The 53,793-nt window shown below is 64.2% G+C and carries 63 protein-coding genes (1 of these 63 only partly in view); 53 read left to right on the top strand and 10 right to left on the bottom strand.

What is annotated here, in order from left to right; genetic code table 11:
* From fusA to rpsJ, 3 genes are all read left to right on the top strand, one after another.
* Positions 1-2,093 carry the 3' portion of an elongation factor G gene (gene fusA, locus AC1RQC_RS31020; RefSeq protein WP_492376383.1) on the top strand. The gene continues 10 nt to the left of window position 1, outside the view, so only the last 2,093 of its 2,103 coding nucleotides appear in the window; the start codon falls outside the window, past its left edge; it ends in the stop codon at positions 2,091-2,093.
* Between the two features lie 78 nt (positions 2,094-2,171).
* Positions 2,172-3,362 carry an elongation factor Tu gene (gene tuf / locus AC1RQC_RS31015; RefSeq protein ID WP_006164373.1) on the top strand — a complete coding sequence of 397 codons (1,191 nt, stop codon included), beginning with the start codon at positions 2,172-2,174 and terminating at the stop codon, positions 3,360-3,362.
* Positions 3,363-3,456: 94 nt separating this feature from the next.
* Positions 3,457-3,765, top strand: a complete 309-nt coding sequence (gene rpsJ, locus AC1RQC_RS31010; protein WP_006160488.1) for a 30S ribosomal protein S10 — start codon at positions 3,457-3,459, stop codon at positions 3,763-3,765.
* Positions 3,766-3,867: 102 nt separating this feature from the next.
* On the opposite strand, the gene AC1RQC_RS31005 is transcribed toward rpsJ, so the two are convergent.
* Positions 3,868-4,881, bottom strand: a complete 1,014-nt coding sequence (locus tag AC1RQC_RS31005; protein WP_492376024.1) for an AraC family transcriptional regulator — start codon at positions 4,879-4,881, stop codon at positions 3,868-3,870.
* Positions 4,882-5,120: 239 nt separating this feature from the next.
* Between AC1RQC_RS31005 and AC1RQC_RS31000 the strand changes: the two genes are divergently transcribed.
* The 34 genes from AC1RQC_RS31000 (at position 5,121) to dsbD (ending at position 26,262) form a co-directional block, all read left to right on the top strand.
* Positions 5,121-6,350 carry a dienelactone hydrolase family protein gene (locus AC1RQC_RS31000; protein WP_492885584.1) on the top strand — a complete coding sequence of 410 codons (1,230 nt, stop codon included), beginning with the start codon at positions 5,121-5,123 and terminating at the stop codon, positions 6,348-6,350.
* Between the two features lie 112 nt (positions 6,351-6,462).
* Positions 6,463-7,251 carry an SDR family oxidoreductase gene (locus AC1RQC_RS30995; RefSeq protein WP_458762293.1) on the top strand — a complete coding sequence of 263 codons (789 nt, stop codon included), beginning with the start codon at positions 6,463-6,465 and terminating at the stop codon, positions 7,249-7,251.
* Positions 7,252-7,320: 69 nt separating this feature from the next.
* A complete protein-coding gene (locus AC1RQC_RS30990; protein ID WP_492376022.1) occupies positions 7,321-8,562 on the top strand; it encodes a styrene monooxygenase/indole monooxygenase family protein in 1,242 nt (413 codons plus the stop codon).
* 1 nt (position 8,563) lies between these two features.
* Positions 8,564-9,055 carry a flavin reductase family protein gene (locus AC1RQC_RS30985; RefSeq protein ID WP_492376021.1) on the top strand — a complete coding sequence of 164 codons (492 nt, stop codon included), beginning with the start codon at positions 8,564-8,566 and terminating at the stop codon, positions 9,053-9,055.
* Between the two features lie 242 nt (positions 9,056-9,297).
* Positions 9,298-9,948 carry a 50S ribosomal protein L3 gene (gene rplC / locus AC1RQC_RS30980; protein WP_035870770.1) on the top strand — a complete coding sequence of 217 codons (651 nt, stop codon included), beginning with the start codon at positions 9,298-9,300 and terminating at the stop codon, positions 9,946-9,948.
* Between the two features lie 11 nt (positions 9,949-9,959).
* Positions 9,960-10,580, top strand: coding sequence for a 50S ribosomal protein L4 (gene rplD / locus AC1RQC_RS30975; RefSeq protein ID WP_006160474.1), 621 nt, complete (start codon positions 9,960-9,962; stop codon positions 10,578-10,580).
* The gene (rplW, locus tag AC1RQC_RS30970) at positions 10,577-10,891 is read left to right on the top strand and encodes a 50S ribosomal protein L23 (RefSeq protein ID WP_006160473.1); all 315 of its coding nucleotides are present in this window, start codon (positions 10,577-10,579) and stop codon (positions 10,889-10,891) included. Before rplD ends, rplW begins: the two co-directional genes overlap by 4 nt.
* A 2-nt stretch (positions 10,892-10,893) precedes the next feature.
* Positions 10,894-11,724 (top strand): 50S ribosomal protein L2, encoded by an 831-nt coding sequence (gene rplB / locus AC1RQC_RS30965; RefSeq protein ID WP_043350353.1) that lies wholly within the window; start codon positions 10,894-10,896, stop codon positions 11,722-11,724.
* A gap of 21 nt (positions 11,725-11,745) precedes the next feature.
* Positions 11,746-12,021: a 30S ribosomal protein S19 gene (gene rpsS / locus AC1RQC_RS30960; protein ID WP_006160471.1), complete on the top strand. Its 276-nt coding sequence runs from the start codon at positions 11,746-11,748 to the stop codon at positions 12,019-12,021.
* A 9-nt stretch (positions 12,022-12,030) separates the two neighbouring features.
* Positions 12,031-12,360 (top strand): 50S ribosomal protein L22, encoded by a 330-nt coding sequence (gene rplV / locus AC1RQC_RS30955; protein WP_006160469.1) that lies wholly within the window; start codon positions 12,031-12,033, stop codon positions 12,358-12,360.
* 9 nt (positions 12,361-12,369) lie between these two features.
* On the top strand, positions 12,370-13,176 hold the full coding sequence (gene rpsC / locus AC1RQC_RS30950) for a 30S ribosomal protein S3 (RefSeq protein WP_006160467.1): 807 nt from the start codon (positions 12,370-12,372) through the stop codon (positions 13,174-13,176).
* A gap of 2 nt (positions 13,177-13,178) precedes the next feature.
* Positions 13,179-13,595: a 50S ribosomal protein L16 gene (rplP, locus tag AC1RQC_RS30945; protein WP_006160465.1), complete on the top strand. Its 417-nt coding sequence runs from the start codon at positions 13,179-13,181 to the stop codon at positions 13,593-13,595.
* Positions 13,596-13,606: 11 nt separating this feature from the next.
* Positions 13,607-13,801 carry a 50S ribosomal protein L29 gene (rpmC, locus tag AC1RQC_RS30940; protein WP_006160464.1) on the top strand — a complete coding sequence of 65 codons (195 nt, stop codon included), beginning with the start codon at positions 13,607-13,609 and terminating at the stop codon, positions 13,799-13,801.
* Entirely contained in the window at positions 13,798-14,076 is a 279-nt protein-coding gene (rpsQ, locus tag AC1RQC_RS30935) for a 30S ribosomal protein S17 (RefSeq protein WP_006160462.1), read from the top strand. The genes rpmC and rpsQ overlap by 4 nt, the downstream gene beginning before the upstream one ends.
* A 276-nt stretch (positions 14,077-14,352) precedes the next feature.
* On the top strand, positions 14,353-14,721 hold the full coding sequence (rplN, locus tag AC1RQC_RS30930; protein ID WP_017225233.1) for a 50S ribosomal protein L14: 369 nt from the start codon (positions 14,353-14,355) through the stop codon (positions 14,719-14,721).
* A 9-nt stretch (positions 14,722-14,730) separates the two neighbouring features.
* Entirely contained in the window at positions 14,731-15,039 is a 309-nt protein-coding gene (gene rplX / locus AC1RQC_RS30925) for a 50S ribosomal protein L24 (protein WP_043350346.1), read from the top strand.
* A 25-nt stretch (positions 15,040-15,064) separates the two neighbouring features.
* On the top strand, positions 15,065-15,607 hold the full coding sequence (gene rplE / locus AC1RQC_RS30920; RefSeq protein WP_006160458.1) for a 50S ribosomal protein L5: 543 nt from the start codon (positions 15,065-15,067) through the stop codon (positions 15,605-15,607).
* Positions 15,608-15,616: 9 nt separating this feature from the next.
* Positions 15,617-15,922: a 30S ribosomal protein S14 gene (rpsN, locus tag AC1RQC_RS30915; RefSeq protein ID WP_006160456.1), complete on the top strand. Its 306-nt coding sequence runs from the start codon at positions 15,617-15,619 to the stop codon at positions 15,920-15,922.
* Positions 15,923-15,949: 27 nt separating this feature from the next.
* A complete protein-coding gene (rpsH, locus tag AC1RQC_RS30910) occupies positions 15,950-16,345 on the top strand; it encodes a 30S ribosomal protein S8 (protein ID WP_006160454.1) in 396 nt (131 codons plus the stop codon).
* A gap of 10 nt (positions 16,346-16,355) precedes the next feature.
* The gene (rplF, locus tag AC1RQC_RS30905) at positions 16,356-16,889 is read left to right on the top strand and encodes a 50S ribosomal protein L6 (RefSeq protein ID WP_043350342.1); all 534 of its coding nucleotides are present in this window, start codon (positions 16,356-16,358) and stop codon (positions 16,887-16,889) included.
* 11 nt (positions 16,890-16,900) lie between these two features.
* Complete coding sequence (gene rplR / locus AC1RQC_RS30900; protein WP_043350338.1) at positions 16,901-17,257, top strand: 50S ribosomal protein L18; 357 nt, start codon at positions 16,901-16,903, stop codon at positions 17,255-17,257.
* A 21-nt stretch (positions 17,258-17,278) separates the two neighbouring features.
* On the top strand, positions 17,279-17,797 hold the full coding sequence (rpsE, locus tag AC1RQC_RS30895; protein ID WP_006160449.1) for a 30S ribosomal protein S5: 519 nt from the start codon (positions 17,279-17,281) through the stop codon (positions 17,795-17,797).
* Between the two features lie 13 nt (positions 17,798-17,810).
* On the top strand, positions 17,811-17,993 hold the full coding sequence (rpmD, locus tag AC1RQC_RS30890; RefSeq protein ID WP_006160440.1) for a 50S ribosomal protein L30: 183 nt from the start codon (positions 17,811-17,813) through the stop codon (positions 17,991-17,993).
* A gap of 22 nt (positions 17,994-18,015) precedes the next feature.
* Positions 18,016-18,450, top strand: coding sequence for a 50S ribosomal protein L15 (gene rplO, locus AC1RQC_RS30885; protein WP_006160439.1), 435 nt, complete (start codon positions 18,016-18,018; stop codon positions 18,448-18,450).
* A 48-nt stretch (positions 18,451-18,498) separates the two neighbouring features.
* Positions 18,499-19,842 (top strand): preprotein translocase subunit SecY, encoded by a 1,344-nt coding sequence (gene secY / locus AC1RQC_RS30880; protein WP_006160437.1) that lies wholly within the window; start codon positions 18,499-18,501, stop codon positions 19,840-19,842.
* Positions 19,843-19,865: 23 nt separating this feature from the next.
* Entirely contained in the window at positions 19,866-20,084 is a 219-nt protein-coding gene (infA, locus tag AC1RQC_RS30875) for a translation initiation factor IF-1 (RefSeq protein ID WP_006160436.1), read from the top strand.
* Positions 20,085-20,115: 31 nt separating this feature from the next.
* Positions 20,116-20,232, top strand: coding sequence for a 50S ribosomal protein L36 (rpmJ, locus tag AC1RQC_RS30870; RefSeq protein WP_006160433.1), 117 nt, complete (start codon positions 20,116-20,118; stop codon positions 20,230-20,232).
* Positions 20,233-20,251: 19 nt separating this feature from the next.
* A complete protein-coding gene (gene rpsM / locus AC1RQC_RS30865; protein WP_006160431.1) occupies positions 20,252-20,617 on the top strand; it encodes a 30S ribosomal protein S13 in 366 nt (121 codons plus the stop codon).
* 24 nt (positions 20,618-20,641) lie between these two features.
* Entirely contained in the window at positions 20,642-21,043 is a 402-nt protein-coding gene (gene rpsK, locus AC1RQC_RS30860) for a 30S ribosomal protein S11 (RefSeq protein WP_006160430.1), read from the top strand.
* Between the two features lie 308 nt (positions 21,044-21,351).
* Entirely contained in the window at positions 21,352-21,975 is a 624-nt protein-coding gene (rpsD, locus tag AC1RQC_RS30855; protein ID WP_492376020.1) for a 30S ribosomal protein S4, read from the top strand.
* A 182-nt stretch (positions 21,976-22,157) separates the two neighbouring features.
* Entirely contained in the window at positions 22,158-23,138 is a 981-nt protein-coding gene (locus tag AC1RQC_RS30850) for a DNA-directed RNA polymerase subunit alpha (RefSeq protein ID WP_006160428.1), read from the top strand.
* Positions 23,139-23,299: 161 nt separating this feature from the next.
* Positions 23,300-23,695 (top strand): 50S ribosomal protein L17, encoded by a 396-nt coding sequence (rplQ, locus tag AC1RQC_RS30845; protein ID WP_006160427.1) that lies wholly within the window; start codon positions 23,300-23,302, stop codon positions 23,693-23,695.
* Between the two features lie 160 nt (positions 23,696-23,855).
* A complete protein-coding gene (cutA, locus tag AC1RQC_RS30840) occupies positions 23,856-24,200 on the top strand; it encodes a divalent-cation tolerance protein CutA (protein ID WP_441637904.1) in 345 nt (114 codons plus the stop codon).
* Positions 24,201-24,318: 118 nt separating this feature from the next.
* Entirely contained in the window at positions 24,319-26,262 is a 1,944-nt protein-coding gene (gene dsbD / locus AC1RQC_RS30835; protein WP_492811683.1) for a protein-disulfide reductase DsbD, read from the top strand.
* 44 nt (positions 26,263-26,306) lie between these two features.
* Here the strand turns inward: dsbD and AC1RQC_RS30830 are convergent, their stop codons facing one another.
* From AC1RQC_RS30830 to yihA, 3 genes are all read right to left on the bottom strand, one after another.
* Positions 26,307-27,662 carry a magnesium transporter CorA family protein gene (locus tag AC1RQC_RS30830; RefSeq protein ID WP_492885581.1) on the bottom strand — a complete coding sequence of 452 codons (1,356 nt, stop codon included), beginning with the start codon at positions 27,660-27,662 and terminating at the stop codon, positions 26,307-26,309.
* Positions 27,663-27,672: 10 nt separating this feature from the next.
* The gene (gene hemB / locus AC1RQC_RS30825; protein WP_492376018.1) at positions 27,673-28,665 is read right to left on the bottom strand and encodes a porphobilinogen synthase; all 993 of its coding nucleotides are present in this window, start codon (positions 28,663-28,665) and stop codon (positions 27,673-27,675) included.
* Between the two features lie 326 nt (positions 28,666-28,991).
* Positions 28,992-29,720, bottom strand: a complete 729-nt coding sequence (gene yihA / locus AC1RQC_RS30820) for a ribosome biogenesis GTP-binding protein YihA/YsxC (RefSeq protein ID WP_492387272.1) — start codon at positions 29,718-29,720, stop codon at positions 28,992-28,994.
* Between the two features lie 570 nt (positions 29,721-30,290).
* Here yihA and AC1RQC_RS30815 point away from each other — a divergent pair.
* The 8 genes from AC1RQC_RS30815 (at position 30,291) to msrQ (ending at position 38,446) form a co-directional block, all read left to right on the top strand.
* Positions 30,291-30,950, top strand: coding sequence for a c-type cytochrome (locus AC1RQC_RS30815; protein WP_492373440.1), 660 nt, complete (start codon positions 30,291-30,293; stop codon positions 30,948-30,950).
* 158 nt (positions 30,951-31,108) lie between these two features.
* Positions 31,109-33,304, top strand: coding sequence for a cytochrome c biogenesis protein ResB (locus tag AC1RQC_RS30810; protein ID WP_492373441.1), 2,196 nt, complete (start codon positions 31,109-31,111; stop codon positions 33,302-33,304).
* A gap of 45 nt (positions 33,305-33,349) precedes the next feature.
* Positions 33,350-34,522 (top strand): c-type cytochrome biogenesis protein CcsB, encoded by a 1,173-nt coding sequence (gene ccsB, locus AC1RQC_RS30805; protein WP_416050398.1) that lies wholly within the window; start codon positions 33,350-33,352, stop codon positions 34,520-34,522.
* Between the two features lie 148 nt (positions 34,523-34,670).
* Positions 34,671-35,123 carry a COG4315 family predicted lipoprotein gene (locus AC1RQC_RS30800; protein ID WP_492373442.1) on the top strand — a complete coding sequence of 151 codons (453 nt, stop codon included), beginning with the start codon at positions 34,671-34,673 and terminating at the stop codon, positions 35,121-35,123.
* A gap of 24 nt (positions 35,124-35,147) precedes the next feature.
* On the top strand, positions 35,148-35,705 hold the full coding sequence (locus AC1RQC_RS30795) for an RNA polymerase sigma factor (RefSeq protein ID WP_492885579.1): 558 nt from the start codon (positions 35,148-35,150) through the stop codon (positions 35,703-35,705).
* Entirely contained in the window at positions 35,702-36,526 is an 825-nt protein-coding gene (locus AC1RQC_RS30790) for an anti-sigma factor family protein (protein WP_492885577.1), read from the top strand. The genes AC1RQC_RS30795 and AC1RQC_RS30790 overlap by 4 nt, the downstream gene beginning before the upstream one ends.
* A gap of 220 nt (positions 36,527-36,746) precedes the next feature.
* On the top strand, positions 36,747-37,748 hold the full coding sequence (msrP, locus tag AC1RQC_RS30785) for a protein-methionine-sulfoxide reductase catalytic subunit MsrP (RefSeq protein WP_492885575.1): 1,002 nt from the start codon (positions 36,747-36,749) through the stop codon (positions 37,746-37,748).
* Between the two features lie 14 nt (positions 37,749-37,762).
* Positions 37,763-38,446 carry a protein-methionine-sulfoxide reductase heme-binding subunit MsrQ gene (gene msrQ, locus AC1RQC_RS30780; RefSeq protein ID WP_492811584.1) on the top strand — a complete coding sequence of 228 codons (684 nt, stop codon included), beginning with the start codon at positions 37,763-37,765 and terminating at the stop codon, positions 38,444-38,446.
* A 3-nt stretch (positions 38,447-38,449) separates the two neighbouring features.
* On the opposite strand, the gene AC1RQC_RS30775 is transcribed toward msrQ, so the two are convergent.
* From AC1RQC_RS30775 to lptM, 5 genes are read right to left on the bottom strand one after another with little or no spacing between them, the layout of a single operon-like run.
* The gene (locus AC1RQC_RS30775) at positions 38,450-39,505 is read right to left on the bottom strand and encodes a Rieske 2Fe-2S domain-containing protein (RefSeq protein WP_492811586.1); all 1,056 of its coding nucleotides are present in this window, start codon (positions 39,503-39,505) and stop codon (positions 38,450-38,452) included.
* Positions 39,502-40,644, bottom strand: a complete 1,143-nt coding sequence (locus tag AC1RQC_RS30770) for a GNAT family protein (RefSeq protein WP_492373446.1) — start codon at positions 40,642-40,644, stop codon at positions 39,502-39,504. The genes AC1RQC_RS30775 and AC1RQC_RS30770 overlap by 4 nt, the downstream gene beginning before the upstream one ends.
* Positions 40,641-41,804: an ATP-grasp domain-containing protein gene (locus AC1RQC_RS30765; protein ID WP_492373447.1), complete on the bottom strand. Its 1,164-nt coding sequence runs from the start codon at positions 41,802-41,804 to the stop codon at positions 40,641-40,643. Before AC1RQC_RS30765 ends, AC1RQC_RS30770 begins: the two co-directional genes overlap by 4 nt.
* 36 nt (positions 41,805-41,840) lie before the next feature.
* Positions 41,841-43,109, bottom strand: a complete 1,269-nt coding sequence (gene lysA / locus AC1RQC_RS30760; protein WP_492830515.1) for a diaminopimelate decarboxylase — start codon at positions 43,107-43,109, stop codon at positions 41,841-41,843.
* A 2-nt stretch (positions 43,110-43,111) separates the two neighbouring features.
* Positions 43,112-43,363 (bottom strand): LPS translocon maturation chaperone LptM, encoded by a 252-nt coding sequence (gene lptM, locus AC1RQC_RS30755; protein WP_492373449.1) that lies wholly within the window; start codon positions 43,361-43,363, stop codon positions 43,112-43,114.
* 165 nt (positions 43,364-43,528) lie between these two features.
* Between lptM and cyaY the strand changes: the two genes are divergently transcribed.
* Positions 43,529-43,864, top strand: coding sequence for an iron donor protein CyaY (cyaY, locus tag AC1RQC_RS30750; RefSeq protein ID WP_492885572.1), 336 nt, complete (start codon positions 43,529-43,531; stop codon positions 43,862-43,864).
* A 77-nt stretch (positions 43,865-43,941) separates the two neighbouring features.
* Here cyaY and AC1RQC_RS30745 read toward each other — a convergent pair whose 3' ends face one another.
* Complete coding sequence (locus tag AC1RQC_RS30745) at positions 43,942-46,314, bottom strand: penicillin-binding protein 1A (RefSeq protein ID WP_492373450.1); 2,373 nt, start codon at positions 46,312-46,314, stop codon at positions 43,942-43,944.
* A 371-nt stretch (positions 46,315-46,685) separates the two neighbouring features.
* Between AC1RQC_RS30745 and pilM the strand changes: the two genes are divergently transcribed.
* From pilM to aroB, 7 genes are all read left to right on the top strand, one after another.
* Positions 46,686-47,756 (top strand): type IV pilus assembly protein PilM, encoded by a 1,071-nt coding sequence (gene pilM, locus AC1RQC_RS30740; RefSeq protein WP_492373451.1) that lies wholly within the window; start codon positions 46,686-46,688, stop codon positions 47,754-47,756.
* Positions 47,757-47,774: 18 nt separating this feature from the next.
* The gene (locus AC1RQC_RS30735; RefSeq protein ID WP_492885570.1) at positions 47,775-48,419 is read left to right on the top strand and encodes a PilN domain-containing protein; all 645 of its coding nucleotides are present in this window, start codon (positions 47,775-47,777) and stop codon (positions 48,417-48,419) included.
* Positions 48,420-48,421: 2 nt separating this feature from the next.
* Positions 48,422-49,102: a type IV pilus inner membrane component PilO gene (locus tag AC1RQC_RS30730; RefSeq protein ID WP_183034191.1), complete on the top strand. Its 681-nt coding sequence runs from the start codon at positions 48,422-48,424 to the stop codon at positions 49,100-49,102.
* Positions 49,102-49,632, top strand: a complete 531-nt coding sequence (locus AC1RQC_RS30725; protein ID WP_236702062.1) for a pilus assembly protein PilP — start codon at positions 49,102-49,104, stop codon at positions 49,630-49,632. Before AC1RQC_RS30730 ends, AC1RQC_RS30725 begins: the two co-directional genes overlap by 1 nt.
* Positions 49,629-51,797 (top strand): type IV pilus secretin PilQ, encoded by a 2,169-nt coding sequence (locus AC1RQC_RS30720; RefSeq protein ID WP_492811593.1) that lies wholly within the window; start codon positions 49,629-49,631, stop codon positions 51,795-51,797. Before AC1RQC_RS30725 ends, AC1RQC_RS30720 begins: the two co-directional genes overlap by 4 nt.
* Before the next feature lie 247 nt (positions 51,798-52,044).
* Positions 52,045-52,659: a shikimate kinase gene (locus AC1RQC_RS30715; protein ID WP_043350282.1), complete on the top strand. Its 615-nt coding sequence runs from the start codon at positions 52,045-52,047 to the stop codon at positions 52,657-52,659.
* Positions 52,646-53,752, top strand: a complete 1,107-nt coding sequence (aroB, locus tag AC1RQC_RS30710) for a 3-dehydroquinate synthase (RefSeq protein ID WP_150985724.1) — start codon at positions 52,646-52,648, stop codon at positions 53,750-53,752. The genes AC1RQC_RS30715 and aroB overlap by 14 nt, the downstream gene beginning before the upstream one ends.
* Positions 53,753-53,793: the final 41 nt, after the last annotated feature.

Here is a 53,793-nt window from a genome sequence, read left to right as displayed (position 1 = left end):
AGACTCCCATTGAGCGCTACCGCAATATCGGTATCTCGGCTCACATTGACGCGGGTAAAACCACCACGACCGAGCGTATCCTGTTCTACACCGGTGTGAACCACAAGATCGGTGAAGTGCATGATGGCGCCGCCACGATGGACTGGATGGAGCAGGAACAGGAGCGTGGCATCACGATCACCTCCGCTGCGACCACCGCCTTCTGGAAGGGCATGGCCGGCAATTACCCGGAACACCGCATCAACATCATCGACACCCCGGGCCACGTGGACTTCACCATCGAGGTGGAGCGCTCCATGCGCGTGCTGGACGGCGCATGCATGGTCTACTGCGCAGTGGGTGGCGTGCAGCCCCAGTCGGAAACCGTTTGGCGCCAGGCTAACAAGTACGGCGTGCCGCGCTTGGCCTTCGTCAACAAGATGGACCGTACCGGCGCGAATTTCTTCAAGGTCTACGACCAGCTGAAGACCCGCCTGAAGGCTAGCCCGGTTCCCGTCGTTGTGCCCATCGGCGCCGAAGACACCTTCAAGGGTGTGGTCGACCTCATCAAGATGAAAGCGATCATCTGGGACGAGGCCAGCCAAGGCACCAAGTTCGACTACGTGGACATCCCGGCTGAACTGGCCGACTCGTGCAACGAATGGCGCGAGAAGATGGTCGAGGCAGCTGCCGAGTCGAACGAAGAGCTGATGAACAAGTATCTGGAAGAGGGCGAACTGTCCGAAGCCGAGATCATCAAGGGCCTGCGCGACCGTACCATCGCCTGCGAAATCCAGCCGATGCTGTGCGGCACCGCGTTCAAGAACAAGGGCGTGCAGCGTATGCTGGACGCCGTGATCGACTTCCTGCCGTCGCCGGTCGACATCCCGCCGGTCACCGGCGTGGACGATGACGACAAGGAAGTGTCGCGCCGTGCTGCGGACGACGAAAAGTTCTCCGCTCTGGCGTTCAAGATCATGACCGACCCGTTCGTCGGCCAGCTGATCTTCTTCCGCGTCTATTCGGGCAAGGTCAATTCGGGCGACACCATCTACAACCCGGTCAAGAGCAAGAAGGAACGCCTGGGCCGGATTCTGCAGATGCACGCCAACCAGCGCGAAGAAATCAAGGAAGTGCTGGCAGGCGACATCGCCGCCGCGGTTGGCCTGAAAGAAGCCACCACGGGCGACACGCTGTGCGATCCGGACCACATCATCATCCTGGAACGCATGGTGTTCCCGGAGCCGGTGATTTCGCAGGCTGTCGAGCCGAAGACCAAGGCTGACCAGGAAAAGATGGGCATCGCCCTGAACCGCCTGGCACAGGAAGATCCGTCGTTCCGCGTGAAGACCGACGAAGAATCCGGCCAGACCATCATTTCGGGCATGGGCGAGCTCCACCTCGAAATTCTGGTTGACCGCATGAAGCGCGAGTTCGGCGTGGAAGCCACCGTGGGCAAGCCCCAGGTTGCGTACCGCGAAACCATCCGCAAGACCTGCGACGAAGTGGAAGGCAAGTTCGTCAAGCAGTCGGGCGGCCGTGGCCAGTACGGTCACGTGGTGCTGAAGCTCGAGCCGCAAGAACCGGGCAAGGGCTACGAATTCGTCGACGCCATCAAGGGCGGCGTGGTTCCGCGCGAGTACATCCCCGCAGTGGACAAGGGCATTCAGGACACCCTGAACTCCGGCGTCCTGGCAGGCTTCCCGGTGGTCGACGTCAAGGTCACGCTGTTCTTCGGTTCGTACCACGATGTGGACTCGAACGAAAACGCGTTCAAGATGGCCGGCTCCATGGGCTTCAAGGAAGGCATGCGTCGCGCAAGCCCCGTGCTGCTCGAGCCGATGATGGCCGTGGAAGTGGAAACGCCCGAAGACTTCATGGGTAACGTGATGGGCGATCTGTCGTCGCGTCGCGGCATTATCCAGGGCATGGACGACATGGTCGGCGGTGGCAAGATCCTGCGCGCGGAAGTTCCGCTGGCAGAGATGTTCGGCTACTCGACCTCGCTGCGTTCGGCCACGCAAGGCCGTGCTACGTACACGATGGAGTTCAAGCACTACGCTGAAGCTCCGAAGAACGTAGCCGACGCCGTGATCACGGCACGTGGCAAGTAAGTAAAAAAATCCGCCGCCGCGCGTTGTGCGCGGCGGCACTATGAACACGACATACTGGTTTCGATTAGGAGCTGAAAAATGGCAAAGGAAAAGTTCTCGCGGACTAAGCCGCACGTGAACGTTGGCACGATCGGTCACGTTGACCACGGCAAGACCACCCTGACGGCAGCAATTGCCACGGTGCTGGCAGCCAAGTTTGGCGGTTCGGCCAAGAAGTACGACGAAATCGACGCAGCGCCGGAAGAAAAGGCACGCGGTATTACCATCAACACCGCCCACGTCGAGTACGAAACGGCTAACCGCCACTACGCACACGTTGACTGCCCGGGCCACGCTGACTATGTGAAGAACATGATCACGGGCGCCGCACAGATGGACGGCGCGATCCTGGTGTGCTCGGCCGCTGACGGCCCCATGCCCCAGACCCGCGAACACATCCTGCTGGCCCGCCAGGTTGGCGTGCCTTACATCATCGTGTTCCTGAACAAGTGCGACATGGTCGACGACGCCGAGCTGCTCGAGCTGGTCGAAATGGAAGTGCGCGAGCTCTTGTCCAAGTACGAATTCCCCGGCGACGACACCCCGATCATCAAGGGTTCGGCCAAGCTGGCACTGGAAGGCGACAAGGGCGAACTGGGCGAGCAAGCCATTCTGGCCCTGGCCGAACAGCTGGACAGCTACATCCCGACGCCGGAACGTGCCATCGACGGTACCTTCCTGATGCCGGTGGAAGACGTGTTCTCGATCTCGGGCCGTGGCACGGTTGTGACCGGTCGTATCGAGCGCGGCATCATCAAGGTTGGTGAAGAAATCGAAATCGTTGGTATCAAGCCGACGGTCAAGACCATCTGCACCGGCGTGGAAATGTTCCGCAAGCTGCTGGACCAAGGTCAAGCAGGCGACAACGTGGGTCTGCTGCTGCGCGGCACGAAGCGCGAAGACGTCGAGCGCGGCCAAGTGCTGTGCAAGCCGGGTTCGATCAAGCCGCACACGCACTTCACCGGCGAGGTCTACATCTTGTCGAAGGACGAAGGCGGCCGCCACACCCCGTTCTTCAACAACTACCGCCCGCAGTTCTACTTCCGTACGACCGACGTGACTGGCTCGATCGAGCTGCCGAAGGACAAGGAAATGGTCATGCCGGGTGACAACGTGTCGATCACGGTCAAGCTGATTGCCCCGATCGCCATGGAAGAAGGCCTGCGTTTCGCCATCCGTGAAGGCGGTCGTACCGTCGGCGCCGGCGTCGTGGCAAAGATCCTCGACTAAGCAAACTTCCTGGAGCAGGCTGGCGGTACAATACCGTCGGCTTGTTCCCATGTTCCAGGGCGCACGCCGCCCATCGCTCTTTTAAGGAAATATCATGCAGAACCAGAAGATCCGTATCCGCCTGAAGGCTTTCGACTATCGCCTGATCGACCAGTCGGCAGCCGAAATCGTGGATACCGCCAAGCGCACCGGCGCGATCGTCAAGGGCCCGGTGCCCCTGCCGACCCGTATCCAGCGCTTCGACATCCTGCGTTCGCCGCACGTCAACAAGACGAGCCGTGATCAGTTCGAGATCCGTACTCACCAGCGCCTGATGGACATCGTCGATCCTACCGACAAGACCGTTGACGCACTGATGAAGCTCGACCTGCCGGCCGGCGTCGACGTCGAAATCAAGGTGTAAGGTATTCGGCACAAGACCGCCCCAAGCGGTTTTGCGCAAACAAAAACGGCGAACTTCGGTTCGCCGTTTTTGTTTTTGTGTTCCCACCTGAATGAATGCGGCCTAAGCGGGCCCGCGTCGGCGCAGTGTTTGCCCCGGCGGTTCGCCAAAACTTTTGCGGTATTCCACGCTGAAGCGCCCCAGATGGCTGAAGCCCCAGCGCAGGGCCGCAGCCGTGACCGAGTCGATCGCCGGGTCGTTCAGCAGGTCATGGCGAACACGCTCCAGTCGCACCGCGCGCAGGTAGGCCATCGGGCTGATGCCGCGGTGCTCCCGAAAGCCAGCATAGAGCCCGCGCAGGCTCACACCGGCGATTTCCGCCAGCAGGGCGGGGGTCAGCGGCGCCTGCGCGTGGGCATGGATGTACTCCTCAACCTGCTTCACGTGGCGCGGCGCCAGCGGTTTGCCCCGTGCCCGCATTGCCTCCGCCAGGCTGTGGGGCTGCACTGTCAACAACGTGCCGATCACCAACTGCTCCAGCTGGCAGGCAGTCAGCGGATGCCGCGCCGCGTCCGGCGCCAGCGCCAGCAGGTCGGCCACGTAGTGCATCAGCTGGTACCAGGCCGCCAGGCGGCGCCAACCCATCCCAAGCTCAAAGCGCAGCGGTGCCTGTGGCCGATGGCCGAGGTGCGCCGCACATACCCGCTCCAGCGCACCGCGCTCCACGCGCACGATCAACTGGTCGCTGTCGTGGCTCCAGCGCATCCGCACGGGGTCGCTCGGCGTGAGCACCGAGGCCATGTCGCGGTCGGAGAGGATCTGCTGCGGGCCGCAATGGATCTGCGCATGGCCCGCCAGCGGCATCTGCACCAGCAGGAAATCATCGAGCGGCCCCGGCTCGATCTGGGCCTCCGCGCCATAGGCCAGCCGGTTGAAGGACACGGCGCCAAGCGGCGCATGATGCATGCGGGCAGCCAGCGTCGTGCCGCCGATGGTGAGCTTGTGCGGCTTGAAAACCGTACCCACCGCTGCGCGCGTCTGGGCCTGGTCGGTCGAGGCAAAGACCAGCCGGGTGGGGTCGGATAGCAGGGTGCGTGCCAGCGGCTCGGTGGCCGTGGCCGCGGGGGGCTGAGGCATTGTCTCGCTCCTCGGCGTCATTGGCGCGCCGCTTAGTACATTGGGCCCGGCCAGCCTGCGGGCGGATTCCTTCACACCACTATAGTGGATCGCTTCCCGGCGCCCCTTGCCCATGCCGGCATTTTCCTGCACTAATCGGATAGCCGCTGCAGCCCGCGGCTAGTTTGCTGCGGTGCGGATCGCCCATGATGGAATCCAGCACGGCAGCCCCAACCCCCAAAGACAAAGGAGCGCAGCCCATGGGCCAGACTATCCAGATCCACGCCGCCGACGGCGCATTCAACGCCTACCTTGCCACGCCCCCATCGGGCAAGGGACCCGGCATCGTGTTGTGCCAGGAAATCTTCGGCGTCAATGCCACCATGCGCGCGGTGGCGGACTACTACGCCGAGGAAGGCTACACGGTGCTGGTGCCGGACTTGTTCTGGCGTATCGCCCCCGGCATCGAACTGGGCGATCGCGGTGAGGACTTTCAGCGCGCCCTGGGCTTGTATCAGCGCTTCGATGAGGCACTCGGCGTCAAGGATGTCGGTGCGGCGCTGGATGCGCTGCGGGCCCGTCCTGAATGCGTGGGCCAGACCGGGGTGCTCGGTTTTTGCCTGGGCGGGAAGCTCGCCTATCTGGCTGCTTGCCGCCTGGATGGCGTGGCCTGCGCCGTGGCGTACTACGGCGTCGGCATCGAGCGCGCGCTGGACGAGGCGGTCAATATCCAGGGGCGGCTGGTGCTGCATGTGGCCGAGCGTGACGGCTTCTGCCCACCGGAGGCGCAGGCGAAGATCCGCGCAGGCTTGGGCGGCAAGGACGGCATCGAGTTGTACGTTTATCCAGGCGTGGACCACGCGTTCGCGCGCACCGGCGGCGAGCATTTCGACCACCCATCGGCGCTGATGGCGCATCAGCGCTCGATAGCCGCGCTGCGCGCAGAGATGGGTCCGCACTACGATTTCTCAGCCCTGTGGGACAAGCACTGCGAATACGAGTTCGCCACCCGCGATGTCGACGCCACGATGGCGACGATGGTGTCGGAACCCTACGTGAACCATATCCCGACCATGACAGGCGGCGTCGGCCACCGGCAGCTCAAACGCTTCTACCAGAACCATTTCGTCAACAGCAATCCGCCCGATACCAGCCTGATTCCGCTGTCGCGCACCGTGGGTGCCAGCCAGATCGTCGACGAGATGCTGTTCTGCTTTACGCATACCTGCGAGGTCGACTGGATGCTGCCTGGCGTGGCGCCCACTGGCAAGCGGGTGGAGATTCCCCTCATCGCCATCGTCAAGTTCCGCGGCGATAAGCTTTACCACGAGCATATCTACTGGGACCAGGCGAGCGTGCTGGTGCAGATCGGCATGCTCGATCCGGCCGGCCTGCCCGTGGCAGGTGTGGAGACCGCACGCAAGCTGCTCGACGAAACGCTGCCCTCCAACACGCTGATGGCGCGCTGGCAGGAGAGCGAAGGCAAGTAAGAGCCCATAAGGGCAAGTACCACGCATCACAGAAAAGCAAAAGGCCGCACCCGGCACGTGCTGTCGCAAGGCGGCAGCCGGGCAGCGTCCAAGACAACCAGGAGACAGCGTCATGAAAGGACTGCGGGACAAAGTGGCCATCATCAGCGGTGGTGCTACGTTGATCGGCGCGGGCGTGGCCAGCGCCTTCGTCGAGGCCGGCACGCGAGTGGCCATTCTCGACATCGATGCCAGCGGCGGCGAGCGGGCAGCTGCCGCGTTGGGCGAGCGGGCGTTGTTCGTCCACACGGACATCACCGACGATGCCCAGGTGGCCGCGGCGGTTGCCCGGGTGAGCCAGCACTTCGGTGGCGTTGACTACCTGGTCAACCTGGCGTGCACCTATCTGGACGACGGCTTCAAATCAGGACGGCGCGACTGGCTTGCGGCGCTGGACGTCAACGTGGTTTCCGGGGTGATGCTGGCGCAGGCCGTGCACCCGGCCATGCGGGCACGCGGCGGTGGCGCCATCGTCAACTTCACCAGTATTTCCGCCAATGTGGGGCAGACGGGCCGCTGGCTCTATCCGGCCTCCAAGGCTGCCATCCGGCAACTTACCCGCAGCATGGCGATGGATCTCGCGCCCGATGGCATCCGGGTCAACGCCGTTTCTCCCGGCTGGACCTGGTGCCGGCTGATGGACGAGGTCAGCGGTGGCAACCGCGAGCGCACCGATCGCGTGGCGGCGGACTTCCACCTCCTTGGCCGCGTTGGCGAGCCCGACGAAGTGGCGCAGGTCGTGTTGTTCCTCTGTTCCGACCACGCCAGCTTTGTGACCGGCGCGGACTATGCGGTGGACGGCGGCTACTCGGCGATGGGGCCCGAGCAGAACGTGCCCGCCATTCCCAGGCTGGCCGATTGACGCCGGCATCGAGCATCCCCCAAATCCGGGGCTTCGATTTTCATCCTGAATATCCAGTAGGAGATTGCCATGAGCCAACGCATTGCCATCATCGGGGCAGGCCAGTCAGGCCTGCAGATGGCCCTCGGGCTGCAAGCCAAAGGCTATCAGGTCACACTGCTGACCAATCGAACGCCGGACCAGGTCAGGGCGGGCAAGGTCATGTCCAGCCAATGCATGTTCGATCGCGCGTTGCAGGCCGAGCGCGAGCTTGGGCTGAACTGGTGGGACGATAGCTGCCCCCCCGTAGAAGGCATTGGCCTGGCGATTCCGCATCCGGAGCAGGTTGGTGCCAGGCTGATCGACTGGGCCGCCCGGCTCGAGCGGCCGGCGCAGGCCGTGGACCAACGCGTCAAGATGCCAGCCTGGATGGAGGCCTTCGCAGAGCGTGGCGGCGACCTGCGCATCGCCGATGCCGGCATCGATGAGCTCGAGGCGCTGACACTTGAGCACGATCTGGTCCTGCTCGCCGCCGGCAAGGGCGAAATCGTCAGCCGCTTCGAGCGTGACGCCGCGCGCAGTCCCTTTAGCGCGCCGCAACGCGCGCTGGCCTTGACCTATGTGAACGGCATGACGCCGCGCACGCCGTATTCGCGGGTTTGCTTCAACCTGATTCCCGGCATCGGCGAATACTTTGTGTTCCCCGCGCTGACCTTGAGCGGACCTTGCGAGATCATGGTGTTCGAGGGCATACCGGGCGGACCCATGGACCAATGGGCTGAGGCGCGTACGCCCGAGCAGCACCTTGCCGAAAGCCTGCGCATCCTTCGCACCTGGTTGCCATGGGAAGCGCAACGCTGTGAAAATGTCACGCTGACCGATGAGCAGGGCATCCTCGCCGGCCGGTTCACGCCAACCGTGCGCCACCCGGTCATGACGCTGCCGTCCGGCCGGCTGGTGTTCGGCATGGCGGACGCAGTGGTAGTCAACGACCCCATCACCGGACAGGGCTCGAACAACGCCGCCAAATGCTGCAAGGTGTATCTGGAGGCGATCGTCGCGCGCGGCGATCGTGCCTTCGACGCCGCCTGGATGACGCAGACCTTCGCCAGTTACTGGCATTACGCCGGTGACGTCGTGAACTGGACCAACTCGCTGCTCACGCCGCCGCCGCCGCACATCCTGGCATTGCTGGGCGCGGCCGGGCAGGCGCCGGCGCTGGCCGCACGCATCGCCAACGGCTTCGACAACCCGCCGGACTTCTTCCCCTGGTGGGCTGACCCTACCGCCTGCCAGCAACTGATCGACCGGCATTTGCCGCAGGCAGCCTGAGATGGACGCCGCCTGTGCTGTGCTCGACCCCAAGGCACTGCGTCAAGCTTGTGGCCGGTACGCCACCGGCGTGGCGGTCATCGGGGCCTGCGGTGCTGATGACCGCCCGATCGGCCTGACCATTAACTCTTTTGCCTCGCTGTCGCTGGCGCCGCCGCTGATCCTGTGGAGCCTCGCCTTGCATTCGCCGAACGCGGCGCGTTTCACGCCGGGGAACCCCTTCGGCGTCAGCATCCTGCGGGCGGGGCACGGCGAGCTCGCCCGGCGCTTTGCCAAGCCCGCAGACGACAAGTTTGCCGGAGTCGCCCATCGGCGATGCCAGCGTGGCGTGCCTTATCTCAATGATGCCCTGGCCACCCTGGCGTGCCGGGTGGAGCGCGCCGATGCCGTCGGGGATCACTTGCTGATCGTGGGCCAGGTGGAGGGGTTTGAGATAGGGGAGGGCGAGCCGCTGGTGTTCTTCGGCGGGGAATTTGTGCAGCTGGGGCGATAGGAGCACGCGAAAACGCTACAAAACAACACCGCCCCGTACGCTCCCGCATACGCATACTTGTCAATCCACGCTTGCTCTTTCCAAATCTACGCGATATAGTGTAAGGCTACCCGTTTGTCTATGGGTAGTGGGCTGGCCAGTTTGGCCGCGCGCAGTCTTCTTCAGCGCAAGCCCCGCACTGCAAACACTGTTTTCGTGTATTAATCAGCCCCGGCCAATCGCAGCTGGGAATGGAGCAAACCATGAGCCTTGGCCTTGTAGGTCGCAAGGTTGGCATGACCCGTATTTTCACGGACGACGGCGATTCAATTCCCGTTACCGTGGTCGAGGTCGGCGACAACCGCGTGACACAAATCAAGACGGACGAGACCGACGGTTATACCTCGGTTCAAGTCACTTTCGGCGCACGCCGCGCTAGCCGCGTCACCAAGCCCCTGGCAGGTCACCTTGCCAAAGCTGGTGTTGAAGCTGGTGAAATCATCCGCGAATTCCGCATCGATGCCGCTAAGGCTGGCGAACTGCAACCCGGCGGCACGCTGTCGGTTGACCTGTTCGAAGTCGGTCAAAAGATCGACGTCCAGGGCGTGACCATCGGTAAGGGCTACGCCGGTACCATCAAGCGTCACCATTTCGCATCGGGTCGTGCCACCCACGGTAACTCGCGTTCGCACAACGTGCCGGGTTCCATCGGTATGGCGCAGGATCCGGGCCGTGTGTTCCCCGGCAAGCGCATGACTGGCCATCTGGGTGACGTCACCCGCACCGTCCAGAACCTGGAAATCGCCAAGATCGACGCAGAGCGCAAGCTGCTGCTGGTCAAGGGCGCCATTCCCGGCTCCAAGGGCGGCAAGGTTATCGTTACCCCGGCCGTCAAGGCCAAAGCCAAAGCTTAAGGAGCGAATCAATGGAACTCAAGCTCCTCCAGGACAATGGCCAGATCGGCGCAGGCGTTGACGCCTCGCCCGAAGTCTTCGGCCGTGACTACAACGAAGCCCTCGTTCACCAGGTCGTCGTCGCTTACCAGGCTAACGCTCGCAGCGGTAACCGTAAGCAGAAGGACCGTGAAGAGGTCAAGCACACGACCAAGAAGCCTTGGCGCCAGAAGGGTACGGGTCGCGCCCGTGCCGGTATGTCTTCCTCGCCGCTGTGGCGCGGGGGCGGCCGTATCTTCCCGAATTCGCCGGAAGAGAACTTCACGCAGAAGGTCAACAAGAAGATGTTCCGTGCCGGCATGCGCTCGATTTACTCGCAGCTCGCACGTGAAGGTCGTATCAACGTGGTGGACGGTTTCACCGTCGATGCGCCCAAGACCAAGCTCTTGGCCGACAAGTTCAAGGCCATGGGCCTGGACTCGGTGCTGATCATCACCGACAGCCTCGACGAAAACCTCTACCTGGCTTCGCGCAATCTGCCGCACGTGGCGGTTGTCGAGCCGCGCCAGGCTGACCCGCTGTCGCTCGTGCACTACAAGAAGGTGCTGGTGACCAAGGCAGCCGTCGCGCAGATCGAGGAGTTGCTGAAATGACGCAAGTAGCCAAGAACGATCATCGTTTGATGCAGGTGCTGCTCGCGCCGGTGGTTTCCGAAAAGGCAACCCTGGTCGCCGACAAGAACGAACAAGTCGTGTTCGAAGTCGCTCGCGATGCCAACAAGGCAGACGTGAAGGCGGCAGTCGAACTGCTGTTCAAGGTCGAGGTGCAGTCCGTTCAGATCCTGAACCAAAAGGGCAAGCAAAAGCGTTTTGGCCGTTTCATGGGGCGTCGCAACCACGTGAAGAAGGCTTACGTTTCGCTCAAGCCGGGTCAGGAAATCAATTTTGAAGCGGAGGCCAAGTAATCATGGCACTCGTCAAGACCAAGCCGACGTCCCCGGGCCGTCGCTCCATGGTAAAGGTTGTTAACCACAACCTGCACAAGGGCGCGCCCCACGCTCCGCTGCTGGAAAAGCAATTCCAGAAGTCGGGCCGTAACAACAACGGTCACATCACCACTCGCCACAAGGGCGGTGGTCATAAGCACCATTACCGCGTGGTCGACTTCAAGCGCAACGACAAGGACGGCATCGCCGCCAAGGTCGAGCGCCTGGAATACGATCCGAACCGCAGCGCCAATATCGCGCTGGTGCTGTTCGCCGACGGCGAGCGCCGCTACATCATTGCCACCAAGGGCATGGTAGTTGGCCAAGCGTTGATGAACGGCTCGGAAGCTGCGATCAAGTCGGGTAACAACCTGCCGATCCGCAACATTCCGGTTGGTACCACCATCCACTGCGTGGAAATGCTGCCGGGCAAGGGCGCTCAGATCGCTCGCGCCGCTGGCGGCTCCGCTGTGCTGCTGGCTCGTGAAGGCATCTACGCTCAGGTTCGCCTGCGCTCCGGTGAAGTGCGTCGCGTTCACATCGAATGCCGCGCCACCATCGGTGAAGTCGGTAACGAAGAGCATAGCCTGCGCGTCATCGGCAAGGCCGGTGCAAATCGTTGGCGCGGTATCCGCCCGACGGTTCGCGGCGTTGTGATGAACCCGGTGGACCACCCGCACGGTGGTGGTGAAGGCAAGACCGCTGCTGGTCGTGACCCCGTTTCGCCGTGGGGTACCCCGGCTAAGGGTTACCGTACCCGCAGCAACAAGCGCACTGCCAGCATGATCGTGCAGCGCCGCCACAAGCGTTAATCGGTAGGTAGGAGCCTAGACATGACACGTTCCGCAAAAAAGGGTCCGTTCTGTGACGCCCACCTGCTGAAAAAGGTGGAAGCGGCCTCAGCCGGCAAGGACAAGAAGCCCATCAAGACTTGGTCGCGTCGCTCGACCATTCTGCCGGACTTCATCGGCCTGACGATCGCCGTACATAACGGCCGTCAACACGTGCCGGTGTATGTTTCGGAAAACATGGTTGGCCACAAGCTCGGTGAATTTGCGCTCACGCGTACGTTCAAGGGCCACGCGGCTGACAAGAAAGCGAAGAGGTAAGGTGCCATCATGGAAGTGAAAGCGATTCATCGCGGTGCCCGCATCTCCGCCCAGAAAACGCGCCTGGTCGCTGACCAGATCCGCGGTCTGCCGATCGAACGCGCGCTCAACGTCCTGACGTTCAGCCCGAAAAAGGCGGCCGTCATCGTGAAGAAGGTGGTCGAATCGGCCATCGCCAACGCCGAGCACAACGAAGGCGCCGACATCGACGAACTGAAGGTCAAGACCATCTTCGTCGACAAGGCAACCTCGCTCAAGCGTTTCACGGCACGAGCAAAGGGCCGCGGCAACCGCATCGAGAAACAAACTTGTCACATCACTGTGACGCTCGGCAACTAAGGAGTCACGATGGGACAGAAGATTCATCCGACTGGCTTCCGTCTGGCCGTCAGCCGTAACTGGGCTTCGCGTTGGTACGCCAACAACACGAAGTTCGCCGGCATGCTGAAGGAAGACATCGAAGTTCGCGAGTTTCTGAAGAAGAAGCTCAAGAACGCTTCGGTTGGCCGCGTCGTGATCGAGCGCCCCGCCCGTAATGCACGTCTCACCATTTATAGCTCGCGTCCGGGCGTGGTGATCGGCAAGAAGGGTGAGGACATCGAACTGCTCAAGGCCGAGCTGCAACGCCGCATGGGTGTGCCCGTGCACGTGAACATCGAGGAAATCCGCAAGCCGGAAACCGATGCGCAGCTGATCGCCGACTCGATCACCCAGCAGCTCGAGCGCCGTATCATGTTCCGCCGCGCAATGAAGCGCGCGATGCAGAACGCGATGCGCCTCGGTGCCCAGGGCATCAAGATCATGAGCGCCGGTCGTCTGAACGGCATCGAAATCGCTCGTACCGAGTGGTATCGCGAAGGTCGTGTGCCCCTGCACACCCTGCGCGCCGACATCGACTACGGCTTCTCCGAAGCAGAAACCACCTACGGCATCATCGGTGTCAAGGTGTGGGTCTACAAGGGTGATCACCTCGGCCGCAACGATGCGCCGGTGGTGGAAGAGCCGCAAGACGATCGTCGTCGTCGCCCGGGTGGTCGTCCTGATGGTCGTCGCCGTGAAGGCGAAGGCGGCCGTCCGGGTGGCAACCGCCGCGGTGGCGCGGGTGCCGGTGCAGGTCGCCGCGCTCCTGGCGCAGATGCGAAGAGTGGAGAATAACGATGCTGCAACCTAAGCGCAGAAAATACCGCAAGGAGCAGAAAGGCCGCAACACGGGTAAGGCTACCCGTGGCAACGCCGTGTCTTTCGGCGAATTCGGCCTGAAGGCGATGGGCCGTGGTCGTCTGACGGCTCGTCAGATCGAGTCGGCACGTCGTGCGATGACCCGTCACATCAAGCGTGGCGGCCGCATCTGGATCCGGATTTTCCCGGACAAGCCGATCTCGAAGAAGCCCGCCGAAGTCCGTATGGGTAACGGTAAGGGTAATCCGGAATACTACGTGGCAGAAATCCAGCCGGGCAAGATGCTGTACGAAATGGATGGCGTGACGGAAGAGCTGGCTCGTGAGGCGTTCCGCCTCGCCGCCGCCAAGCTGCCGATCGCTACCAATTTCGTGGTGCGCCAGGTCGGGACGTAAGGAGAGCAGGGATGAAAGCATCCGAACTTCGCGGCAAAGATGCCGCAGGGCTGAACCAGGAGCTCTCCGAGCTGCTGAAGGCCCAATTTAGCCTGCGCATGCAAAAGGCCACCCAACAGCTGCAGAACACCAGCCAGCTGAAGAAGGTGCGCAAGGACATCGCGCGGGTGCAAACCGTGCTGAACGAAAAGGCGACCTCGAAATGACTGAAACTGCACAAACGGAATCGTCGCTTCGCCGCACGCTGGTCGGTCGGGTAGTTAGCGACAAGATGGACAAGACCGTCACGGTCTTGATCGAAAACCGCGTCAAGCATCCTCTGTACGGCAAGTACGTGCTGCGTTCCAAGAAGTACCACGCACACGACGAAGCCAACCAGTACAAGGAAGGCGACAAGGTCGAGATCCAGGAAACGCGTCCGCTGTCGCGGACCAAGTCCTGGGTGGTTTCCCGTCTGGTCGAAGCTGCGCGCGTCATCTAAAAAACCACACGGTTTTCGGTTGACTTGCGAGTCCAGGGTTATGTGCTATAATCCTGGACTTCCGCTTTGTTGCATTCGCCTTAGTTGTATCACCCCGGCGAATCGGTGAAGCGAACCTAGCCGAGCGGCTCCTGATTAACCATGTTCAGGCCGCCTGGTAACTACCGACTTCAAAGTTGATCAACCCAAACGGTTGCTGGCGCAAAGCCAGGGGCTGACGGGACCAAGACTGACCGGCGGGCGTTGCCCGGTGGATTAAGTTGGGAAGATAACACCATGATTCAGACAGAAAGCCGGCTCGAAGTAGCCGATAACACTGGTGCGCGCGAAGTTCTGTGCATCAAAGTGCTGGGTGGGTCCAAGCGCCGCTATGCGAGCGTGGGCGACATCATCAAGGTGACCGTTAAGGACGCAGCGCCGCGCGGTCGCGTGAAGAAGGGCGATATTTACAACGCCGTCGTCGTGCGCACCGCCAAGGGCGTGCGTCGCGCTGATGGTTCGCTCGTCAAGTTCGACAGCAATGCCGCTGTCTTGCTGAACACCAAGCTCGAGCCGATCGGCACCCGTATTTTCGGGCCGGTGACTCGTGAACTCCGTACCGAGCGCTTCATGAAGATTGTGTCGCTCGCGCCGGAAGTGCTGTAAGGAGCCGCCATGAACAAGATTCGTAAAGGCGACGAAGTCATCGTCCTGACCGGAAAAGACAAGGGCAAGCGCGGCACCGTGCAAGCCATGCTCGGCGAGAAGGTTGTGGTGGAAGGCGTCAACGTTGCTAAGAAGCACGCACGTCCGAACCCCATGCTGGGCACCACCGGTGGTGTGGTCGACAAGGTCATGCCGCTGCATATTTCTAACGTTGCGCTCGTGGATGCCAATGGCAAGCCGTCGCGCGTCGGTATCAAGGTGGAAGACGGCAAGCGTGTACGCGTGCTGAAGACCACCGGTGCCGTCGTGGCAGCTTGATTCTGGGCACAGATAGGAGTTGAGCATGACTGCACGTCTGCAAGAGTTTTACAAAGAACAAGTAGTACCGAAGCTGATCGAGCAATTCGGCTTCAAGTCGGTCATGGAAGTGCCGCGCATCACCAAGATCACCCTGAACATGGGCCTTGGCGAAGCCATCAATGACAAGAAGGTCATTGAGCTGGCCGTGGGCGACCTGACCAAGATCGCCGGCCAAAAGCCGGTGGTGACCAAGGCCAAGAAGGCAATCGCCGGCTTCAAGATCCGCCAGGGTTATCCCATCGGCGCGATGGTGACGCTGCGCGGCGAACGCATGTTCGAATTCCTGGATCGTCTCGTGACCGTGGCCCTGCCGCGCGTGCGTGACTTCCGTGGTGTTTCGGGCCGCTCGTTCGATGGTCGTGGCAACTACAACATCGGTGTGAAAGAGCAGATCATTTTCCCCGAAATTGAGTACGACAAGATCGACGCACTGCGTGGTCTGAACATCAGCATCACGACGACGGCGAAGAATGACGAGGAAGCCAAGGCACTCCTCGCAGCATTCAAGTTCCCGTTCCGTAATTAAGGGGTAACCGTGGCTAAATTGGCTCTGATTGAACGTGAGAAGAAGCGCGCTAGGCTCGTGGCAAAGTATGCCGACAAGCGTGCGACCCTCAAGGCCATTATCGACGACCAAGAGAAGTCGGAAGAAGAGCGTTATAGCGCGCGTCTCGAGCTGCAGCAGCTCCCGCGCAACGCGAACCCGACTCGCCAGCGTAACCGCTGCGCGATCACCGGTCGTCCCCGCGGTACCTTCCGCAAGTTTGGCCTGGCGCGTAATAAGATCCGTGAAATCGCCTTCCGTGGCGAAATCCCGGGTCTGACGAAAGCCAGCTGGTAATTACGCACAGGCTACAGGAGAAACAGTATGAGCATGAGCGATCCTATCGCCGATATGCTGACGCGCATCCGCAACGCCCAAGGCGTGCAGAAAGTGTCGGTTGTCATGCCGTCGTCGAAGCTGAAAGTGGCAATCGCCAAGGTCCTTAAGGACGAAGGCTACATCGACGACTACGCCGTGAAAGAAGAAGGCGGCAAGGCACAACTGAGCATCGGTCTGAAGTACTACGCTGGCCGCCCGGTCATCGAGCGCATTGAACGCGTCTCGAAGCCTGGTCTGCGTGTGTACAAGGGCCGCAGCGACATCCCCCAAGTGATGAACGGCCTCGGCGTCGCAATCATCTCGACCCCCCAGGGTCTGATGACCGATCGCAAGGCACGTGCCACTGGCGTGGGCGGCGAAGTTCTTTGCTACGTCGCGTAAGGAGTAGACCATGTCCCGTGTAGGTAAGGCTCCCATCGCGCTGCCCAAAGGCGCAGAAGTCAATGTGGCGGCTGGCGTGCTCTCCGTTAAGGGCCCGCTCGGCACGCTGACGCAGCCGATTCACAGCCTGGTCAAGGTCAATGTCGAAAACGACACGCTGACCTTCGCTCCGGTTGATGAATCGCGCGAAGCAAACGCACTGCAGGGCACCATGCGCGCCCTGGTGGCCAATATGGTCAAGGGTGTAACCGCCGGTTTCGAGCGCAAGCTTAACCTGGTCGGCGTGGGCTATCGTGCCCAGCTGCAAGGTACTGCGCTGAAGCTCCAGCTTGGTTTCTCGCACGACGTGATCCATGCGATGCCGGAAGGCGTGACGGCGGCAACGCCCACGCAGACCGAGATCATCATCAAGGGTGCGGACAAGCAGAAAGTCGGTCAGGTGGCTGCGGAAGTCCGCGCGTACCGTCCGCCTGAGCCCTATAAGGGCAAGGGCGTTCGCTACTCGGACGAGCGCGTCATCCTGAAGGAAACCAAGAAGAAGTAAGGGGTGCAATCATGAACAAGAAAGACGCTCGTTTGCGCCGTGCACGTCAGACCCGCGCCAAAATCGCGGAGTTGAAGATCAACCGTCTGACCGTGTTCCGTACGAATTCGCATATTTACGCCCAGGTCTACTCGCCGTGCGGCACGCAAGTGCTGGCATCGGCTTCGACCGCCGAGGCAGAAGTGCGCAAGGAACTGACCGGCAGCGGTGCTACCGCAGCCGCCGCGACCCTGATTGGCAAGCGCATCGCCGAAAAGGCGAAGGCAGCTGGCGTGGAAACCGTTGCGTTCGATCGCGGCGGCTTCCGCTTCCATGGTCGCGTGAAGGCACTGGCTGACGCAGCACGCGAAGCCGGCCTTAAGTTCTAAGCGCACATAGAGAGATACGTCATGGCAAAAATGCAAGCAAAAGTCCAGCAGGACGAACGCGACGACGGCCTCCGCGAGAAGATGATCTCGGTCAACCGTGTCACCAAGGTGGTGAAGGGTGGCCGGATTCTCGGTTTCGCTGCGCTGACCGTGGTTGGTGACGGCGATGGCCGCATCGGCATGGGCAAGGGCAAGGCTAAGGAAGTGCCGGTTGCAGTTCAGAAGGCAATGGACGAAGCCCGTCGCAAGATGGTCAAGGTCTCGCTGAAGAACGGCACGCTGCAACACGAAGTCGTTGGCAAGCACGGCGCCGCCAAGGTGCTGATGATGCCGGCCAAGGAAGGTACCGGCGTGATCGCTGGTGGCCCGATGCGCGCGATTTTCGAGGTGATGGGCGTGACCAACGTCGTGACCAAGTCGCACGGCTCGACCAATCCGTACAACATGGTTCGCGCCACGCTGGACGGTCTTCAAAAGATGAGCACGCCGGGCGAGATCGCCGCAAAGCGTGGCAAGTCTGTTGAAGACATCCTCGGTTAAGGAGTCGGACGAAATGTCGCAACAAACCGTAAAAGTGCAACTCGTGCGCAGCCTGATCGGCACGCGTGAGGATCATCGCGCCACCGTCCGTGGCCTGGGCCTGCGCCGTATCAATTCGGTGTCGGAGCTGCAGGACACGCCCGCCGTGCGCGGCATGATCAACAAGGTCTCGTACCTGGTCAAGGTTCTGGCCTGAGTCCCGGGACACGGAGAGCAAGATGCAACTCAACAACCTGAAACCGGCTGACGGTTCGAAGCACGCCAAGCGTCGCGTCGGCCGCGGTATCGGCTCCGGCCTGGGCAAGACTGCCGGCCGTGGTCACAAGGGTCAGAAGTCGCGTTCGGGCGGCTTCCACAAGGTCGGCTTCGAAGGCGGTCAAATGCCGCTGTATCGTCGCCTGCCGAAGCGTGGCTTCACGTCGCTGACGAAGGCCTTCAACGCCGAAGTGACCCTGCGTGATATCGAGCGCCTGGAAGCCACCGAGGTGGACCTGCTGGTTCTGAAGCAAGCTGGCCTGGTGGCTGAGCTGGCCAAGAGCGCCAAGGTCATCAAGGCTGGTGAGCTGACCCGCAAGGTTACGATCAAGGGTCTGGGCGCCACCGCTGGTGCCAAGGCTGCGATCGAAGCCGCCGGCGGTCAGATCGCGGCGTAATTTAGCAGCAGATTTCGCAGCATAGGCGAGTCACAGTCGGAGCATCGTTTGGCCACGGCGAAACCCAATGCAAGCACGCAAGCCAAGAACACGGCGAAGTACGGCGACCTAAAGCGCCGGCTGATGTTCCTGGTGCTGGCCTTGATCGTGTACCGCATCGGAGCGCATATTCCGGTGCCGGGAATCGATCCGGAACAGCTTGCGAAGCTTTTCCAGAGTCAGTCAGGTGGCATCCTCGGGATGTTCAACCTGTTCTCGGGCGGTGCGCTGTCGCGCTTTACCGTCTTCGCGCTCGGCATCATGCCGTACATCTCGGCGTCGATCATCATGCAATTGCTGACGATCGTGCTGCCGCAGCTGGAGTCGTTGAAGAAGGAAGGGCAGGCGGGTCAACGCAAGATCACGCAGTACACGCGCTACGGCACGGTGGTTCTGGCCACTTTCCAGGCGCTGTCGATTGCGGTCGCGCTGGAATCTCAGCCTGGTCTGGTGATCGATCCGGGCCTGATGTTCCGGGCTACGGCAGTGATCACGCTGGTGACCGGTACGATGTTCCTGATGTGGCTGGGTGAGCAGATCACCGAGCGGGGTCTGGGCAACGGTATCTCGATCATCATCTTCGGCGGTATCGCAGCGGGCTTGCCCAACGCGATCGGCGGGCTCTTCGAACTGGTTCGCACTGGTTCCATGAGCATCATTGCTTCGATCCTGATCGTGGCAATCATCGCCGGTGTTACCTTCGCCGTGGTGTTTGTCGAGCGTGGCCAGCGCAAGATCCTGGTGAACTATGCCAAGCGTCAGGTCGGCAACAAGGTGTATGGCGGTCAATCGTCGCACCTGCCGCTGAAGCTGAACATGGCAGGGGTGATTCCGCCGATCTTCGCATCGTCGATCATCTTGTTCCCGGCGACCATCGCGGGCTGGTTCACGTCTGACTCGACGAGCGCTGCCGGCCGGTTCATCAAGGACCTGGCTGCGACGCTTTCGCCGGGACAGCCGGTCTACATCCTGCTGTACGCTGCTGCAATTATATTTTTCTGCTTCTTCTATACGGCTCTTGTGTACAACAGCCGGGAAGTCGCGGACAACCTGAAGAAAAGCGGTGCCTTCATTCCGGGCATTCGTCCGGGCGAGCAGACGACGCGCTACATCGACAAGATTCTTGTCCGTCTGACGCTGGCTGGTGCGATCTACATCACACTGGTCTGCCTGTTGCCGGAATTCCTGGTACTGCGCTGGAACGTTCCGTTCTATTTTGGCGGAACCTCGTTGCTGATCATCGTGGTCGTCACGATGGACTTCATGGCCCAGGTCCAGTCCTATGTCATGTCGCAGCAATATGAGTCCCTGCTGAAGAAAGCGAATTTCAAGGGTAATCTGACCTTGCGCTGAAGCCGGGTCGGTACAGGCTAGGTATGGCAAAAGACGACGTCATCCAGATGCAGGGGGAGGTCCTGGAAAACCTCCCCAACGCGACGTTCCGCGTCAAACTGGAAAACGGCCATGTGGTGCTGGGCCATATCTCCGGCAAGATGCGAATGAACTACATCCGGATTCTTCCGGGTGATCGGGTGACGGTTGAACTGACCCCATATGATCTGTCACGCGCGCGCATCGTCTTTCGGACGAAGTGAAGCGAACAGGAATTGAAGGAAGAGGAAAATCATGAAAGTGCTGGCTTCTGTTAAGCGCATTTGCCGCAACTGCAAAGTTATCAAGCGCAACGGTGTCGTGCGCGTGATCTGCTCGTCGGATCCCCGCCACAAGCAACGCCAAGGCTAATCGGAAAGAGGATTGACGAATGGCACGTATCGCAGGGGTTAACATCCCGAACCATAAGCATACCGAGATTGGCCTGACGGCTATTTACGGTATCGGCCGCTCGCGCGCCCGCAAGATTTGCGTGGCCACCGGCGTTCCCTTTGACAAGAAGGTCAAGGACCTGACCGACGGCGACCTGGAAAAGCTTCGTGACGAAGTAGCCAAGGCCACGGTTGAGGGTGACCTGCGTCGTGAAACCACGATGAACATCAAGCGTCTCATGGACCTTGGTTGCTATCGTGGCGTCCGTCACCGCAGGGGTCTCCCGATGCGCGGTCAGCGCACCCGCACCAACGCCCGTACCCGCAAGGGTCCGCGTAAGGCCGGCGTGGCTCTGAAGAAGTAAAGCCGAAGGCAGAGGAAGAAACTAATGGCAAAAGGTCCGAATAACGCCGCCCAGCGCGCGCGTAAGAAGGTCAAGAAGAACGTTGCCGACGGCATTGCGCACGTCCACGCTTCGTTCAACAACACCATCATCACGATCACCGACCGTCAGGGCAATGCCCTGGCATGGGCAACCTCGGGTGGCCAGGGCTTCAAGGGTTCGCGTAAGTCGACGCCCTTCGCAGCTCAGGTTGCTGCAGAGAACGCCGGCCGCGTGGCGCAAGACCAGGGTATCAAGAACCTGGACGTGCGCATCAAGGGCCCCGGCCCTGGCCGTGAATCGGCTGTGCGCGCGTTGAACGCGCTCGGCATCAAGATCTCGATTATCGAAGATGTGACGCCAGTGCCGCACAACGGCTGCCGTCCGCCCAAGCGTCGTCGGATCTAAGCGCCGGTGTGATACCCGGGCTGCGGGTGAGGTCTTCCTCGCCCTCTGCCCGGTGTGGTAGCATCGCACGTTGACCTGCTGCATATGCTTTGCGGCAGGTTTTCGTTTTGCGTTTTTGTGTCTGGTGATTGGCCTGCTGGTCTGTCGCCTGGTGCAAATAGCCAGTCATATGCTTTTGCGCGTGTCCTTTAGGGGAATGCGCTGGATAAGCCCACCGTCTGCCACTCACGCGTCCCTCAAACGGGCGGAGAAGGCGGACTCGCGGCGCGTCAAACAAGGCGCCGCGATCGATCAGGAAGGAAGATAAAGTGGCACGTTATATCGGCCCGAAGGCCAAACTCTCCCGCCGTGAAGGTACCGACCTGTTCCTGAAGAGCGCACGCCGCTCGCTTGCAGACAAGTGCAAGCTGGACAGCAAGCCGGGCCAGCATGGCCGCACCTCGGGTGCACGTACCTCCGACTACGGCAACCAACTGCGCGAAAAGCAGAAGGTCAAGCGTATCTATGGCGTGCTCGAGCGCCAGTTCCGCCGCTACTTCGCTGAAGCCGACCGCCGCAAGGGCAACACCGGCGAGAAGCTGCTGCAACTGCTGGAATCGCGCCTGGACAACGTCGTGTACCGCATGGGCTTTGGCTCGACCCGCGCTGAAGCGCGCCAGCTGGTGTCGCACAAGGCGATCCTGCTGAACGGTCAAGCCCTGAACGTGCCGTCGGCACAAGTCAAGGCTGGTGACATCATCACCATCCGCGAGCAGTCGAAGAAGCAAGTCCGTATCGCCGAAGCGCTGTCGCTGGCTGAGCAATCGGGTTTCCCGGCATGGGTTGCCGTGGACGCGAAGAAGTTCGAAGGCACATTCAAGCAAGTGCCGGATCGCGCCGATATCTCGGGTGACATCAACGAAAGCCTGATCGTCGAGTTGTATTCGCGTTAATCACTCGAATTCTGACCGACACCATCGAACGGCCAGGGGCTTGCGTTTCCCGCCAAGCTTCACATTCAGCCCGACGCGCTGCCGCGCGTCGGGCTTATTGCCCATCGTGCGATGGGATTTTCAGGTTCCAAACGTCAGCCTTATCGGTGTAACGAGCCGAGGGTATTGAAAAGGACAACCTAATGCAAACAGCACTACTCAAGCCTAAAATTATTGCCGTGGAGCCGCTCGGCGACCATCACGCGAAGGTCGTGATGGAGCCGTTCGAGCGTGGCTATGGCCATACGCTCGGTAACGCCCTGCGTCGCGTGCTGCTGTCGTCGATGGTCGGTTATGCCCCGACCGAAGTCACGATCGCTGGGGTGGTCCATGAGTACTCCACCATCGATGGCGTGCAGGAAGACGTAGTCAACCTGCTGCTGAATCTGAAGGGTGTGGTCTTCAAGCTGCACAACCGCGACGAAGTCACGGTCTCGCTGCGCAAGGAAGGCGAAGGCGTTGTGACGGCTGCCGATATCGAGCTGCCCCACGATGTCGAGATCATCAACCCCGGCCACGTGATCGCTCACCTGTCGGCCGGCGGCAAGCTCGATATGCAGATCAAGGTCGAACAAGGCCGTGGTTATGTGCCGGGCAACGTGCGCAAGTTCGGCGACGAAGCGGGCAAGGTCATTGGCCGCATCGTGCTGGACGCTTCGTTCTCGCCGGTGCGCCGCGTTTCGTACGCAGTCGAATCGGCTCGTGTGGAACAGCGTACCGACCTCGACAAGCTGGTGATGAACATCGAAACCGACGGCGTGATTTCGCCCGAAGAAGCGATTCGTCAATCGGCGCGCATCCTGGTCGACCAGTTGTCGGTGTTCGCCGCGCTGGAAGGCACCGAGTCGTCGGCGGAAGCCGCTTCGAGCCGCACGCCGCAGATCGATCCGATCCTGCTGCGCCCGGTCGATGACCTGGAGCTGACCGTGCGTTCGGCCAACTGCCTGAAGGCCGAAAACATCTACTACATCGGCGACCTGATCCAGCGCACCGAGAATGAGCTGCTCAAGACCCCGAACCTGGGTCGCAAGTCGCTCAACGAAATCAAGGAAGTGCTGGCTTCGCGCGGTCTGACCCTCGGCATGAAGCTCGAGAACTGGCCGCCCGCAGGGCTGGAGAAGTAATAGCCAGGCGCGGTGGCGGGCTTGCCCAGCCGCCGCGCCAGGTCATCGCGGCGACCGGCATGTGCCGGCTGCCTTAATAGACTACCGGCCCGCGCCGAACCGGAGATTGCTCCGGCCAAGCGATAGAAGAGCTGGTCAAACATTGCAATAAAGGAATCATCATGCGTCACCGTCATGGTTTGCGGAAACTGAACCGCACCTCGTCGCACCGCCTCGCGATGCTGCGCAACATGTCCAACTCGCTGTTCCAGCACGAGCTGATCAAGACCACCCTGCCCAAGGCCAAGGAACTGCGCAAGGTTGTCGAGCCCCTGATCACGCTGGCCAAGAAGGACACCGTTGCCAACCGCCGCCTGGCTTTCGCCCGTCTGCGCGACCGCGACATGGTCACCAAGCTGTTCAACGAACTCGGCCCGCGTTACAACGCGCGTCCGGGTGGCTACACCCGTATCCTGAAGTTCGGTTTCCGCCAGGGCGACAATGCGCCGATGGCGCTGGTCGAGCTGGTTGACCGCCCGGAAATCACCGAAGCGCCGGCTGAAGAAGCAGGCGAATAAGGTTGATTCCGTCCCGGCCCGCTTGCGACCGTTGGTCGCGGCGAGCCGCGCGGACACCGCTTACAATCGAGCCAGGCTACATGCCTGGCTCTTTTGTTTTCCGGGGCTGGCGCGCCAGGGTCTGGCCGCCGGGCCGGCTGTGGCCTGGGAGGACGATCTGATGAGCGAAGCAATCTTGGTGATGACATCGCTGCCGGACGCCGAGTCCGCGGGGCGTGTTGCAAGGGCCGTGCTGGAGTCGAGGTTGGCGGCATGCGTGAACCGGCTGGCGCCGTGCGAGTCCGAGTACTGGTGGCAAGGTGAGATCGAAAGCGCACGCGAGTGGCCGCTGATGATCAAAACCACCCAGGAGCGTTATGCCGCGCTGGAGGCAGCGATTCGGCTCGCGCACCCCTACGAGGTGCCTGAGATCGTGGCAATGCCGCTGGTCGCGGGATTCGCGCCTTATCTGGCCTGGGTGGCGCACGAGACCCGAACGGCCACAGACGAAGGCGACAGTGCGTAAGGATGGCGGTCGCTGCGCCGACTCACACTGATGCTGGCAATAAAGCACCGCGGCCGGTGACCGGCGCTATGATGCGAGCGCAATGCGGATACGACGAATGACATTTCAAAGGCAGGGCATGAGTTTCGGTGTGAGCGCGAACGCGTCGGGTGGTTCGGGGGCTGGGCAAGCCGTGCGGCATAGTGCCGCAGTGCGGCTGCTGATCATGCTGCTGGCCTCACTCTGGCTGTGCCTCGCCGGCGTAGCGCATGGCGCCGATGACGACTTCTTGCCGCCGGAACAGGCCTTCCGGTTTGCTGCCCATCAGGTCGATGCGAAGACGATCGAGGTTCGCTTCGACGTGGCGGATGGCTATTACCTCTACCGCGATCGCTTTGCCTTTGCGGCGCAGCCTGCATCCGTCAAGCTCGGTGCGCCGGTGTTCCCGCCCGGCAAGGTCAAGTTCGACGAGACATTTGGCAAAGAGATGGAAACCTATCACGGCGGGCTGACCATCCGCGTGCCGGTGGAGTCTGCACCGGCCGACGGCAAATGGTCGCTGGTGGTGACTTCCCAGGGCTGTGCCGACAAAGGCCTGTGCTATCCGCCGCAGGAAAGTGTGTTCAAGGTCGGCGGTGGTGTGCTTGACGGATTGTTCGGCAAACGGGCACCGGCGGATTCCAGCAGCATCGGCAACAACCCGGCCGCCGCAAGCGGCGACGCGGCCGGCCCCTCCCCCGCCCTGCTGGCCCCGACGGCCGACGAGAACGACCGCATCGCCGGCGCCCTGGCCAGCCGCAACCTCGGCGTGATCGCAGCGCTGTTCTTCGGCCTGGGCCTGCTGCTGACCTTCACGCCGTGCGTGTTGCCGATGGTGCCCATCCTGTCGTCGATCGTGGTGGGCGAGCACGTTACGCGCAAGCGTGCCTTGCTGGTATCGCTGTCCTATGTGCTCGGCATGGCAGTGGTCTACACGGGGATCGGCGTGGCGGCGGGCCTGCTGGGTGAGGGCCTCTCCGCGGCGCTGCAGGCGCCGTGGGTGCTGGCTGCCTTTGCGCTGCTGATGGTGGCGCTGTCGCTGTCCATGTTCGGTCTCTATGAGCTGCAGCTGCCGCAGCACTGGCAGACCCGGCTGACGGCATCGTCCAACCGCCGCCAGGGCGGGCAGCTTGCCGGTGCCGCAGCCATGGGCGCAATCTCCGCGCTGATCGTCGGGCCGTGCGTGACGGCGCCACTGGCCGGCGCGCTGGCCTATATCGCGCGCACTGGCGATGCTGTGGTCGGCGGCGGTGCGTTGTTTGCCATGGCGCTCGGCATGGGCGTGCCGCTGGTGCTGGTGGGCGTGGGAGCGGGCAACCTGCTGCCGCGCGCCGGACGCTGGATGGAGACGACCAAGCGCTTCTTCGGCTTCCTGCTGCTGGGTGTGGCGCTCTGGATGGTGAGCCCGGTGCTGCCCGCGTGGGCGCTGATGGCGGGCTGGGCTGCGCTGCTGCTGGTTGGTGCGGTCTTCCTGAGCGCCTTCGATTCACTCGGCCCAGATGCGCATGGCCTGGCCAGGGTAGGCAAGGGCCTGGGCCTGCTGGCGGCGCTGGCAGGCGCCATCCTCCTGGTCGGGCTGGCCTCCGGCGGCCGGGACCCCCTGCAGCCGCTGGCGCACCTGAGCGCCGCGCGCTCGGCGCCGGAAGCGGCGGCCGGCGGCGCGTCCGACGTACGGTTCGAGCGCGTCCGCTCAGTTGCGGAGCTCGATGCACGCGTGGCGCAGGCCGCTGCCGCCGGCAAGCCGGTGCTGCTCGATTTCTATGCGGACTGGTGCGTGAGCTGCAAGGAGATGGAACGCTTCACATTTACCGATGAGCGCGTGCGGGCGCGGCTGTCCGAGGTTGTGATGCTGCAGGCGGATGTCACCCGGAACAACGCCGATGACCGCGCGCTGCTCAAGCGCTTCGGCCTGTTCGGCCCCCCGGGCATCATCCTGTACGGCGCCGACGGGCGCGAGCGGCCGGTCCGCGCGATCGGCTACCAGCCGGCCACACGGTTTCTCGACACGTTGTCGCGCGCGCTCGATACCAAGGCTAGTACCTGAGACATACCTGAAATACCCGAGGCGCCAGCTTCGGCTGGCGTCGGCTAGCTTTGCTCCAGCCGGCGCCCTAGCGCCCATACCGCGGCCAGCACCACCACCACCGCCCCCATCAGCCCCAGCGACCACCAGAAGCCCTGGGGCTCGCGCAGCCACGGCATGCGGTCGAAGTTCATGCCGAAGATGCCGGTGATCAGCGTGAGCGGCATGAACAGCGCGGTGATCAGCGTCAGCGTGCGCATGGTGCGATTGGTGCGGTGCGCCACCGAAGAGAAGTGAATCTGCACCGCGGACTCGATCGAGTCCTCCAGCCGCCGCGCATGGGCGAGCACGCGCGAGACGTGCTCCATCACGTCGTTGATCCGCACCAGCAGCGCATCGTCGCGGCCCGCCGTGCTTGGCGTACCTGGAGTGCCTGTGGCGGGCCCTTCACTCGCGATGCTATAGCTGTTGTCGAGCAGGCTGTCGCGGAACTCTTGCAGCGCGTCGTGCTGCTCCTCGCACAGGTGCTCCAGCCGCCGCAGCTCGATGCGGGCATCGAGCAAGCCTTCCCAGCTGGAAAAGCTGCGCCGCGCGTTAAGCAGCGCGCGCTGCCACCGGTCGAGCTGGCGCGTCAGCGGCGCACGCAGGTCCAGGTAGCGGTCGACCATGGCGTTGAGCAGCCGCAGCATCAGGTCTTCCGGGCGCGTTGGCGGGCGGATGCCATGCACCAGCGCGGCGTGGCCGTTGGCCCGTGTCTTTGACGCCGCTTGCGGCCGCGGCGCCTGGCACAGTTCAAGCAGGCGCTGGCGCACCTGGTCCAGCGTGCGCGATTGCGCGGGCCGTACCGTCAGCAGCACGTTGTCAAAGACGAAGAACGTGACCGGCTGGGTATCGATCTTGGCTAGCGCGGGCAGGAAGCCCGGCGGGTAGCGGCGCGGCTTGGCTGAGGTACTGGGTCTTGCCGCGGATTGCGGGCCGGCTGTCGCGCAGGCCGTGGCCGAAGCCACGGGCTGGCCCGGCATCGTCGGCATGTCCATCGCGGCGGTGGCTGAGGCCGCCGCCGTTGCCGTCGTGCTCGTACTCGTTCCGGATGCCGCCGCCCCCTCTGCGCCAGCCTCGGCGATCAGCCGGCTGGTCTCGAAGGTAAGCTTGCGGAAGATCACCATGTCGTAGGCATGCGTCGTATCGAAATACGACGGATGCGACGGGTTGGTGGCATCGATGAGATGCAGGTCCAGCACCGGGGCGCCCGTCAGCGCCTGGACGCTGTCGCGCCAGGCCGTCGGCGCGGCGCTGATTTCCTCGATCGGCGTGTCGACCCAGACGAAACGGGCCGCTGCATTGCCGGCGAGGAAGTCGCGCGCCGCGTCGAGCGAGGCGAGCGGATGGACCTGGCTGGCGGAAAAGCCTAGCAGCTGCATCCGGGCCGGTTCAGCGCGTGAGCAGGCGAGCGGCGTCGCGTGCGAAATAGGTCAGGATGCCATCGGCGCCGGCGCGCCGGAAGGCCAGCAGCGATTCCATCATGACCTTGTCGTGATCCAGCCAGCCATTCTGGGCTGCGGCCTTGAGCATCGCGTACTCGCCGCTGACCTGGTAGACGTAGGTGGGGAAACGGAACTCGTCCTTCACGCGCCGCAGGATGTCGAGGTAAGGCATGCCGGGCTTGACCATCACCATGTCAGCGCCTTCCATGATGTCCTGCGCCACTTCGCGCAGGGCTTCGTCGGAGTTGGCCGGGTCCATCTGGTAGGTCATCTTGTTGCCCTTGCCCAGGTTGGCCGCCGAGCCCACCGCATCGCGGAACGGGCCGTAGAAGGCCGAGGCGAACTTGGCCGAGTACGCCATGATCCGGGTATGGATATACCCGCCGTCTTCCAGCGCCGCGCGCACGGCGCCGATGCGCCCATCCATCATGTCCGAGGGCGCCACGATATCCACGCCGGCCGCAGCCTGCGTCAGCGCCTGCTTGACCAGGATCTCCACGGTGACGTCGTTGATCACGTAGCCGTCGTCATCCAGCACGCCGTCCTGGCCGTGGCTGGTGTACGGATCCAGCGCCACGTCGGTCAGCACGCCCAGTTCCGGGAATCGGTCCTTGAGCGCGCGCACGGCGCGCGGGATCAGGCCTTCGGCGTTGGTCGCCTCGATGCCGTCGGGCGTTTTCAAGACCGGATCGATCACCGGGAACAGCGCGATGACCGGGATGCCGAGTTTCACGCAGTCTTCCGCCACCGGCAGCAACAGGTCAATCGACAGACGCTCCACGCCGGGCATGGACGCCACGCTCTCACGCTGGTTTTGGCCGTCGACGATGAATACCGGATAGATCAGGTTATCTGGCGACAAGCGGTTCTCGCGCATCAGCCTGCGTGAGAAATCATCACGGCGCATGCGGCGCGGACGGTACTCGGGAAAAGTGGACATGGCTTGAGAGGAGTCGGAAAAGAAGTGCGGGAGTCTGCCGGGCGGCTGGCGCGATGTGGCTGGCGAGTGCCTGAGCAGGCCGCTTGCGAAAGAAAAACTAAACTTTTGATCTCGCCCGCTATCATACTCGCGGACACTCTGCGTTGCGCTCGCGTGATGCAGCGTCCCCCGCTACTCCTCCCTGAGCGGGTACCCGCCCTTAACCGGTGGGAAAGTTCGCCCCCGTTGCTTGCAACGGGGTTTTTTTTGCCCGCTCGTGTACCGGTGCAATTGCCGGTTCGGCAGGGGGGCAGCGCAGGAGTGGGTACGCGCAGGGGGGCGGAGGATCAGTTCGCGGGCGCTTCGGGGGGGATATCGCCAGCATCCGGTTCGGCTTGCGGCGCTGCCGCGGCCTTGCTGTCCGTGGCCACCGGGGGCAGGGCCTCGGGCAGGGACAGCCAGCCCGCCACCACGCGCTGGGCTTCCTCGATGCCGCGGCGCTTCAGGCTGGAGAACAGCTGCGCGGTCAGGGGGACGGGCGTGTCGAGCTGTTCCGCGTAGCCGGCCAGCACCTTGCGGGTTTCGCGCAGGGCCAGGGCGTTCTCGCTGTTGGTCAGCTTGTCAGCCTTGGTCAGCAACACGTGAATGGGCCGGCCCGTGGGCAGGAACCACTCGACCATCTGGCAATCCAGGTCGGTAAAGGGGCGGCGCGCGTCCATCATCAGCACCAGGCCGGACAGTTGCGAGCGGGTCTGCACGTAGTCGCTTAGCAACGCTTGCCAATGGAACTTGGCCGACCCCGAGACCTGCGCATAGCCGTAGCCGGGCAAGTCGACGAGGAAGGCGAGCGGGTCCGGCGCCTTGACCGGGGCCACGCCGAAGAAGTTGATGTGCTGGGTGCGGCCTGGCGTGCGCGACGAAAAAGCCAGCCGCTTCTGGTTGCACAAGATGTTGATGGCGGTGGATTTGCCGGCGTTGGAGCGGCCGGCGAACGCCACTTCCGGCACAGCCGTGGCAGGCAGGTCGCGCAGATGATTGACGGTAACGAAAAAGCGGGCCTGATGTAGGAGGGACATGCGCTTGGGCGATGGGGCGGGTGGGGGCGGGCTGCCGCCTGGATTCAGGCGGGTTCGCCGGCGTCACCGCGCCGATGTGAGTGAGGTGGGCGGCACATGCGGCCGCCTGGATGGCCGGGGCTGGCGTCTGGCCGCGTCGCGGCGCGCACATCCTCTATCCGGCACACGATTTATTGTACAATAACGCGGTTAACGGCCTCTCGATTAGGTGACGCGCGGCATCCTTGGTCGCGCATTTATCTGGCAGGGAAGTCTTGCGTGTCCGTTCCATCGTGGTAGCAAGCCTGTTGGTCTAGTCCCTGTTATGGCGCCGAAGCCTGGCGCCAGCGCAAGAGGGCCAACCGGGGGTCTGGGCCTGCTACCGGGATATTCGCACGGTCTGCCGCTCTCGTTCGCATGGGGGCGGTGCCATCCGGCTTTCGCCTGGGCGTTTTCTAGCTTCAGGCGAGCCGGCGGTCCGTCGTGATGAATTTCCGATGTCAAAGTGCCTGTCCATCGCGTCCTCACCGCGGGCAGTGTGCTGAACGGCGTGCCCCATGGAATTCAAAACAATTCAGACAAGGTGTGCGAATGAACCGCATTGCGAAACTTCTGGCTGTTGTGGCGCTGGCTCTGCCGGCAACTGCCATGACCGGTCTGGCATCTGCCGCAGAGCAGGCCGCCGCAAAGGCTGATCCGGCCAAGGGCGAAACCCTCTACACGCAAGGTGCCCCTGATCGCAATGTCCCGGCTTGCCTGAGCTGCCATGGCGCCAACGGCAACAGCGGCGGCGCCGCCAACCCGAAGCTGGCCGCCCAGCATCCGGAATACGTGCACAAGCAGCTCGACGACTTCAAAGCCAAGGCTCGCAACAACGCCATCATGTCGCCGTACGCGGCCGCCTTGTCCGAGCAGGAAATGAAGGACGTCGGCGCCTACCTGGCCAAGCAGACCCAGAAGCCTGCCACCGCCAAGAACAAGGACACCATCGAAGCCGGCCAGAAGATCTACCGCGGTGGCATCGCGGCCAAGGGCGTGCCGGCCTGCGCGGCTTGCCACGGCCCCACCGGCGCCGGCATTCCGGCCCAGTACCCGCGCATCGGCGGCCAATGGTCCGAGTACACTGAAGCGCAACTGGTTGCGTTCCGCCAGGGCACCCGCAAGAACAATCCCGTGATGACCACCATCGCCGCCAAGATGTCGGACGCCGAGATCAAGGCTGTGGCCGATTACGTCGCAGGGATTCGCTAAGTCGTTCCGCGCCGGGTAGCCGGAGCACTGCAGCGGGCCTCGTCACTCGCGAGGCACCACGCCCAGGTGCAACCAAGCAGCCCGGCAACAATCGAAGAGGGTGGCCTGCGCGAGCAAGTCCACCCTTTTTCATTTCAAGGCCGAGGGCCCCACTGCACATGTCCACCGCTTCCACGTCAGGACTGCACCTGAAGACTTCTCACCGCCTGCTACGCGACGCGGTTGAGCTGCTGTCCTCGATGCGTTTCGCTATCGCGCTGCTGACGGTGATTGCGATTGCCAGTGTGGTCGGCACCGTCCTCAAGCAGAACGAGCCCTATCCCAACTACGTGAACCAGTTCGGCCCTTTCTGGGCTGACCTGTTCCACGCGCTGTCGTTGCAAAAGGTTTACAGCTCCTGGTGGTTCCTGCTGATCCTGACCTTCCTGGTGATTTCCACCTCGCTTTGCCTGACCCGCAATGCGCCCAAGATGATCAAGGATATGCGCTCGTGGAAGGACCACGTGCGTGAGCGCAGCCTGCGGTCCTTCCACCATCATGCCGAGTTCGATTCAGGCCGCCCCCGCGCCGATGCGGTGACGCGCCTCACCGCGCTGCTGGCCAATCGCGGCTACCGCATCAAGAGCGTTGCGCATGAAGGCGCCACCTTGCTGGCCGCCAAGGCGGGCGCGGCCAACAAGCTCGGCTACATCCTCGCGCACACCGCTATCGTGGTGATCTGCGTCGGCGGCCTGCTCGATGGCGACATGCTGATCCGCGCGCAGATGTGGTTTGGCGGCAAGAGCCCGATCAGCGGCAACGCAGTAATCAACGACATCCCGCCTGAGCACCGCTTGTCGGTCAACAATCCGGGCTTTCGCGGCAACGCCTTCGTGCCGGAAGGCTCGACGGTGTCCACCGCTATCCTGAATATCTCGGACGGCGCGCTGGTGCAGGACCTGCCGTTCAATATCACGCTGAAGAAGTTCACCGTCGAACATTACTCGACCGGCATGCCCAAGCTGTTCGCCTCCGACGTGGTCATCACGGACCGCGCCACCGGCCGCAAGACCGAGGCCACCATCAAGGTCAACGAGCCGCTGGTGGTGGATGGCGTGGCCATCTACCAGTCCAGCTTCGAGGATGGTGGCTCCAAGCTGAAGTTCGTTGGCTACCCGATGCAGGGTATTGGCGACAAGACCTTTGCCTTTGCCGGCACCGTGGGCGCCAACGCGCCACTGACCGGCACGGGCAACGCGGCCGACGCCGAGGGGTTGACGGTCGAGTTCAGCGATTTCCGCCTGATGAATATCGAGAACGTCACCGATGCATCGGGCAAGCCGGACGCGCGTGGCGTTGCGCGCAAGTCGCTCAACGAGAAGCTCGAGTCTCACCTGGGCTCGGCGGTCAATCCTGACCGTGCGAAGGAGTTGCGCAACGTTGGCCCTTCGGTGCAGTACAAGTTGCGCGACCGCAACGGCCAGGCCCGCGAATTCAACAACTACATGGTGCCGGTGCAACTCGATGGCCAGTCGGTCTTCCTTGCCGGCATGCGGGATACGCCTAGCGAGCCGTTCCGCTACCTGCGCATCCCGGCCGACGAGCAAAACAGCGTGGCGGACTGGATGCGCCTGCGTGCCGCGCTCCAGGACCGCGCGATGCGCAGCGAAGCCGCGCGCCGCTTCGCACTTGCCTCGATGCCGGGCGATGGCCGCGAAGTTTTGCGCGGCCAGCTGGCCGAGAGCGCCCTGCGTGCGCTCGACCTGTTTGCAGGTGCCTCGCGCAGCAACCCGCAAGCCCCGCCGGGCGGCTTCACCGCGATTGCCGCCTTTCTGGAAAAGTCCGTGCCGCCGGCCGAGCAGCAGAAAGCCGCGGATGTGCTGCTGAAGATCCTCAATGGCTCGATGTGGGAACTCTGGCAGTTGGCGCGCGCGCAAGACAAGCTGCCGGTGGTGCCAAATAGTGCCCAGAGCGGCGCTTTCATGCAGCAAGCCATCAATGCGCTGTCCGACAGTTTCTTCTACACCGCGCCGGTTTTCCTGCAGCTCGACGACTTCACGGAAGTGAAGGCCAGCGTGTTCCAGATGACCCGTGCACCAGGGAAGAACATCGTGTATCTTGGCTGTCTGCTGTTGGTGCTGGGCGTGTTCTCGATGTTCTACATCCGCGAGCGCCGCGTCTGGCTCTGGGTGAAGGATCCCGCGGATCCCGCGGACCCCGCGGGAACCGCCGGCGGGCAGGGCGCCGCCAGCCATGTGCTGATGGCCATGTCCACGCAGCGCCGTACACTGGATTTCGAGAAAGAGTTTGTCGCGCTGCGCGACGATGTAGGCCGTGCCGCCGGCAGCATCGACACGGCCGGCGCCCGCAATTAAGCAGGAACCACTATGTCTTCGAATGTGAATCGGGCCCGGCCGGGCATGCACGAGAGTCCGGCGGGCGTTGCCGCGAGTGACGCCGAGCAGGCCTACCTGGAGCCGTCGTTCCTGCGCCGGCTGGGCTGGGTCGACTGGCTCTTTGCCTTGATGCTGGCAGTGGGCGCGGGCTTCGCGCTGGCGCGCTACGGCGAGTGGATGAATGTCTACGACAAGGGCGTGCTGATCGCCGCGGTGCCTACCTTCGCGCTGCTGGGATGGCACTGGAAGCCGGTGCGGCTGCTGATGGTGACGCTGACCGTGTTGTCGCTGTTCGCGATCCAGCTCTACCAGGGCCAGTTGCCGCGCGCCGAGCAGGCCTTCTTCCTCAAGTACTTCCTGTCGAGCCAGTCCGCCATCTTGTGGATGAGCGCCCTGGTGTTCCTGTCCACCCTGTTCTATTGGGGCGGCTTGCTGGCGCGCTCGGAGACCGGGCTGCAGATCGGCAGCAAGATGGTCTGGGCAGCGGTGGTGCTGGGCTTTACCGGCATGCTGGTGCGCTGGTACGAGTCCTACCTGATCGGCGCCGACATCGGCCACATCCCCATCTCCAATCTGTACGAAGTGTTCGTGCTGTTCACGCTGATCACCTCGTTGTTCCACCTGTATTACGAAGGCCGTTACAAGACCCGTGCGCTGGGGCCGTTCGTGATGCTGGTGGTATCGGCGGCGGTGGGTTTCCTGCTGTGGTATACGGTCAGCCGCGACGCGAGCGAAATCCAGCCGCTGGTGCCAGCGCTGCAGAGCTGGTGGATGAAGATCCACGTGCCGGCCAATTTCATCGGCTACGGCACCTTCGCCCTGGCCGCCATGGTGTCGGTGGCCTACCTGCTCAAGCAGCACGGCATTCTCGCCGAGCGTCTGCCCTCGCTCGAAGTGCTCGACGATGTGATGTACAAGTCGATCGCGGTGGGCTTTGCCTTCTTCACCATCGCCACCATCCTGGGCGCGCTGTGGGCGGCGGAGGCCTGGGGCGGCTACTGGAGCTGGGACCCCAAGGAAACCTGGGCGTTGATCGTCTGGTTGAACTACGCGGCCTGGCTGCATATGCGGCTGATGAAGGGCCTGCGCGGCACCATGGCGGCCTGGTGGGCGCTGGTGGGTTTGCTGGTCACGACCTTCGCCTTCCTGGGCGTCAACATGTTCCTTTCCGGCTTGCATAGCTACGGCGAACTCTGATCCGGGTGTTGCGCCGCAACGAGAAAACCTGCCCATCCCCCGATGCGGCAGGTTTTTTTTCGCCCGAATGGAATAAAGCCGTCACATCCGGTGTTTACTGAAGGGACGGCGCCGGCTGGCGGTGCCGCATCGCATGGAGATCGACATCATGGCCCTTTCCCGTCCCAACGCAGTAGTCGCTTCCCTCGCATCGTTGTCCCGTCCCGCCGTGCTCGCGCTCGCTTCCGCCGCGGTCCTGCTGTCCGCCTGTTCGGGCATGGGCAGCATGGGTGGCATGGGTAGCAGCGCCGGCAATATGCCGCCCACGGTGAAAGTTGCCGGTGGCACGTTGACCGATCCCCAGGGCCTGACGCTCTACACGTTCGATCGTGACACGGCCGGCAAGAGCGCTTGCAATGGCGGCTGCGCCACCAACTGGCCACCCCTGATGGCCGCGCCCGGCACCAGCGCCACGGGCGACTACAGCGTGATCACGCGCGACGATGGCGGCAAGCAATGGGCCTATCGCGGTAAGCCGCTCTACCGTTTCTCCAAGGATGCCAAGCCGGGCGACCGCGCGGGCGACAACTTCAACAACGCCTGGCACGCGGCAACGCCTTGATACGGGTGAGGGCGGCCTGACGGCATGGACGGCTTCGACCGCCAACTGGTGGCGCTGGCGCCGCGCTTGCGGCGCCACGCCCGGGGCCTGACCGGTGACGCGGCGTCCGCCGACGACCTGGTGCAGGACACGCTCGAGCGCGCGCTGCGCTACCGCTGGCGCTTTCGCCTGCGCGCGGGCGCCTGGTGGGGCGATGGCGCGGATGGACTGCTGTCTTGGCTGCTGACCATGATGCACCGGCTGCGTGTGAACGCGTACCGTCGCGCCGACCTGGTGACTTATACCGACACGCTGCCCGACGTACCCAGTGCTGCGCCTGAGCCCGGCCTGCGGCTGGACTTGGCGCGGGCGCTGGCCCGCTTGCCCGAGGCGCAGCGCGCGGTGATGCTGCTGGTCGGCCTGGAGCAGCTTAGCTACGCCGAGGCGGCGCAGGTGCTGGCGGTGCCGGTGGGCACCGCGATGTCGCGGCTGTCGCGGGCTCGGGAGCAGATGCGCATGCTGATGGACGGCGCGCCAGCCAAGGCGGCCGAGGCGAACCCGCAGGCCGCCGGCCGCGCGGCCGGACTGCAGCGAGTCAAATGATGTCCCCAGTCAACGAAGCCGATCTCCACGCCTATGCCGATGGCCAGCTCGATCCCGCCCGACGCGCCGAGGTGGAGGCGTACCTGGCCGCCCATCCCGAGGCCGGGGAGCGCGTGGGAGGCTGGCGGCGGCAGACAGAAGAATTGCACGCGGCATTCGACGGCGTGCTCAATGAATCCGTGCCGCTGGCGGCACTTCCATCAAGGCTGCGCGGCAGTCGCCGCGATGCGGCGCGGCGACCCACTGGCTGGAGCATGGCGCTGGCCGGCAGCCTTGCCTCGCTGGCGGTAGGCGGCGCAATCGGGTGGATTGCGCACGATCGCGCGGACACGCTGGCGGCCGGGGCGCCGTCGGTGGAGCGCTTCGCGCGCGAAGCGCTGGCCAGCCATGTCGTCTATGCGCCGGAGGTGCGCCATCCGGTCGAGGTGGCGGCCACCGATGAAGCCCATCTTGTTGCCTGGCTGTCCAAGCGCCTGGGGGCACCGCTGCGGGTGCCGGACCTGCGCGCCCAGGGATTCCACCTGATCGGGGGCCGTCTCGGGGTGGCCGAGGGCGGCCCGTCGGCCATCCTGATGTACGAGGCCGACGACGGCACCCGGCTGTCGCTGCAACTGCGGCACATGGCGCGCGACACGCCCGATACGGGCTTCCGGCTGGAGCGCATGGGCCCGGGGCCAAGCGAGCGTCCCGCCGCTGCGGCGCGTACCATGGCCTTTTACTGGGTAGACCGGGATCTTGGCTTCGCGTTGGCCGGGCCGCTGGAACGTGCACCCTTGCTGGCACTGGCGGAGGCTGTTTACCGGCAGTATCAGGGCGGTTGAGCCTCACACATGCGTTGCGCGGGGCACCCTGCATCCGTTTGCCGGCCACAATGCATACGAAGGCCGGGCGAGGCGACGACGACGGGCCTTAAAGAAAGATGTCAGGATTCCCTCGCTCCAACCGACTCAAGCGCAAGTCCAATCGTGCAGGGGGGCCCCGCCCGGGCCAGGCACGAACGGTGAACCGCATTTTGCATATGGCACGCAACGAGGAACAACGATGCTGATCCCCTCTCCGAAATGGCTACGCGGCGACGACATTGCCGCCAGCGAGATCACGCCCCGCGGTGTTTTCGACGCGCGGCGCCGCCTGCTGGCGCTGGCTGCCGCGGGCGCAACGGGGAGCACGCTGGCGCCATGGTTCGCACGTGATGCGCATGCCCAGGCGCCGCGCGGGCAGAGGCTGCCGGCCACGCCCAACAATGCCTACGTGGTGCCCGAGAAGCGCACGCCTTACGAGGATGTCACCACGTACAACAACTACTACGAATTCGGTACCGACAAAGCGGACCCGGCGCACAATGCCGGCACGCTGCGGACCCGGCCGTGGCAGGTCGCGGTCGAAGGCCTGGTGAAGAAGCCCAAGGTCTACGACATCGACGAACTCGTGCGCCTGATGCCGATGGAAGAGCGGGTCTACCGGCTGCGCTGCGTCGAGGGCTGGTCGATGGTGATTCCGTGGAGCGGCTACGCGCTGGCCGAGCTGGTCCGCCGCGTCGAGCCGCAGCCGGGCGCGAAGTACGTGGAGTTCGTCACGCTCAACGACAAGAAGCAGATGCCGGGCGTCAGCGCTCGCGTGCTGGACTGGCCCTACACCGAAGGCCTGCGCATGGATGAGGCGATGCACCCGCTGACCTTGCTGGCCTTTGGCCTGTACGGAGAGGTGCTGCCCAACCAGAACGGCGCGCCCGTGCGTGTGGTGGTGCCTTGGAAGTACGGCTTCAAGAGTGCCAAGTCCATTGTCAAGATCCGCTTCGTCGACAAGCAGCCCGCCACTAGCTGGAACCTGGCCGGGGCGCAGGAGTACGGTTTTTACTCCAACGTGAACCCGGACGTGGATCACCCGCGCTGGAGTCAGGCCACGGAGCGCCGCATCGGCGAGGACAAAGGCAGCGGCTTTGGCGCGCTGTTCGCGCCCAAGCGCAAGACGCTGCCATTCAACGGCTACGCGCAGCAGGTGGCATCGCTGTACCAGGGCATGGACCTGCGGAAGTTCTTCTGATGGCGCCACCGGATATGTCCCCATCGCGCCTGGCAGTGCGCCCGTCGCGGGCGGCCGGGCAGCGCGGGCTCGCGATGCTTGCGCCGGAACGCGTGCGCACGGTGAAGGTGGCGGTGTGGCTGCTTGCCGTGCTGCCTTTCTTGCGGCTGCTTTATCTCGGCTTTGCCGATCAGTTCGGCGCCAATCCGCTGGAGTTCGTCACGCGCTCGACCGGCACCTGGACGCTGGTCATGCTGTGCGTCACGCTGGCGGTGACGCCGCTGCGCCGGCTCACGGGTTGGAACTGGCTGATCCGGCTGCGCCGCATGCTCGGGCTCTTTGCCTTCTTCTACGCGCTGCAGCATTTCCTGTTGTGGCTTGCCGTGGACCGGGGCTTCGATGTGGCCTACATGATCAAGGACATCGCCAAGCGCCCCTTCATCACGGTGGGGTTTGCCGCCTTCGTGCTGATGGTGCCGCTGGCGGCCACCTCGGCCAATGCCATGGTCAAGTGGCTGGGTGGCAAGCGCTGGCAAGGGCTGCACCGGGCGGTGTACGCCATCGCCGTGCTGGCGATCCTGCACTACTGGTGGCATAAGGCAGGCAAGCACGACTTTGGCACGGTATCGATCTATGCCGCCGTGGTGTTCGGCTTGTTGGCGATGCGGGTCTGGTGGTGGTGGCGCAAGCCCGCAACGGGCCTCAACGCACAGCGGTAGAGCTCAAAGGTAGAGCGTGATTTCGCGCTCGGCAGGGCGGGGCGGCTGCCCAGCTTGGGGGAGCCATAGGGATTCAAGATGGCCCCGGACCAGGTCCAGCTCCGTCGAGCAGTGGCGCCGCCCCGGAAAGCGCCGCAGGTTGTCGGATTGCAGCGCCAGCATTGCTTGGTCCTGACACGCCACGCGCCTCAAGAGGGGCCATGCCAGCAACCGCACCGCCCATGCCGGCGCCCATCGCCCGGCCACGTGCAGGGTGGCAAATACGTGGGTTTGCGTCGTGCTTTCCGGTGTGAAATTCAGCGTGATCCAGAGCCGGCTGCCGTTGGCGTAGCGATAGTCGATCTGGGCCGTGCCCGCGCCGCTGAAATGCGCGCTCTCGCCGGTCCGTGGCGACTCGAACAAGCGATACAGCAGCCCGGACTGCATCGGCTGGTCGAGGTAGTCGACCGTGAACCCCCGTGGCGTATTCGACAAGCGGGCCCGCACCGGCGCGCGTTCGCCATCCTTGCGCACCAGCCCAGGATGCACCGTGTGCGTGTGCAACGGATCCAGGAAGTTCTCGATCGCGTCCAGCACATGGGCTTGCCAGCGGCTTTGCCACAGGAAGCGCCGGGAGCCGGCGGGCAGGGTGGCGACCGGCGCCGGCAGTGAGCGCGAGTCCTGCGCGGCTTGGCTGTCGGCCGCGGGCATCTCCGGGCCCGGCCGCAGCCAGACCAGCCCGTCATGCTCCAGGACCGGCAGGCGACGCACGCCAACCTGCGGCAGGCAGGCTTCGGGCGCCAATCCGGGCACCGCGCTGCAGCGCCCGTCCGCGCCGAAGGTCCAGCCGTGGTACGGGCAGCTCACGCCAAGCGGGCCGATGCGCCCATGCGACAGCGGCGCTTGCCGGTGCGGGCAGCGGTCCTCGCAGGCCAGGATCTCGCCGGAGGGCAGGCGTGCCAGCATCAGTGGGCGATCCAGCACCGTGACCGCCAGCGGGCGGGTATGCAGCGCACTGCTGCGCGCCACGGCGAACCATTGCGAGAAGACGGATTCTGGCCAGGGTGTGGATAACGTCATAGCTGGAACCGTTGCATGACAGGCACCCCGACGTGCGTGGCCAGCGAGCGCAGCAGCCCGATGCCGGCGCGCAGCGGCAGCGCCAGGTGCGCCGCATACACCGCGCTGTATTCGATTGCCGCCTGGCCGCCGCGCAGGCGCTTGAAGTGGCCCGCGCCAGCGCTCAGGTTGATGCCACAGCCGGTCTCGATGGCGCGCGCGAACACCGTTGCCATCAGCAGCCGGTACAGCCCCAGCGGGGCCGGCAGGGCCGTGTTGTAGCCGACCACCGGCGCGGTGATGATGCCGCCCTGCACGAACAGGCCCACCACGGCCTGCAGTTGCCCTTGCCTGTCGCGCCAGCCATGCAACTCCAGCAGCCCCGCCTCATGCCAGTGGCGCATGAAGGCGGCGGTGTAGTGCGGGTTGAGGCGGGAGTATTTGTCGAGGTACAGCAGCCCGTAGAGGGCGGCGATCCGCTCGTAGTCATCCTCCCGGCCGGCGGCTGCCCCGATGCTTTCGTTGCCGGCTCGTGCCAGCTCGGAGCGCTGCATCTCGCGCAGGTCGCGCTTGAGGTTGGCATGGCGTCCCTTGGCCAGGTCCGCGGCCTCGAAGCACCACACCTGGCGGCTCGGTACCAGGCTGAAACCCTCGGCCGCCAGTGCCGCCAGCCAGTCGGGGTGCTGGCGCGTATTGAGCGAGCGAAACCACAGCGCGTGGCGCGGCCAGCGGGCGCGGGCCTGGGCGATGGTGTGTTGCAGCGCGCTGGTGTCCAGCGCGGGATACAGGTTGGTCGACAGCAGCCAATTGTTGATGGCCACCGCGCGGTCGACGCCGGCAGCGCCCAGCCAGCGACCGTAGCCGCGGCACAGCAGGCGCAGCGGCAACGCCAGCGCGCCGTGCAGATGGCGGTCGATTTCCTCGCCCGCGTAGCGGCAATATGTGGTCAGCGGAGAGCAGACCCAGGCCGCGGTGGCATCGGCTTTGCCACTGTCAACCGTGACCGGCATGGCCCAATCGCCGGCACGGAGCAGGCCGACCTGGCTTTGCAGGTTGCGTACGAGTTGCGGGGTGGGCACCCGGGCATGCAGCGCCGACAGGCTTTGCGCGCAGCGATTGAATCGCGATGCTGCGCCGTTGTCGCCCGAGAGCATCGTCAAGGCGAGAGCTCCTCGCCATCCCATTCGATATCCCGCGTGGTGGCGGCCCGCAGGCTGCAGCGCCGGCTGAGGGCAAGCCGCCCGTAGGCGGCAAGATCGCGCAGGGCGCCCAGCAGCGGCGCGCGGTCGCCGGGCCGGGTGATCACGTCGTCGGCGCCGGCAAAGGCCCGGCGCCATTCTCCCAGCCTGCCGCGCCTTGCCATGTCGTAGAGCCCGGCACTCGCCATGACCGCGGTGATCATGCGCGGGCGCTGCGCCGATGGCGTGATGCAGTCACGCACGGCCGCGTCCCCGGCCAGCGCCGCCGGCACGGCGTCGTCCAGGCCGAACAAATGCAGGCCGCTGGTAGCGCGCGGGTTGCATTCGAGCACGGTGGGGTGGGCCGGATCGGCCTCGATCCAGTCGAAGGCGATCTGCCCGGTGAAGCCGATCCTGGCCACCAGCGTTTCGACGCAACGCTGGATAGCGGCGGATTCATGGTGCGCAAAGTAGAAGCTGGCGCTTTGGCTGAGCCGGTGGGCGGGGCGGTAGGCAGCGTGCGCGAGCAGCCGGCCTTGATGCGCGATGCTGTAGGAGCAGATTTCCGGCCCAGCCACAAAGTGCTGGGCCACCCAGCGGCCGTGTGCGGGCAGCGGCGGCGCAGCGGTGGGTACGCCTTGCGGGTACAGCCGCAGGTGTGCGCCGAAGCGGGAATACTCGGGTTTGAGCACCAGCGGCGTGGCGCCGGCCCAGGCGCGTGCCTGGCCGAGGCAGTCCACCAGCGCGCTGTCGGCGACGCGAAATCCGCACTCACGCGCCAGCGCCAGGAACTGCCACTTGCTGTGCAGGCCGCGCAGCTTGTCGAAGTCGTCGACGGCCACGGTGAGTGTTGCCGGCAGCTTGGCGCGGTGGCGGGAGAGAAAGAAGACTTCTTCGCAGGTTGGCACCACCAGGTCGATGCGATGCTGGTGCACGGCCTGGCGCAGGTCCTCGACAAAACGGGCCGGCTCGGTCCGCGGCGGCGCGAGCCGCACGGTGGCGCAGACGGCGCGCGATGCGCCGGCCGTATGGCAGGGGATGCTGTCCGCCACCACCGAGCGCCACCCCTGGCAGGCAAAGCGGCGCGCGTGATCGAGCGCCACGGGCGCGCGCCCGCCCAGGATCAGGACGCTGGGGGCCATTGGGGGGGCGCGAGTGGTGGCGCAGAGGGCGGGAGCTTAGCCTTGCAGCAGGCGTTCGTCGCGGAACAGGTCGGCCACGTGCTCGCGGCCGCGCACCAGGTGCACGTCGTCGCCGTCGACCATGACTTCGGCCGCGCGCGGGCGGGTATTGTAGTTGGAGCTCATGACAAAGCCATAGGCACCGGCCGACATCACGGCCAGCAGGTCGCCCGGCTGCACCGCCAGGGCGCGGTCGCGGCCGAGCCAGTCGCCGGATTCGCACACCGGGCCGACCACGTCGTAGGTCAGGGCGGTGGCCTGCGCAGCCTCGCGCAGCTGCACGGGCTCGATGCGGTGGTAGGCCTCGTACATGGCAGGGCGGGCCAGGTCGTTCATGGCCGCGTCGACGATGCAGAAGTTCTTGGCTGCGCCCGGCTTGAGGAACTCGACCTGGGTCAGCAGCACGCCGGCGTTGCCCACCAGCGAGCGGCCCGGCTCGAACAGCACCTCGCGATGGCCATGGCCGCGCTCGGCCACGCGGTCCAGCAGCGTGCGGGCAAAGCCGGTGATGTCCGGCGGGGTTTCGTCGTCGTAAGTGATGCCGAGCCCACCGCCTACGTCGATGTGTTCAAGGTTGATGCCTTCGCGTTCCAGCGCTTCCACCACGTCCAGCACCTTGTCCAGTGCTTCCAGGTAAGGGGCGACCTCGGTGATCTGCGAGCCGATATGGCAGTCGATGCCCGCGATATCCAGGTGCGGCAGCGCGGCGGCGGCGCGGTAGGTCGGCAGCACGTCCTCGAAGGCGACGCCGAACTTGTTGCCCTTCAGGCCAGTGGAGATATACGGGTGGGTCTTGGCGTCCACATCCGGGTTAATGCGCAGCGACACGCGCGCGCGCTTGCCCAGGCGGCCGGCCACGGCATTGAGGCGGTCCAGCTCGGGGATTGACTCCACGTTGAACGACAGCACATCGTGCTGGAGCGCCAGTTCCATCTCGGCGGTGGTCTTGCCCACGCCCGAGAACACTACCTTGCGCGGATCTCCGCCCACCGCCAGCACGCGCTGCAGCTCGCCGCCCGACACGATGTCGAAGCCCGCGCCGAGCCTGGCAAAGACCTGCAGGATCGCCAGGTTCGAATTGGCCTTCATGGCGTACTGCACGCGCGCGCGGCGCCCCTGGCACGCAGCGGCGTAGGCCTGGTAGGCGGCGGTCAGCGCGGCGCGCGAGTAGACGTAGGTAGGGGTGCCGTATTCGGCGGCAATACGCGCGAGCGGCACGTGCTCGACGCTCAGGGCGCCGTCGTGGCGATGGAAGAAGGCGGTCATGGTTATTTGGCGGTGGGAGTGGCGGCCGGCACTGCGTCCGGAGCCGTGGCGGGTGCCGCTGTGGCGGCGGAGCCCTTGGGGGCCGCCGGATTCGGCACGGCCGGGTTGCCCAGGCCTGGATCCGGTACGCCCGGCTGCGCCGGTGCGGGAGGCTGCTTGGGCATCGTCAGCGGGCCGCGGATGCCACATCCCGACAGCAGGGGCATCGCAAGGCTGGCGGCAAACGCCGATACAATCGCAACACGACGCAACATCGGGTCGTCCTTAAAATGTCGTTCAGGGTCGTCCCCGATCGTCCCGGAGTGTCCCTCAAGCGGAGCGCGGCGGGACCACCGGAAATACGAAGTACTTTTCAATACGCTGCCGGCTACGGCGCTACATCGCTATAGCGGCGCTGGCCGGCGGTCTTGGAGTTTAGCATGCCCCCCATGAGTGAAAGTGAGTTCCTGGCGCTGGCCAAGCAAGAGCTGGACCGGCTGGAAAGCGCGGTGGAAACCGCCGCCGACGCGGCCGACGCCGACATCGAAATCAACCGTGCCGGCAATCTCATGGAGCTCGAATTCGAAGACGGCTCCAAGATCATCGTCAACAGCCAGGCGCCCATGCAGGAACTGTGGGTGGCCGCGCGCTCGGGCGGTTTCCATTTTCGCCATGATGGCCAGCGCTGGGTCGATACGCGCGGCGGCGGTGAGCTGTATGCGGCGCTATCGGGCTACGTGAGCCAGCAGGCGGGGGTGACGCTGAAACTGGCCTGAGCGCTCTCGCCCAGGCACGAAAAAGCCGGCGCGAAGCCGGCTTTTTCATTGGCGGGAAGCTGTCCCGGCGGGGCCCCTCAGCCGCCGCCGAACATTTCCAGGATGCGCTTCTTCTCTGCCTCGACGTCGGCGGGCGATTGCGTGCTTTCGTCCGGCTTGCCAGGCCACGGATCGCCCAGGCCAACCGAAGCCACGCCGGCGCCGCCCGCGTTTTCCTCGAAGGTCCAGTCGCCGCCCACCATGACCACGCCTTCCGGAGCCTGGCGTTCGGGGAGCTCTGGTACGCCCTTGAGCATCTTGCCCATGTAGCCCACCCAGATCGGCAGCGCGAGGCCACCGCCGGTCTCACGCACACCCAGGCTCTTGGGCTGGTCGTAGCCCATCCAGGCGATGGCCACCAGCTTGGGCGTGTAGCCGGCGAACCAGGCGTCGACGGCGTCGTTGGTGGTGCCGGTCTTGCCGGCCAGGTCGTTGCGGCCCAGGCGTTGCTTGGCGCTGTTGGCCGTGCCGCTGCGCACTACCTCACGCAGCATGGTGTCGGCGATAAAGGCGGTGCGGGCATCCAGTACGCGTACCGCATCCGCGCCGGCGCGCTGGGGCTTGGTTTCGGAGATCACGTTGCCGCGCGCATCGACCACCTTCTGGATCAGGTAGGGATTGACGCGGTAGCCGCCGTTGGCAAAGACCGAGTAGGCGCCAGCCATCTGCAGCGGCGTGACGCTGCCAGCGCCCAGCGCCATCGGCAGGTAAGCCGGGTGCTTGTCGGCGTCAAAGCCAAAGCGCGTGATGTAGTCCTGGGCGTACTGGGTGCCGATGGCGCGCAGGATGCGCACCGACACCAGGTTCTTGGACTTGGCCAGCGCGCGGCGCATGGTCATCGGGCCTTCGAACTTGCCGTCGTAGTTCTTCGGCTCCCAGACTTGGCCACCGTTATCGCTGATCGACAGCGGCGCGTCATTGATCACCGTGGCAGGGGAGAATCCCTTTTCCAGTGCCGCGGAGTAGATGAACGGCTTGAAGCTGGAGCCGGGCTGGCGCCAGGCCTGCGTCACGTGGTTGAACTTGTTGCGGTTGAAATCGAAACCGCCAACCATCGAGCGGATCTCGCCGTCTTCCGGATTGAGCGAGATAAATGCGGCGGATACTTCCGGCAACTGCGTGACCGTCCACGCGCCTTTCTCGTCCTGTGTCACGCGGATGATCGCGCCCGGCCGGATCTTGGCCTTGGGTTGCGCATTGGCCGCCAGCGACGGCGCGATGAAGCGCAGCGCCTGGCCTTCGATGGTGGCGACTTCGCCGGACAGCAGCGTGGCGGTGACCTGCTTGGCCGTCACGCTGGTGACCACGGCCGAGCGCAGGTCGTCGCTGCCCGGGTGCTCCAGCAGTGCGTCGTCGATGGCCTGCTCGCGCTCGTCCGCGCCGGCGGGCAGGTCGATAAAGGCCTCGGGGCCGCGGTAGCCGTGGCGGCGCTCGTAATTCATGATGCCAGAGCGCACCGCCTCATAGGCGGCGTCCTGGTCGGGCTTGTTCAGCGTGGTGTAGACGGTCAGGCCGCGGGTGTAGGTTTCCTCGCGGTATTGCGCGTACATCAACTGGCGCACGATCTCGGCCACGTACTCGGCGTGGGTGGAGAACTCATTGCCCTCGCCGCGCACCTTCAGTTCCTCGTGGATGGCCTGGTCGTATTGCTCGGGCGTGAGGTAGCGCAGGTCGCGCATGCGCTGCAGGATGTACTCTTGGCGCACCTTGGCGCGCTTGGGGTTGACCACCGGGTTGTAGGCCGACGGCGCTTTGGGCAGGCCGGCCAGCATGGCGGCCTCGGCCGGCGTCACGTCCTTGATCGACTTGCCGAAATACACCCGGGCCGCGCTGGCAAAGCCATAGGCGCGCTGCCCCAGGTAGATCTGGTTCATGTACAGCTCGAGGATCTGGTCCTTGGACAGGTTGGCCTCGATCTTGTACGCCAGCAGCATTTCATACAGCTTGCGGGTGTACGTCTTTTCGCTGGAGAGGAAGAAGTTGCGCGCCACCTGCATGGTGATGGTGGAGGCGCCCTGCGACAGGCCGCCGCGCAGGTTGGCCAGCCCAGCGCGCAGCACGCCGACGAAGTCGACGCCGCCGTGTTCGTAGAAGCGATCGTCCTCGATGGCCAGCACGGCCTTCTTCATCACGTCCGGTATTTCCGTAATCGGCACGAAATTGCGCCGTTCCTCGCCGAACTCACCAATGAGCACGTTGTCGGCCGTGTAGATCCGCAATGGGATCTTCGGGCGGTAATCCGTGATGGTGTCGAGCGATGGCAGGTTGGGCGCGGCCACCAGCAGCGCGTATCCCACCAGCAGTGCCACCGCCACGATCCCGGCCACCAGCAGGCCCAGGGCCCAAAAGGTTAGCCGCATCCAGATCGGACGTCGGGCAGGTAGGGACGGCTTCTGTTGTGCTGTGGCCATAAGGGAAATACCTAGTTAGAGGTGCCGGGATTATATCTCCCGGGATACTCCGCTCCCGGCGCGTTGTGGCGCGCAAGCCGCTATCGCGCTGTTACAAGATGTAATGGGATTGAGATCTGCATGAAACGAAAAGATGGGCGAGGTGGGTAGGGCGAGGGGCACCGTGGGATTTTGGCAACGCTTTGTGAGGGGTGTTGATGAAAAGCAATCGTGGTCAAACCGGCACATTGCCAGCGCCCCGTTTTTTGGTGAGAATCCACCAACTAAAAGAGCAAAACGTTTCATCCAAGAAACAATACAGACTCGCCAAATTAGAGCAACCAAGCCAAGGCGAGTTCAACGGTCAGGGGGTCACCTTGCGGCGAGGTATCTTGTCGGGGTTGTTGCGCCGTACGACGGTCGGCGTTGACATCGGGTCGTCCAGCGTTAAGGTAGTCGAGCTGTCCGTGGGCAGTGGCAAGAACGACTATCGGCTGGAAAAATGTGCCAGCGAACTGCTGGACCGTAATGCCGTTGCCGATGGCAACGTGGTCAATATCGAAGCCGTTGGCATCGCTCTCAAGCGCGCCCTCGGCAAAGCCGGCATCCGCACCAAGGAGGTGGTGCTCGGCGTGCCTTCGATGCTGACCGAATCGCAGACCGTCAGCCTGCCGGACAACCTGTCCGAGGACGAGCTTTACGTCCAGGTGGAATCCGAGGCGCATCGCCTCTATCCGCCATCGCAGGCCGTCAATTTCGACTTTGCCGTGATCGGCCCCAGCGAAACCGAGGGCGGCATCGGCGTGCGCGTTACCGCGGCAAACAGCGACCGTGTGCAGGAGCGCGTGACCGCTGCCGAAATGGCCGGACTCAAGCCGCTTGTGATGGACGTTGAGGAATACGCGGTGCAGCGCTCCGTGGTGCAGATGCTGGGCGTGTCCGCCGACATCAGCGCCACCGACGCCAAGGAGCTGCCCGTGGTGGCCGTGATCCACCTTGGTGGCAGCCGCTCCAAGGCGATCTTCTACCAAGGCTGGAAAGAGCTCTACGAGCAGCCGCTCAACAGCTACGGCGACCAGCTCACCCAGAGCGCGGCGCGCATGTTTACGCTGGACGCGCTCAAGGCCGAGATCAAGAAGCGCAAGAATACGCTGCCCGAAGCCTGGCGCACCCAGTTGCTCAAGCCCTCCCTGGAGGCGCTGGCGGTGGAGGTGCAAGGCGCCGTGCGCAACTTCCTGTCAGCTTCGAGCATCGGCCGGGTCGACGAGATCCTGCTCTCCGGCGGCCATGCTTCGCTGGTCGGCGTGCAAGCCGCGATCGAGCAGCAAACCGAGATCACCACCACGCTGGCCAACCCCTTTGCCAACATGATGACAGCCGTCAAGGTCAACGAGCGCTATCTGCAGCGCGACCTGCCGGCCTACATCGTGAGCGCCGGGCTTGCGCTGCGCGGCCTGCAGTAAGCCAGCGAGGGAAGCCGCATGTCTATCAATTCGATCCCGACAGTTAATCTGCTGCCTTACCACGAAGCCCGCAGGGCCTCGCGGCGCAAGAGGGTCTACGCCCTGCTGGGCGGCGCGGCCGGCGCCGGCGCGCTGGTGGTGTTGCTGGGCGGCATGTACATCGATCACCGCGTCGATGCCGTGTCCAGCCTGAACCAGGTGCTCCTCGCAGAGAACAACCGCATGGACGGGCAGATCCGCGAGGTCAATACGCTGCGCAAGGATATTGAAGGGCTGCTGCAGCGGCAGAAGGCCATCGAGGGCCTGCAGAACGAGCGCAACCGTCCCGTGCAGCTGCTGGAGGAACTGGTGCGCCAGGTGCCCGAAGGCGTGTACCTGACCACCCTCAAGCAGACCGGCGACGCCTTTACCGTGACCGGCATCGCGCAGTCGAACGAGCGTGTGTCGGAGTTGCTGCGCAACCTTAGCCAGGTGCAGTGGCTGGACAAGGCCGAGCTGGGCGAATCCAAGGCCGTGATGATGACCAACAACCTGCGCGAGCAGCGGCGCCTGTTCGATTTCTCCATGCGCTTTGCCTACCGTGCGCCGGAAGCGCCGGAGGACGGCAAGAAGGGCAAGGCCGGCCTCGCCGGCGCGAGTGCGCCAGCAGGCGGAAAGGGCTGACCATGGCACTCAATAGCGAAATCTCGCTCGCCACGCTGAACGATCTCACCGCGCAGTTCCGTGGCCTGAACCTCAATGAGCCGGAAACCTGGCCGGCCGCCCCGCGCGTGCTGTTCGCGGTGCTGGCTGCGGTGCTGGTGCTGCTGCTGGGCTGGCAGTTCTACTGGAGCGGCAAGCTCGAGGATCTCGATCGCCGGCATGCCGAGCAGGACACCCTGAAGCAGTCCTACTTGAGTAAGGTGGCGCAGGTGGCCAACCTGGATGCGCTGCGCAAGCAAAAGGCGGAAGTGGAGCAGCGCGTGGCACTGGTCGAGCGCCAGTTGCCCAACAAGACCGAGATGGACGCGCTGCTGGCCGATGTCAATCACGCTGGCGTGGCGCGCGGCCTGCAGTTCGAGTTGTTCAAGCCGCAAGCCGCCGTGATCAAGCCTTACTTTGCCGAGATCCCGGTCAACCTGAAGGTCACCGGCCGCTACCACGACGTGGCCCAGTTCAACGCCGATGTTGCTGCGCTCTCGCGCATCGTCTCGATGCAGGGGCTGCAGTTCACCACCGGCAAGGATGGCGGGCTGACGATGGAAGCCACGGCCATGGCCTACCGCGCGCTGGACCCTGACGAACAGGCGGCGCAGCGCAAGGCGGAAGCCGCGGCGGCCAAGACGGCCGCGGGAGCAAAGAAATGATGCCAGCGATCCAGGCTTCGCGCCTGCGTGCCTGCGCTTGCGCGCTGATCGGCGCCGCGCTGTTGGCAGCCTGCGGGGGCAGCGAGGAAGACGGCCTGCGCCAGTGGATGGCGCAAGCCCAGGCTGCCAAGGCGCCGCCGCCGGCGCCGCTGCCCGAGCCCAAGCCCTACGTGCCGCGCGACTACGCGGGCCGCAGCGCGCCCGAGCCCTTTGCCCAGAACAAGATCGGCGACCTGAACCGGGTCCTGTCCGAGTCGCCGGAATCCGGCCGCCGGCGCGAGCCGCTGGAGGATTTCCCACTGGAGAACTTCAAGATGCTGGGCGCCATGAAGAAGAGCGGCGAGACCTACGGCGTCGTGCAGGTAGATAACAAGATCCACCACGTCAAGGTGGGGCAGTATCTCGGCCAGAACTACGGCCGGGTGGTCCGCATCAACGATCAGGAGATCGTGTTGCGCGAATTGGTCCGGGAAGGGGTAGCCGAGTGGAAAGAGAAAATGACCAGCCTGAAGCTGGAGGGGTCGGCATGATCATGGGTCGCTGGTACCGGGCGCTTGCGGGCGCCGCAATGATGACGCTGGTATTGGCCGCGCCGGCGGCACTGGCGCAACCGACGCCGGGCAACGCCATCAAGCGCGTCGATGCCACCACGGTGGGCGAGCAGACCGTATTCACGGTCGAGATGCAGGGGCCGCCGGCGCAAAAGCCGGCCGACTTCACCACGCAGAATCCGCCCAAGCTCGCCATCGACTTTCTCGATACCGGCTTCGCGGCCGGGCGGGCGCAATATGACTTCGGCGGCAAGCTGCTCAAGAGCGCCAATGTGGTCCAGATCGGCGATCGCACCCGTGTGATCCTCGACCTGACCCGCGTGGCCAGCTACCGCACCGAGGTGCGCGGCAACCTGTTCGTGGTGCTGCTCGACAATGTCGCCCCGACTGCCCGTGCGGCTGTGCCGACGTTCGCCCCCAGCTCGGCGCAGGCGCCGGCAGTGCCCGCGATGCGGCCGACCGTGCGCAATATCGATTTCCGCCGTGGCCAGGATGGCGCTGGCCGCATCGTGGTGGATCTTTCCTCGCGCGACTCCGGCATCAATATTGCGCAGCAGGGCCAGAACGTGGTGGTCGATTTCCTCAATACATCGCTGCCCGACGGCATGCGCAGGCGCTTTGACGTGACGGATTTCGGCACGCCGGTGCAGGGCATGCGCGCGAGCGACAACAACGGCAGCACCCGCCTGACCATCGAGCCGCGCGGCAACTGGGAGTACAGCTCCTACCAGACCGATACGCAGTTCGTGGTGGAGGTGCGCCCGGTCAAGGAAGATCCGGCCAAGCTGATCAGCGGGGCAGGCTTCCGTGGCGAGCGGCTCTCGCTGAACTTCCAGAACATCGACATCCGCTCGCTGCTGCAGGTGTTTGCCGATTTCACCAACCTCAACATCATCACCAGCGAAAGCGTGCAGGGCAACCTGACGCTGCGCCTGAAGGATGTGCCCTGGGACCAGGCGCTGCAGATCGTGCTCGATGCCAAGGGACTGGCCTCGCGCCGCAACGGCAATGTGCTGTGGGTGGCGCCCAAGGCCGAGCTGGCCACCAAGGAAAAGCTCGAGCTCGAATCACAGCAGCAGATCAATGACCTTGAGCCGATCCGCAGCCAGGTGTTCCAGCTCAACTACCAGCGTGCCGAAGACGTGCGGCGCATGCTGCTCGGGCTGGCCGCGGCGGGTACCACCGGCGGCGCGGGCGCGCTGGGCAGTGTCGCTCCGATTGGCGCGGTGGGCGGCCTGGCCGGCACGACGGGCAGCACCCGCATGCTGTCCAAGCGCGGTTCGCTGACGGCCGATCCCCGTACCAACCAGCTGTTCGTGTCCGATATCGCGACCAAGCTGGAAGAGGTGCAGGGCTTCCTCGGCAAGATCGACATCCCGGTGCGCCAGGTCATCATCGAGGCGCGCATCGTCGAGGCCAACGATACCTTCAGCCGCAACCTCGGCGTGAAGCTGGGCTTTGCCTCCAAGACGGCCGGCGCCGGCTACGGCAACACCTACACCAATGTGGTAAGCCCGGTGACTCAGAACGCCACCTGGGACAACGGCCCGGCGCTTAGCCTGCCGGCGGCGGCGATCAACGGGGTCAACCCGGGCTCGGTCGCGGTCAGCCTGTTCAACAACGCGGCCGGCCGTTTCCTGGCGCTCGAACTGTCCGCGCTGGAAGCGGACGGGCGGGGCAAGATCATCTCCAGCCCGCGCGTGGTCACCGCCAACAATATCAAGGCGCTGATCGAGCAAGGCACGGAGTTGCCCTACCAGGCCGCCACCTCCAGTGGCGCCACCTCGGTGCAGTTCCGCAAGGCCAACCTGAAGCTGGAAGTCACGCCGCAGATCACGCCGGAAGGCAATGTGCTGCTGGATGTCGACGTCAACAAGGACAGCGTGGGCATCCAGACTACCTCGGGTTTCGCCATCGACACCAAGCACGTGCAGACGCAGGTGCTGGTGGAGAACGGTGGCACGGTGGTGATTGGCGGCATCTATAGCCAGACCGAGTCCACCAATGTGAACAAGGTGCCACTGCTGGGGGATATCCCGATCCTCGGCAACCTGTTCAAGGACAACGCCAAGGTCAACAACCGGACCGAGCTGCTGGTGTTCCTGACACCGCGCGTGCTCAACGACAGCGTGTCACTGAAATAGCGCCCGCTCGAGCCGGATGCAGTAGACTGACAGGCCGCATCGTTCCGATGCGGCTTTTTTTATTGTCCAGGCGGGCTAGAGAGATTGGGCGAGGGTGCATGTGGCAGGCGCGCAAGGCGTGTCGCGAGGCGGGTTGCCTTGTGCCGATTGCGCCTCGCCACTTGCCCGGATCGTCCCAACATAAGAAGATGATGCAGTTTTCCACCGCGAGGGCCGGCCAGAGACCCGGCTCCCGCCCGACACGCCAGTGACAGTCACCCGCCCGAACCTTTTCTTTGTCGGCCTGATGGGTGCCGGCAAGACCACCGTCGGCCGCACCGTGGCCCGGCGCCTGAATTACCCGTTCTTCGATTCGGATCATGAACTCGAGGCGCGTTGCGGCGTGCGTATCCCGATCATCTTCGAGCACGAGGGCGAAGCGGGCTTTCGCGACCGCGAGGCGCAGGCGATCGACGAGCTGACCCAGCGCCGCGGCATCGTGCTGGCCACCGGCGGCGGCGCCGTGCTGCGCCCGGAGAATCGCGCGCACCTGAAGGCGCGCGGCACCGTGGTCTACCTGCGCGCCAGCCCGCACGACCTGTGGCTGCGCACCCGCCACGACCGCAATCGCCCGCTGCTGCAGACCGAAGACCCCAAGGGACGGCTGGAAACGCTCTATGGCGAGCGTGACCCGCTTTACCGCGAGGTGGCGGATTTCATCATCGAAACCGGCAAGCCTTCGGTAGCGCAGCTTGCTAATATGGTGTTGATGCAACTTGAAATGGCCGGTTTCACCGTTGCCGCCGAAGAGCCCGAAGGGGCCGACGGCGAGTGCGCGGACAACCTCCCGGCGCAGGACCAGAATCACAATGATCACCCTTGAAGTCAGCCTTGGGGAGCGCAGCTACCCCATCCATATCGGCACCGGCCTGCTCGACCAGACTGAGTTGTTCCGCCCCCATGTGCGTGGCCAGCATGCCGTCATCGTCACCAATGAGACCGTAGGGCCGCTGTACGCCGCCCGCGTCCAGGCTAGCCTGGCGGCGCTCGGCAAGACCGTGCGCACCGTGACCTTGCCCGACGGCGAAGCCTTCAAGCAGTGGGAAACACTCAACCTGATCTTCGACGCGCTGCTCAGCGCGGGCGCCGACCGCAAGACCACGCTGATCGCCCTGGGCGGCGGCGTGGTGGGCGACATGACCGGGTTCGCCGCTGCCTGCTACATGCGCGGCGTGCCGTTCGTGCAGGTGCCCACGACCCTGCTCTCGCAGGTGGATTCGTCGGTGGGCGGCAAGACCGGCATCAATCACCCGCTCGGCAAGAACATGATCGGCGCCTTCCACCAGCCCAATGCGGTGATTGCCGACATCGACACCCTGCGCACGCTGCCGGAGCGCGAACTCGCGGCGGGCCTGGCCGAGGTGATCAAGCACGGCGCCATGGCCGACGCCGGGTATTTCGGCTGGATCGAGCGCAATATCCGCGCGCTCAACGCCTGCGACCCGGACATCATGGCGCTGGCGGTCAAGCGCTCCTGCGAGATCAAGGCCGCGGTGGTGGCCCAGGACGAGCGCGAGGGCGGCCTGCGCGCCATGCTTAATTTTGGCCACACCTTCGGCCACGCGATCGAGGCTGGCATGGGCTACGGCGAGTGGCTGCACGGCGAGGCCGTAGGTTGCGGGATGGTGATGGCGGCGGACCTGTCGCACCGGCTCGGCTTCATCGACACCGAAACGCGCGCGCGCGTGGTGCACCTTATCCGCGCCGCCATGCTGCCGGTGGTCGCGCCGGAACTGGGCACCGACCGCTACATTGAACTGATGAAAGTGGACAAGAAGGCAGAAGCCGGCAGCATCAAGTTCATCCTGCTCAGGAAGCTGGGCGAAGCCTTCATCACCACTGTGCCAGACCCTGACCTGCGCGCTACCTTGCAGCACGCGGTGCTCAGGCCGCCTACCGAGGCGCCGGTCGCCTGACGTGATCGGTTGTGCCTTGCAACGCCAGCCGGGCGGCGCAC

The organism is Cupriavidus sp. GW822-FHT03E04, assembly GCF_058801495.1.
Note: the sequence above shows the minus strand (reverse complement) of the source record. Positions and strands in the feature narration are given on the sequence as shown.

Excerpts from the sequence above, each read along its gene's own strand:
- rpsE (WP_006160449.1), top strand. The coding sequence starts at position 17,279 with ATGGCAAAAATGCAAGCAAAAGTCCAGCAGGACGAACGCGACGACGGC.
- rpmD (WP_006160440.1), top strand. The coding sequence starts at position 17,811 with ATGTCGCAACAAACCGTAAAAGTGCAACTCGTGCGCAGCCTGATCGGC.
- rplQ (WP_006160427.1), top strand. The coding sequence starts at position 23,300 with ATGCGTCACCGTCATGGTTTGCGGAAACTGAACCGCACCTCGTCGCAC.
- rplE (WP_006160458.1), top strand. The coding sequence starts at position 15,065 with ATGACTGCACGTCTGCAAGAGTTTTACAAAGAACAAGTAGTACCGAAG.
- rpsQ (WP_006160462.1), top strand. The coding sequence starts at position 13,798 with ATGACTGAAACTGCACAAACGGAATCGTCGCTTCGCCGCACGCTGGTC.
- AC1RQC_RS30735 (WP_492885570.1), top strand. The coding sequence starts at position 47,775 with ATGTCTATCAATTCGATCCCGACAGTTAATCTGCTGCCTTACCACGAA.
- AC1RQC_RS30765 (WP_492373447.1), bottom strand. The coding sequence starts at position 41,804 with ATGGCCCCCAGCGTCCTGATCCTGGGCGGGCGCGCGCCCGTGGCGCTC.
- AC1RQC_RS31000 (WP_492885584.1), top strand. The coding sequence starts at position 5,121 with ATGGGCCAGACTATCCAGATCCACGCCGCCGACGGCGCATTCAACGCC.
- lysA (WP_492830515.1), bottom strand. The coding sequence starts at position 43,109 with ATGACCGCCTTCTTCCATCGCCACGACGGCGCCCTGAGCGTCGAGCAC.
- AC1RQC_RS30810 (WP_492373441.1), top strand. The coding sequence starts at position 31,109 with ATGTCCACCGCTTCCACGTCAGGACTGCACCTGAAGACTTCTCACCGC.
- rplC (WP_035870770.1), top strand. The coding sequence starts at position 9,298 with ATGAGCCTTGGCCTTGTAGGTCGCAAGGTTGGCATGACCCGTATTTTC.
- cutA (WP_441637904.1), top strand. The coding sequence starts at position 23,856 with ATGAGCGAAGCAATCTTGGTGATGACATCGCTGCCGGACGCCGAGTCC.
- rplB (WP_043350353.1), top strand. The coding sequence starts at position 10,894 with ATGGCACTCGTCAAGACCAAGCCGACGTCCCCGGGCCGTCGCTCCATG.
- AC1RQC_RS30730 (WP_183034191.1), top strand. The coding sequence starts at position 48,422 with ATGGCACTCAATAGCGAAATCTCGCTCGCCACGCTGAACGATCTCACC.
- rpsS (WP_006160471.1), top strand. The coding sequence starts at position 11,746 with ATGACACGTTCCGCAAAAAAGGGTCCGTTCTGTGACGCCCACCTGCTG.
- AC1RQC_RS30800 (WP_492373442.1), top strand. The coding sequence starts at position 34,671 with ATGGCCCTTTCCCGTCCCAACGCAGTAGTCGCTTCCCTCGCATCGTTG.
- msrP (WP_492885575.1), top strand. The coding sequence starts at position 36,747 with ATGCTGATCCCCTCTCCGAAATGGCTACGCGGCGACGACATTGCCGCC.
- lptM (WP_492373449.1), bottom strand. The coding sequence starts at position 43,363 with ATGTTGCGTCGTGTTGCGATTGTATCGGCGTTTGCCGCCAGCCTTGCG.
- hemB (WP_492376018.1), bottom strand. The coding sequence starts at position 28,665 with ATGTCCACTTTTCCCGAGTACCGTCCGCGCCGCATGCGCCGTGATGAT.
- AC1RQC_RS30995 (WP_458762293.1), top strand. The coding sequence starts at position 6,463 with ATGAAAGGACTGCGGGACAAAGTGGCCATCATCAGCGGTGGTGCTACG.
- rplP (WP_006160465.1), top strand. The coding sequence starts at position 13,179 with ATGCTGCAACCTAAGCGCAGAAAATACCGCAAGGAGCAGAAAGGCCGC.
- infA (WP_006160436.1), top strand. The coding sequence starts at position 19,866 with ATGGCAAAAGACGACGTCATCCAGATGCAGGGGGAGGTCCTGGAAAAC.
- AC1RQC_RS30815 (WP_492373440.1), top strand. The coding sequence starts at position 30,291 with ATGAACCGCATTGCGAAACTTCTGGCTGTTGTGGCGCTGGCTCTGCCG.
- yihA (WP_492387272.1), bottom strand. The coding sequence starts at position 29,720 with ATGTCCCTCCTACATCAGGCCCGCTTTTTCGTTACCGTCAATCATCTG.
- aroB (WP_150985724.1), top strand. The coding sequence starts at position 52,646 with ATGATCACCCTTGAAGTCAGCCTTGGGGAGCGCAGCTACCCCATCCAT.
- rplV (WP_006160469.1), top strand. The coding sequence starts at position 12,031 with ATGGAAGTGAAAGCGATTCATCGCGGTGCCCGCATCTCCGCCCAGAAA.
- AC1RQC_RS30850 (WP_006160428.1), top strand. The coding sequence starts at position 22,158 with ATGCAAACAGCACTACTCAAGCCTAAAATTATTGCCGTGGAGCCGCTC.
- rpmJ (WP_006160433.1), top strand. The coding sequence starts at position 20,116 with ATGAAAGTGCTGGCTTCTGTTAAGCGCATTTGCCGCAACTGCAAAGTT.
- AC1RQC_RS30745 (WP_492373450.1), bottom strand. The coding sequence starts at position 46,314 with ATGGCCACAGCACAACAGAAGCCGTCCCTACCTGCCCGACGTCCGATC.
- AC1RQC_RS30795 (WP_492885579.1), top strand. The coding sequence starts at position 35,148 with ATGGACGGCTTCGACCGCCAACTGGTGGCGCTGGCGCCGCGCTTGCGG.
- AC1RQC_RS30990 (WP_492376022.1), top strand. The coding sequence starts at position 7,321 with ATGAGCCAACGCATTGCCATCATCGGGGCAGGCCAGTCAGGCCTGCAG.
- rplF (WP_043350342.1), top strand. The coding sequence starts at position 16,356 with ATGTCCCGTGTAGGTAAGGCTCCCATCGCGCTGCCCAAAGGCGCAGAA.
- rpsC (WP_006160467.1), top strand. The coding sequence starts at position 12,370 with ATGGGACAGAAGATTCATCCGACTGGCTTCCGTCTGGCCGTCAGCCGT.
- msrQ (WP_492811584.1), top strand. The coding sequence starts at position 37,763 with ATGTCCCCATCGCGCCTGGCAGTGCGCCCGTCGCGGGCGGCCGGGCAG.
- dsbD (WP_492811683.1), top strand. The coding sequence starts at position 24,319 with ATGAGTTTCGGTGTGAGCGCGAACGCGTCGGGTGGTTCGGGGGCTGGG.
- rplW (WP_006160473.1), top strand. The coding sequence starts at position 10,577 with ATGACGCAAGTAGCCAAGAACGATCATCGTTTGATGCAGGTGCTGCTC.
- AC1RQC_RS31005 (WP_492376024.1), bottom strand. The coding sequence starts at position 4,881 with ATGCCTCAGCCCCCCGCGGCCACGGCCACCGAGCCGCTGGCACGCACC.
- AC1RQC_RS30720 (WP_492811593.1), top strand. The coding sequence starts at position 49,629 with ATGATCATGGGTCGCTGGTACCGGGCGCTTGCGGGCGCCGCAATGATG.
- AC1RQC_RS30725 (WP_236702062.1), top strand. The coding sequence starts at position 49,102 with ATGCCAGCGATCCAGGCTTCGCGCCTGCGTGCCTGCGCTTGCGCGCTG.
- rplX (WP_043350346.1), top strand. The coding sequence starts at position 14,731 with ATGAACAAGATTCGTAAAGGCGACGAAGTCATCGTCCTGACCGGAAAA.
- AC1RQC_RS30830 (WP_492885581.1), bottom strand. The coding sequence starts at position 27,662 with ATGCAGCTGCTAGGCTTTTCCGCCAGCCAGGTCCATCCGCTCGCCTCG.
- rplD (WP_006160474.1), top strand. The coding sequence starts at position 9,960 with ATGGAACTCAAGCTCCTCCAGGACAATGGCCAGATCGGCGCAGGCGTT.
- rpsM (WP_006160431.1), top strand. The coding sequence starts at position 20,252 with ATGGCACGTATCGCAGGGGTTAACATCCCGAACCATAAGCATACCGAG.
- rpsJ (WP_006160488.1), top strand. The coding sequence starts at position 3,457 with ATGCAGAACCAGAAGATCCGTATCCGCCTGAAGGCTTTCGACTATCGC.
- rpsH (WP_006160454.1), top strand. The coding sequence starts at position 15,950 with ATGAGCATGAGCGATCCTATCGCCGATATGCTGACGCGCATCCGCAAC.
- rpsK (WP_006160430.1), top strand. The coding sequence starts at position 20,642 with ATGGCAAAAGGTCCGAATAACGCCGCCCAGCGCGCGCGTAAGAAGGTC.
- rplR (WP_043350338.1), top strand. The coding sequence starts at position 16,901 with ATGAACAAGAAAGACGCTCGTTTGCGCCGTGCACGTCAGACCCGCGCC.
- rplO (WP_006160439.1), top strand. The coding sequence starts at position 18,016 with ATGCAACTCAACAACCTGAAACCGGCTGACGGTTCGAAGCACGCCAAG.
- rpmC (WP_006160464.1), top strand. The coding sequence starts at position 13,607 with ATGAAAGCATCCGAACTTCGCGGCAAAGATGCCGCAGGGCTGAACCAG.
- AC1RQC_RS30985 (WP_492376021.1), top strand. The coding sequence starts at position 8,564 with ATGGACGCCGCCTGTGCTGTGCTCGACCCCAAGGCACTGCGTCAAGCT.
- rplN (WP_017225233.1), top strand. The coding sequence starts at position 14,353 with ATGATTCAGACAGAAAGCCGGCTCGAAGTAGCCGATAACACTGGTGCG.
- AC1RQC_RS30775 (WP_492811586.1), bottom strand. The coding sequence starts at position 39,505 with ATGACGTTATCCACACCCTGGCCAGAATCCGTCTTCTCGCAATGGTTC.
- ccsB (WP_416050398.1), top strand. The coding sequence starts at position 33,350 with ATGCACGAGAGTCCGGCGGGCGTTGCCGCGAGTGACGCCGAGCAGGCC.
- cyaY (WP_492885572.1), top strand. The coding sequence starts at position 43,529 with ATGCCCCCCATGAGTGAAAGTGAGTTCCTGGCGCTGGCCAAGCAAGAG.
- tuf (WP_006164373.1), top strand. The coding sequence starts at position 2,172 with ATGGCAAAGGAAAAGTTCTCGCGGACTAAGCCGCACGTGAACGTTGGC.
- AC1RQC_RS30790 (WP_492885577.1), top strand. The coding sequence starts at position 35,702 with ATGATGTCCCCAGTCAACGAAGCCGATCTCCACGCCTATGCCGATGGC.